Source organism: Candidatus Chloroploca sp. Khr17 (genome assembly GCF_004138165.1).
Taxonomy (GTDB): Bacteria; Chloroflexota; Chloroflexia; order Chloroflexales; family Chloroflexaceae; genus Chloroploca.
Genome location: NZ_RYFF01000011.1, coordinates 57672 through 115342, shown reverse-complemented (window position 1 = coordinate 115342; position 57671 = coordinate 57672). Strand labels below are relative to the sequence as shown.

The 57671-nt window shown below is 58.3% G+C and carries 51 protein-coding genes (2 of these 51 cut by a window edge); 24 read left to right on the top strand and 27 right to left on the bottom strand.

Annotated features, from left to right (window positions below; translation table 11 throughout):
* The 9 genes from EKD05_RS09160 to EKD05_RS09120 all read left to right on the top strand — a co-directional run.
* Positions 1 to 514 carry the 3' portion of a PLP-dependent aspartate aminotransferase family protein gene (locus tag EKD05_RS09160; protein ID WP_129672124.1) on the top strand. The gene continues 683 nt to the left of window position 1, outside the view, so only the last 514 of its 1197 coding nucleotides appear in the window; the start codon falls outside the window, past its left edge; it ends in the stop codon at positions 512 to 514.
* A complete protein-coding gene (locus tag EKD05_RS09155; protein ID WP_205703902.1) occupies positions 515 to 1342 on the top strand; it encodes a sugar phosphate isomerase/epimerase in 828 nt (275 codons plus the stop codon).
* Positions 1343 to 1412: 70 nt separating this feature from the next.
* On the top strand, positions 1413 to 1832 hold the full coding sequence (locus tag EKD05_RS09150; RefSeq protein WP_129672123.1) for a phosphonate C-P lyase system protein PhnG: 420 nt from the start codon (positions 1413 to 1415) through the stop codon (positions 1830 to 1832).
* Complete coding sequence (phnH, locus tag EKD05_RS09145; protein ID WP_129672122.1) at positions 1832 to 2380, top strand: phosphonate C-P lyase system protein PhnH; 549 nt, start codon at positions 1832 to 1834, stop codon at positions 2378 to 2380. The genes EKD05_RS09150 and phnH overlap by 1 nt, the downstream gene beginning before the upstream one ends.
* The gene (locus EKD05_RS09140) at positions 2380 to 3489 is read left to right on the top strand and encodes a carbon-phosphorus lyase complex subunit PhnI (RefSeq protein ID WP_129672121.1); all 1110 of its coding nucleotides are present in this window, start codon (positions 2380 to 2382) and stop codon (positions 3487 to 3489) included. Before phnH ends, EKD05_RS09140 begins: the two co-directional genes overlap by 1 nt.
* The gene (locus EKD05_RS09135) at positions 3486 to 4424 is read left to right on the top strand and encodes an alpha-D-ribose 1-methylphosphonate 5-phosphate C-P-lyase PhnJ (RefSeq protein ID WP_129672120.1); all 939 of its coding nucleotides are present in this window, start codon (positions 3486 to 3488) and stop codon (positions 4422 to 4424) included. Before EKD05_RS09140 ends, EKD05_RS09135 begins: the two co-directional genes overlap by 4 nt.
* 7 nt (positions 4425 to 4431) lie before the next feature.
* Positions 4432 to 5268: an ATP-binding cassette domain-containing protein gene (locus tag EKD05_RS09130; protein WP_129672119.1), complete on the top strand. Its 837-nt coding sequence runs from the start codon at positions 4432 to 4434 to the stop codon at positions 5266 to 5268.
* A gap of 89 nt (positions 5269 to 5357) precedes the next feature.
* Positions 5358 to 6032 (top strand): phosphonate C-P lyase system protein PhnL, encoded by a 675-nt coding sequence (locus tag EKD05_RS09125; RefSeq protein WP_129672118.1) that lies wholly within the window; start codon positions 5358 to 5360, stop codon positions 6030 to 6032.
* A gap of 129 nt (positions 6033 to 6161) precedes the next feature.
* Complete coding sequence (locus EKD05_RS09120; protein WP_129672117.1) at positions 6162 to 7340, top strand: alpha-D-ribose 1-methylphosphonate 5-triphosphate diphosphatase; 1179 nt, start codon at positions 6162 to 6164, stop codon at positions 7338 to 7340.
* Between the two features lie 208 nt (positions 7341 to 7548).
* Here the strand turns inward: EKD05_RS09120 and EKD05_RS09115 are convergent, their stop codons facing one another.
* The 3 genes from EKD05_RS09115 to EKD05_RS09105 form a co-directional block, all read right to left on the bottom strand.
* Complete coding sequence (locus EKD05_RS09115) at positions 7549 to 8616, bottom strand: alpha/beta fold hydrolase (RefSeq protein WP_129672116.1); 1068 nt, start codon at positions 8614 to 8616, stop codon at positions 7549 to 7551.
* Between the two features lie 127 nt (positions 8617 to 8743).
* Positions 8744 to 10309, bottom strand: a complete 1566-nt coding sequence (locus tag EKD05_RS09110; RefSeq protein WP_240695703.1) for a long-chain fatty acid--CoA ligase — start codon at positions 10307 to 10309, stop codon at positions 8744 to 8746.
* Between the two features lie 116 nt (positions 10310 to 10425).
* Positions 10426 to 10968 carry a hypothetical protein gene (locus EKD05_RS09105; protein ID WP_129672115.1) on the bottom strand — a complete coding sequence of 181 codons (543 nt, stop codon included), beginning with the start codon at positions 10966 to 10968 and terminating at the stop codon, positions 10426 to 10428.
* Between the two features lie 399 nt (positions 10969 to 11367).
* Here EKD05_RS09105 and EKD05_RS09100 point away from each other — a divergent pair, with 399 nt between their 5' ends.
* The 3 genes from EKD05_RS09100 (at position 11368) to EKD05_RS09090 (ending at position 15743) form a co-directional block, all read left to right on the top strand.
* Positions 11368 to 12264 (top strand): glycosyltransferase family 2 protein, encoded by an 897-nt coding sequence (locus EKD05_RS09100; protein WP_129672163.1) that lies wholly within the window; start codon positions 11368 to 11370, stop codon positions 12262 to 12264.
* A 13-nt stretch (positions 12265 to 12277) separates the two neighbouring features.
* On the top strand, positions 12278 to 13702 hold the full coding sequence (locus tag EKD05_RS09095) for an undecaprenyl-phosphate glucose phosphotransferase (protein ID WP_240695702.1): 1425 nt from the start codon (positions 12278 to 12280) through the stop codon (positions 13700 to 13702).
* 517 nt (positions 13703 to 14219) lie between these two features.
* The gene (locus EKD05_RS09090; RefSeq protein ID WP_240695701.1) at positions 14220 to 15743 is read left to right on the top strand and encodes an arginine decarboxylase; all 1524 of its coding nucleotides are present in this window, start codon (positions 14220 to 14222) and stop codon (positions 15741 to 15743) included.
* 71 nt (positions 15744 to 15814) lie between these two features.
* Here the strand turns inward: EKD05_RS09090 and EKD05_RS09085 are convergent, their stop codons facing one another.
* The 5 genes from EKD05_RS09085 to EKD05_RS09065 all read right to left on the bottom strand — a co-directional run bounded on the left by EKD05_RS09085 (position 15815) and on the right by EKD05_RS09065 (position 18533).
* On the bottom strand, positions 15815 to 16288 hold the full coding sequence (locus tag EKD05_RS09085; RefSeq protein WP_129672114.1) for an anti-sigma factor: 474 nt from the start codon (positions 16286 to 16288) through the stop codon (positions 15815 to 15817).
* A 10-nt stretch (positions 16289 to 16298) separates the two neighbouring features.
* Complete coding sequence (locus tag EKD05_RS09080; protein WP_129672113.1) at positions 16299 to 16970, bottom strand: RNA polymerase sigma factor; 672 nt, start codon at positions 16968 to 16970, stop codon at positions 16299 to 16301.
* 176 nt (positions 16971 to 17146) lie between these two features.
* Positions 17147 to 17359, bottom strand: coding sequence for a membrane protein insertion efficiency factor YidD (yidD, locus tag EKD05_RS09075; RefSeq protein ID WP_129672112.1), 213 nt, complete (start codon positions 17357 to 17359; stop codon positions 17147 to 17149).
* 1 nt (position 17360) lies between these two features.
* The gene (locus tag EKD05_RS09070; protein ID WP_129672111.1) at positions 17361 to 17996 is read right to left on the bottom strand and encodes a 4-vinyl reductase; all 636 of its coding nucleotides are present in this window, start codon (positions 17994 to 17996) and stop codon (positions 17361 to 17363) included.
* Between the two features lie 21 nt (positions 17997 to 18017).
* The gene (locus tag EKD05_RS09065) at positions 18018 to 18533 is read right to left on the bottom strand and encodes a molybdenum cofactor biosynthesis protein B (protein ID WP_129672110.1); all 516 of its coding nucleotides are present in this window, start codon (positions 18531 to 18533) and stop codon (positions 18018 to 18020) included.
* Positions 18534 to 18742: 209 nt separating this feature from the next.
* Here EKD05_RS09065 and EKD05_RS09060 point away from each other — a divergent pair, with 209 nt between their 5' ends.
* The 3 genes from EKD05_RS09060 to EKD05_RS09050 all read left to right on the top strand — a co-directional run bounded on the left by EKD05_RS09060 (position 18743) and on the right by EKD05_RS09050 (position 22359).
* Complete coding sequence (locus EKD05_RS09060; RefSeq protein ID WP_165360657.1) at positions 18743 to 18991, top strand: HRDC domain-containing protein; 249 nt, start codon at positions 18743 to 18745, stop codon at positions 18989 to 18991.
* A gap of 324 nt (positions 18992 to 19315) precedes the next feature.
* A complete protein-coding gene (locus tag EKD05_RS09055) occupies positions 19316 to 22141 on the top strand; it encodes a cation-translocating P-type ATPase (protein ID WP_129672108.1) in 2826 nt (941 codons plus the stop codon).
* The gene (locus EKD05_RS09050; RefSeq protein WP_129672107.1) at positions 22138 to 22359 is read left to right on the top strand and encodes a PLDc N-terminal domain-containing protein; all 222 of its coding nucleotides are present in this window, start codon (positions 22138 to 22140) and stop codon (positions 22357 to 22359) included. Before EKD05_RS09055 ends, EKD05_RS09050 begins: the two co-directional genes overlap by 4 nt.
* A 26-nt stretch (positions 22360 to 22385) precedes the next feature.
* Here the strand turns inward: EKD05_RS09050 and EKD05_RS09045 are convergent, their stop codons facing one another.
* From EKD05_RS09045 to EKD05_RS09015, 7 genes are all read right to left on the bottom strand, one after another.
* Positions 22386 to 23768: a cell wall metabolism sensor histidine kinase WalK gene (locus EKD05_RS09045; RefSeq protein WP_129672106.1), complete on the bottom strand. Its 1383-nt coding sequence runs from the start codon at positions 23766 to 23768 to the stop codon at positions 22386 to 22388.
* A gap of 118 nt (positions 23769 to 23886) precedes the next feature.
* Positions 23887 to 24585, bottom strand: coding sequence for a response regulator transcription factor (locus EKD05_RS09040; protein WP_129672105.1), 699 nt, complete (start codon positions 24583 to 24585; stop codon positions 23887 to 23889).
* Between the two features lie 473 nt (positions 24586 to 25058).
* Positions 25059 to 26396 (bottom strand): ABC transporter permease, encoded by a 1338-nt coding sequence (locus tag EKD05_RS09035; protein ID WP_165360656.1) that lies wholly within the window; start codon positions 26394 to 26396, stop codon positions 25059 to 25061.
* A complete protein-coding gene (locus EKD05_RS09030; RefSeq protein ID WP_129672160.1) occupies positions 26393 to 27160 on the bottom strand; it encodes an ABC transporter ATP-binding protein in 768 nt (255 codons plus the stop codon). Before EKD05_RS09030 ends, EKD05_RS09035 begins: the two co-directional genes overlap by 4 nt.
* Before the next feature lie 2 nt (positions 27161 to 27162).
* Positions 27163 to 29025, bottom strand: coding sequence for an efflux RND transporter periplasmic adaptor subunit (locus EKD05_RS09025; protein ID WP_129672103.1), 1863 nt, complete (start codon positions 29023 to 29025; stop codon positions 27163 to 27165).
* Positions 29022 to 29426 (bottom strand): hypothetical protein, encoded by a 405-nt coding sequence (locus EKD05_RS09020; protein WP_129672102.1) that lies wholly within the window; start codon positions 29424 to 29426, stop codon positions 29022 to 29024. The genes EKD05_RS09025 and EKD05_RS09020 overlap by 4 nt, the downstream gene beginning before the upstream one ends.
* Positions 29423 to 29962 (bottom strand): DUF4405 domain-containing protein, encoded by a 540-nt coding sequence (locus EKD05_RS09015; RefSeq protein ID WP_129672101.1) that lies wholly within the window; start codon positions 29960 to 29962, stop codon positions 29423 to 29425. The genes EKD05_RS09020 and EKD05_RS09015 overlap by 4 nt, the downstream gene beginning before the upstream one ends.
* 246 nt (positions 29963 to 30208) lie before the next feature.
* Here EKD05_RS09015 and EKD05_RS26290 point away from each other — a divergent pair, with 246 nt between their 5' ends.
* Together EKD05_RS26290 and EKD05_RS08995 are read left to right on the top strand one after the other, a co-directional pair.
* Complete coding sequence (locus EKD05_RS26290; RefSeq protein ID WP_205703901.1) at positions 30209 to 31882, top strand: PAS domain S-box protein; 1674 nt, start codon at positions 30209 to 30211, stop codon at positions 31880 to 31882.
* Positions 31883 to 31903: 21 nt separating this feature from the next.
* A complete protein-coding gene (locus EKD05_RS08995) occupies positions 31904 to 35644 on the top strand; it encodes an HD domain-containing phosphohydrolase (RefSeq protein WP_129672100.1) in 3741 nt (1246 codons plus the stop codon).
* A gap of 116 nt (positions 35645 to 35760) precedes the next feature.
* Here the strand turns inward: EKD05_RS08995 and EKD05_RS08990 are convergent, their stop codons facing one another.
* On the bottom strand, positions 35761 to 36990 hold the full coding sequence (locus tag EKD05_RS08990; protein WP_129672099.1) for an AI-2E family transporter: 1230 nt from the start codon (positions 36988 to 36990) through the stop codon (positions 35761 to 35763).
* A gap of 47 nt (positions 36991 to 37037) precedes the next feature.
* The gene (locus tag EKD05_RS08985; RefSeq protein ID WP_129672098.1) at positions 37038 to 37583 is read right to left on the bottom strand and encodes a helix-turn-helix domain-containing protein; all 546 of its coding nucleotides are present in this window, start codon (positions 37581 to 37583) and stop codon (positions 37038 to 37040) included.
* Positions 37584 to 37946: 363 nt separating this feature from the next.
* Between EKD05_RS08985 and EKD05_RS08980 the strand changes: the two genes are divergently transcribed.
* From EKD05_RS08980 to EKD05_RS27065, 4 genes are read left to right on the top strand one after another with little or no spacing between them, the layout of a single operon-like run.
* On the top strand, positions 37947 to 39200 hold the full coding sequence (locus EKD05_RS08980) for a Stp1/IreP family PP2C-type Ser/Thr phosphatase (RefSeq protein WP_370374892.1): 1254 nt from the start codon (positions 37947 to 37949) through the stop codon (positions 39198 to 39200).
* Positions 39201 to 39236: 36 nt separating this feature from the next.
* Positions 39237 to 40796: a protein phosphatase 2C domain-containing protein gene (locus EKD05_RS08975; protein WP_129672097.1), complete on the top strand. Its 1560-nt coding sequence runs from the start codon at positions 39237 to 39239 to the stop codon at positions 40794 to 40796.
* Entirely contained in the window at positions 40793 to 42049 is a 1257-nt protein-coding gene (locus EKD05_RS08970) for a VWA domain-containing protein (RefSeq protein ID WP_240695699.1), read from the top strand. The genes EKD05_RS08975 and EKD05_RS08970 overlap by 4 nt, the downstream gene beginning before the upstream one ends.
* A gap of 7 nt (positions 42050 to 42056) precedes the next feature.
* Entirely contained in the window at positions 42057 to 43586 is a 1530-nt protein-coding gene (locus EKD05_RS27065; RefSeq protein WP_305038299.1) for an FHA domain-containing protein, read from the top strand.
* 77 nt (positions 43587 to 43663) lie between these two features.
* Here EKD05_RS27065 and EKD05_RS08960 read toward each other — a convergent pair whose 3' ends face one another.
* The 8 genes from EKD05_RS08960 to hoxE form a co-directional block, all read right to left on the bottom strand.
* Positions 43664 to 45739: a hypothetical protein gene (locus EKD05_RS08960; protein WP_129672096.1), complete on the bottom strand. Its 2076-nt coding sequence runs from the start codon at positions 45737 to 45739 to the stop codon at positions 43664 to 43666.
* 3 nt (positions 45740 to 45742) lie between these two features.
* Entirely contained in the window at positions 45743 to 46429 is a 687-nt protein-coding gene (locus EKD05_RS08955; RefSeq protein ID WP_129672095.1) for a response regulator transcription factor, read from the bottom strand.
* A 130-nt stretch (positions 46430 to 46559) separates the two neighbouring features.
* Positions 46560 to 47693 carry a DNA polymerase III subunit beta gene (gene dnaN / locus EKD05_RS08950; protein ID WP_129672094.1) on the bottom strand — a complete coding sequence of 378 codons (1134 nt, stop codon included), beginning with the start codon at positions 47691 to 47693 and terminating at the stop codon, positions 46560 to 46562.
* A gap of 298 nt (positions 47694 to 47991) precedes the next feature.
* Complete coding sequence (locus EKD05_RS08945) at positions 47992 to 49416, bottom strand: Ni/Fe hydrogenase subunit alpha (RefSeq protein ID WP_129672093.1); 1425 nt, start codon at positions 49414 to 49416, stop codon at positions 47992 to 47994.
* 66 nt (positions 49417 to 49482) lie between these two features.
* Positions 49483 to 50016 (bottom strand): oxidoreductase, encoded by a 534-nt coding sequence (locus EKD05_RS08940; protein ID WP_129672092.1) that lies wholly within the window; start codon positions 50014 to 50016, stop codon positions 49483 to 49485.
* Between the two features lie 20 nt (positions 50017 to 50036).
* The gene (gene hoxU, locus EKD05_RS08935; RefSeq protein ID WP_129672091.1) at positions 50037 to 50744 is read right to left on the bottom strand and encodes a bidirectional hydrogenase complex protein HoxU; all 708 of its coding nucleotides are present in this window, start codon (positions 50742 to 50744) and stop codon (positions 50037 to 50039) included.
* Positions 50745 to 50962: 218 nt separating this feature from the next.
* Positions 50963 to 52579, bottom strand: a complete 1617-nt coding sequence (locus EKD05_RS08930) for a NuoF family protein (protein ID WP_129672156.1) — start codon at positions 52577 to 52579, stop codon at positions 50963 to 50965.
* A 9-nt stretch (positions 52580 to 52588) separates the two neighbouring features.
* A complete protein-coding gene (gene hoxE / locus EKD05_RS08925) occupies positions 52589 to 53098 on the bottom strand; it encodes a bidirectional hydrogenase complex protein HoxE (RefSeq protein ID WP_129672090.1) in 510 nt (169 codons plus the stop codon).
* A gap of 196 nt (positions 53099 to 53294) precedes the next feature.
* On the opposite strand from hoxE, the gene bchJ reads away from it, so the two are divergent.
* The 3 genes from bchJ (at position 53295) to EKD05_RS08910 (ending at position 56340) form a co-directional block, all read left to right on the top strand.
* Positions 53295 to 53906 carry a bacteriochlorophyll 4-vinyl reductase gene (gene bchJ / locus EKD05_RS08920; RefSeq protein ID WP_129672089.1) on the top strand — a complete coding sequence of 204 codons (612 nt, stop codon included), beginning with the start codon at positions 53295 to 53297 and terminating at the stop codon, positions 53904 to 53906.
* 109 nt (positions 53907 to 54015) lie between these two features.
* Entirely contained in the window at positions 54016 to 55650 is a 1635-nt protein-coding gene (gene bchE, locus EKD05_RS08915) for a magnesium-protoporphyrin IX monomethyl ester anaerobic oxidative cyclase (RefSeq protein ID WP_129672088.1), read from the top strand.
* 258 nt (positions 55651 to 55908) lie between these two features.
* The gene (locus EKD05_RS08910; protein ID WP_165360654.1) at positions 55909 to 56340 is read left to right on the top strand and encodes a phage tail protein; all 432 of its coding nucleotides are present in this window, start codon (positions 55909 to 55911) and stop codon (positions 56338 to 56340) included.
* Between the two features lie 154 nt (positions 56341 to 56494).
* On the opposite strand, the gene EKD05_RS08905 is transcribed toward EKD05_RS08910, so the two are convergent.
* Both EKD05_RS08905 and mnmG read right to left on the bottom strand, forming a co-directional pair.
* A complete protein-coding gene (locus EKD05_RS08905; RefSeq protein WP_205703900.1) occupies positions 56495 to 57031 on the bottom strand; it encodes an acyl-CoA thioesterase in 537 nt (178 codons plus the stop codon).
* A gap of 86 nt (positions 57032 to 57117) precedes the next feature.
* Positions 57118 to 57671, bottom strand: partial view of a tRNA uridine-5-carboxymethylaminomethyl(34) synthesis enzyme MnmG gene (gene mnmG, locus EKD05_RS08900; RefSeq protein ID WP_129672086.1) — the end only. 1411 nt of this gene lie beyond the right edge of the window; the window shows 554 of its 1965 coding nt (coding positions 1412-1965); its start codon lies off the right edge, out of view; it ends in the stop codon at positions 57118 to 57120.

The following is a 57671-nucleotide window of genomic DNA, read 5'->3' as shown; positions in this document are numbered from 1 at the left end:
TGCCACCGAGTTGCGCAATCTGACGATCCTGACTGGCGGCCTGCTCGATCCGCATGCTGCCTATCTTGCGTTGCGTGGCCTGCGCACGCTGCCCCTGCGCATGCGTGAGCATTGCCGTAATGCCGTCGAGGTTGCCAACTGGCTCGTCGAGCAACCCGGCGTGGCGCAGGTCTACTATCCCGGCTTGCCGTCACATCCCCAGCATCACCTGACACGCCAACTGTTGCCAACTGGCGCAGGCGGGATGGTTGCGTTTGATCTGGTGCAGGCCAACGAAGCCGCTGTGCTCCGCTTCCTCGATGCCCTCCAGATGATCTTGCCCGTCACGACGCTCGGCGGTGTCGCCAGTCAGATCCTCTATCCGGCCTGCTCTTCCCATCGCTCACTCTCGGTTGAGCGCCGCCATGCCCTTGGTATTGGCGATGGTTTGCTGCGCCTCTCGGTTGGCATTGAGGATGCGGTTGATATTCAGGCCGATCTCGCCCGTGGGTTTGCCGCTGCTGCAAAGGAGTAAATGATGACCCAGCAAACGGTGCCGCTGATGGGGGCGGCCTTAGAGATCAAAGACCTTGAAGTCTATCGCGATTGGTTGCTCGATGGGCCGCGTGATCTTGAAATCCAGGATCCGATTGCCCCCGAAGTGCTTGATGGTGATTGGCGCACCGCCGCTCGCCATGCTCGCGAGATGCTTCGTGGCTATACCGGGCGCCTGGGCATCCACGGGCCGTTTCTTGGCCTCGATCTGGCCCCCTACGATGCAAAGGTGCGTCAACTGGTCATCGAACGCCTGCGCCAGGGCCTCGCGTTTGCCGAGGCGGTTGGCGCGACCCATATGGTGCTGCATAGCCCCTTTCTCTGCTTTGGCACCCCGGCTCACGTCTTTACCCCGTTTGCTCGGCGTGAGGGAACAATCAAGGCGGCTCGGGCGGTCATCGAGCCTCTGCTGCCCCAGGCCGAGGCACTTGATTGCATGCTGGTGATCGAGACGATTGCTGATGGCAGTGTGGCCCCCCTCCTTGATCTCGTGCGTTCGTTCGATACCCCTCTCGTACGGCTCAGCATTGATGTAGGCCACGTGCGTATGATGCAGCAAATCGGTGGCCCTACGCCTGATCAGTGGGTGCGCGAAGCCGGCGATCTGCTTGCGCATGTGCATCTTCAGGATACCGATGGACACCTTGACCGTCATTGGGCCCCTGGTGATGGCGCAATCAACTGGTATGCCTTTTTTACCGCCCTGCAAACCTTGGCGCATCAGCCACGTCTGTTGCTTGAACTCGAAGATCATGCGCACATCCCCCGTGGGATGGCCTATCTGACAAGGTGCGGTTTTGCGTGTTGAACCTGTCCGGGCTTCTTTTACCTAATCTTTTCGTTTCGTTAACGTCGGCTTAATCTCAATGCAGTAGGCTATGCTGATGCAAGCACACGAGCTATTGGATATCTTGACCCGTGCCCCTGCGGATGCGGTCAAGCGCTTTGCGGAGGATCTGCTGCCGCGCCTTGAGCCGGTAGAGGTGTTGCGCAACCGAACAGGATTGGCGATGTTGCCATTTCGTGAAACGGCCCAGGCGAGCACGTTTTACCTGGGCGAGATTTTGTTGGCCGAGGCTCATGTCCGTGTCGCTGGGGTTGAAGGGTATGCAGCCTGTCTGGGGCGCGATCTTGAGCAGGCGCTCGCCCTCGCGCTGATCGATGCCGCCCATCGCGCCGGGATCGCTGGCCCCGCTATCGCCGATTTTGCCCGCACCCAGGCTGCTGATCTGGCGGAGACCGATGAAGCCTTGATGCGCGCGGTTGGGCAAACGAGGGTTGATCTGGAGACGTTTTGATGTCTATGCCGCGCATGACTCCCGCCGAATTGCGTCAGCACGCGACTTTTACGGCGTTGATGTGGGCGTTCAGTTACCCTGGACGCCCTCAGCGCCTCCCCGCTGCTGGCCTGGCCGCCTTTGTTGCTATCGGTGAGACGTTGCTTGATCTCGAAACCGGTTTTTTTACGCCGCATCACGATCTCGCACCTGCCCTCGCCGCAACCGGCGGCCGTTCACTCCCGCCAGGCGACGCACCCTACCAATTTTATCCTCAACTCACCCTCGCCGAGCTTGATCTGCTCGTGACGGCCCCGCTTGGCACGTACGCCGAGCCGGATCGTGGGGCAACCCTGGTGCTCGGGTGTGGGTTTGCGCAAGGAACACCGCTGCACCTCAGTGGCCCTGGCCTTGCCCAACCACTGACGATCACGGTTGCTCGTTTGCCTGATGAACTCTGGCGTGCCCGTGCTACCGTGGCTTCCTATCCGCTCGGCTGGGATCTCTATCTCGTGGATGGCGATCAGGTCATTGGCCTGCCACGGACGACCAGGGTGGAGGTGGGCTGATGGCCTATGTGGCAGCACGCGGTGGCGAGGCGGCGATCCTTCAATCCGAGCAGTTGCATCAGTTGCTCAACGCTCCGTTGAGCCTCGCGACGGTGCGGATGATCGAAGCGAGCCTGCCCTATCTTGTTGATCGCGTGATGGGCGAAGGTTCCCTCTATGCGCCTGAATTGGCCGCGCTTGCGCTCGCCCAGACGGGCGGCGATCTCTACGAGGCGGTGTTGCTCTTGCGGGCTTACCGTTCGACCCAACCCCGCCTTGCCTATGCCGAGCCGGTGACGCAGACCGAGTTGCTGACGGTGCGCCGCATTTCGGCCTCATTCAAGGATATTCCGGGCGGTCAGATCCTCGGGCCGAGTCTTGATTACAGCCATCGCTTGCTGCGGCTTGATCTGCTCGATCAGGACAATCAGGCTCACAGTGCATCTGCTCCTCCTGCGGCTACCGTGTCATCTGATGCCCCGGTGGACGAGGTGCCTCCCTCGTACGATCCATCACCGCTGGCGGTTGCTGACTGGCAGCGTAGCGAGGGTTTGCTTGCGGCGGTGCCTGAAGTTCCGCTTACCGATCCGGCCTCCTTACCTGATCTGACCCGCGAGCCAGCCGATTTTCCGGCCCCGCGTGCCCATCGTCTGCAAGCCCTGGCACGCGCCGATACGGGGGGCGTGCTGGCCCTTGGCTATGCCAGTATGCGTGGCTATGGCCTTGCCCACCCGACTGTCAACGAGTTGCGTCTGGCCTATGCCGATGTGCGCCTGCGCCATCCCGTCACCGGCGAAGCCTTTAGCATCGGGCGGGTGCGGGTCAGTCAGTGCGAGGTCGTCGATACGCAGGCCACCGAATTGCGCCTCGGCTACACGGCAACCCTGGGTTGGAATGAGGTCAAATGCATCGCCGGGGCGATGCTCGATCTCGAGATGGATGCCCCGCAACCCCATCCGGCCCATAGCGAAGAGTTTGTGCTCTATCATACTGAACCCGTCGAAGCGTCCGGTTTCTGCATCCACTACAAACTTCCTCACTATGTCACGTTTCAAAGTGGCCTCGATGCCCTCCGTGACGCCCGCGCAACGGCCGCCGATACCCCCACAGAGCCAGGAGACGCGCAATGAGTCTTGCCTCGCTTGCCCATCCCCGCCAGGATTTCAGCTACGGTTTCCTGGATGCGTTCGCAAAACGTGAATTGCGGCGGCGCATGCTCAAAGCAATTGCCATTCCTGGTTTCCAGGTGCCCTATGCCAGCCGTGAGCTGCCGATTGCCCGTGGGTGGGGCACCGGTGGCCTCCAGGTGACGCTGAGCATCGTGAGCCCGGTTGATACGCTCAAGGTGATCGACCAGGGTGCCGACGACTCGGTCAACGCGGCTAACCTGCGTCGTTTCATTGCCCGTATGACGGGTGTCGCTACCACCACCGATACCCTTGACGCCACAGTGATCCAGAGTCGCCATCGCGTGCCCGAGGAACGTTTGCGCGAGGGGCAGGTGCTCGTCTTGCAGGTGCCCGATCCAGAACCTCTGCGCCAGGTGCAACCCGATAGTTCACGTGCCCGTGAGATGCACGCCGATGCCGACTATGCCCAGATGTGGCTGACGCTCTATGAACAACTGGTGCGCTTCGGACGGTTTATGCAGGGTGCCAGCTATCCCGTGCTTGTCCACGGGCGTTACTTGATGAGTCCCAGCCCCATTCCCCGCTGGGACACGCCCGCGTTGCACCAGGCCGCCCATCTCACGCTGCTCTCGGCAGGGCGTGAAAAGCGGCTCTATGCGGTGCCACCGTATACCGACGTGCGCCCGATTGAATTTGAAGATGTCTTTTTTCAGGTCGAGAACATGGCTGGACGGATCTGCATGCTTACCGGAGCACGCAACAAATTTATGGATGAACTGCCAGTTGCTGAAGGTGGTTCACAGTTCCGCCTTTCCGACACTGGTTATGCCGCCAAATTGCTACGTCGCGCACGCGGCGACGCAGCCACTCTTGGCGCAACCTATTTTGATGATGAGGGCCATTTTTATCAGCCAGGGGTGATCCGTGAAGAGTAAGCTAGGTATGAACGGCGAGCCTGTGACGCCTCAGCCGCAGCCACACCAGCGTCGGTTGCTGCCGCCGCGTTTGGTTCGACAGGCACCCCTGCTGGAACTACGCGGCCTGAGCAAGCGCTATGGGCGCATTGTTGCGGTGCAGGGCGTGAACCTCGAGCTCTACCCTGGTGAAACAGTGGGCATTGTGGGTGAATCAGGCTCGGGCAAATCGACCGTCCTCCGGCTGCTCAACCTAGAAGAGGCAACCGACACAGGCACCTACCATTTGGCCGTGCCAGGGTTTACGGGGCAGAACCTCTTTGCGCTCGATCGTTTTCATCAGCGGCAACTCCGCATCCAGCAGATTGGCATTGTCTACCAGCAGCCGCATATGGGCCTGCGGATGCAGGCGACTAGTGGCGGCAATGTGGCCGAACGGCTCATCATGGCGGGCGAGCGTCGTTTTGCGACGCTGCGGCGGGCGGCAAGCGAAGCGTTGGCAAGTTCCGAATTTCCGGCTGATCGCATTGACGACCCGCCAGCGATGCTTTCGGGCGGGATGCAACAACGGGTGCAACTCGCCAAAGCCATTGCGCTGCGACCGGCCTTGCTGCTGCTTGACGAGCCAACAACCGGCCTTGATGTCTCGATTCAAGCCCTCGTCCTTGACACTCTGCTGCGCCTGCGGCGTGAGCGCCAGATCACCACACTCATCGTCTCGCACGACCTGGGGGTCATTCGCACCCTGGCCGACCGGGTACTCGTCATGCGCCATGGTGCAGTTGTCGAAGGCGGCCTGACCGATCAGATTCTTGATGATCCTCAACATCCCTACACCCAGCAACTCGTCTCGGCCCGTCTCTGATGGAGGGCTGTCGTCCTACACGCCCATGCTGCACGCAACCTTTTTCATAGAGGCCGTAGGTCTCACACTCCCAGCCGGAGGCTGAACGTATGCCGCTTCTTCACGTCGAAGATCTGAGCAAGAACTTTGTCATTCACGCCCTGGGCCGCACTATTCCAGCCTTTCAAGGCGTTAGCTTTGCGCTTGAAGCGGGCAGTCTGTTGCTGATCCGTGGCCCAAATGGGGCAGGCAAATCGTCACTTTTGCGTTGCCTCTACCGCACCTATCTCCCTGATCGCGGGCGGGCGATTTATGCCACGACTGACGGAATGATTGATCTCGCCTCGGCCGCTGATGTCGACATTGCCCTCTTGCGTCGAACCGAAATCGGCCATGTCACCCAGTTCCTGCGCCCACGTCCACGGGTGACGGCGCTTGACCTTGTCGCTGAGCCATTGCTTGTGGCCGGGCACAGCCTCGCCGAAGCGCGTGAGGCAGCGGCTGATTGGCTTGGGTCGCTTGGGCTCAAGGCCGCGATCTGGCAGGCCTATCCGAGCACTTTCTCGGGGGGTGAGCAACAGAAGATCAACCTGGCGCGTGCGATGATCGCCCCGCGGCGCCTGCTGCTACTCGACGAGCCAACGGCAGCCCTTGATCCCGACGCCCGCGCTGCACTCTGCTCGCGGATCAGCGTGCTCAAGGCAGCCGGCGTTGCGATGATCGGTGTCTTTCATCACCCCGAAGATATCGCAGGATTGATTGATGCAGAATTTCATGTCGCATGATCGATCCAGTTTGAATTGGTCTCGTGCCAATTAGAGATCTCACAGGTCTTGATGATGGCGTCCCAATGCGGACGAGCAGACCTGTGAGGTCTTCTTTGAAAGTATTGGGTCTAGAGGAGCAATCTATCTATGTTGATCGCAAATGTTCGTATCGTCCTCCCTACGATGGTCATTGAGCGTGGCTGGCTTCGCATTGAGGGCGAGCACATCGCGGCGTTTGATGAAGGTGACGCCATTGTTGGTGCTATGCCACTTATTGAGGGGCGCGGGCTGACGCTCATCCCTGGCATGATCGACCTCCACGGCGACATGCTCGAACGCGAGATCGAACCGCGCCTCGGGGCCGATTTTCCGATTGATATGGCAATCTTTGAACTGGACAAGCGCCTTGCTGCGACAGGCATTACCACCGCCTATGCGGCGCTCTCATTCTGGGATCATGATAGCCACGATAATACCCGCCGCCTCGATACCGTGCGCCTGATGACCGAGCATATTCACCAGTTGCGATCACAATTGTTGATCGATCTACGGGTGCATGCGCGTTTTGAAGTCTCAACGCCAGTTGTTTCGCCGATGCTTGGCGATCTGCTTGAGACCGGACAGATCGAATTGCTCTCGCTGATGGATCATACGCCGGGGCAGGGGCAGTACCGTAACATCGAGCGCTATGTCACCTCGATGTCGCGATGGCGGCGCATTCCGCGTGATCATGTCGAAGAGGAATTAGACCAACGTCTTGCGCAGGCGGGAAGCCTGGAAGAACGCTGGGCGCTGGCGCGTGACATTGCGGTGCTGGCCACAGAAATGGGCCTGCCCATTGCCTCGCACGACGACGATACGTCGGCGAAAGTTGACCTCGTCGCCACCCTCGGGGCGACCATCGCCGAGTTTCCCGTGACGCTCGAGGCGGCCCAGGAGGCCCGCCTCCGTGGCATGTCGATCGTGATGGGCGGCCCCAATGCGCTGCGTGGCGTCTCCCACTCGGGAAATCTGAGTGCCCGTGAAGCCGTCGCAGCGGGTCTTGTGGACTGTCTGGCGACCGACTATCACCCCGGCACGCTCCTCCATGCGGCCTTTGGTCTTGCCCGCGAGGGCATCACCGATCTCCCCACAAGCATTGGCATGGTGACCGCCGGGCCTGCTGCCGCCCTCAACATGGCCGAACACGGACGCATTGCCCCCGGCCTGCGTGCCGATCTTTGCCTGGTCGAAGATGGTCGCTTGCCGCGCATGCGCGGGACGATCCGCAATGGCACGCCGATTTACTGGGATAACGTGATGTGGGAGCGAGCAAGCCGGGGGTGAGGGCGTCAGTCCTAAACTTCAGCTTGCCTCTGCCGTCCCACCAGACAGCAATGCTGGCTGTTGAGGTAACTGTTCACATCTGGGGTGAGCTTTGCCGCTGGGAGCGCGGGCGGCCCGCCGGTCTGCGTGCGCTTGCGGGCGGGCCGCCCGCGCTCCCAGGAGGAGGGTGAACAGTTACCTGTTGGGACGACAGAGGCAAGCAAACAGATCACTTCTTGTGCAAGAGCGTGTGGAATGCGCTATTAAACGCCTTGGGCTTTTCGAGGTAGGGGCTATGCCCGCAATCGGCCAATTCGATCTCGTGGAAATAGCCACCGGCTTCGATATAACGTTGCAAGACATGGCGTGTCTGCCCCTTCATTGGTTGGGGCGGAAAGGCCTCTTCGCCGGGCCAGTCAGGCACAGCCTGGATCTTGCCGAGCGTCCCGAGATCAAAGAAGCTCATATCGCTGACGATCTGATCGTCGGCCCCGTGAATCCAGAGGATCGGCGGTTTCTGGTCAGCGGCGAGAATGCGTTCGACCATATCGCCCACATACTTGGGTGACAACGCATTATTCGGGCCGATGACACCTGGCCCGACCCCGGGCCAATTGGCTGATTTGACCATATCGCCGGGATAGTGATCTTCCTTCACGCGAATCGTGAACATGCTCGACAGCAGCACCTCTTCGCGGGCAGGGCGGAACGGCACCTTCCAATAGAAACTATTCAGCACCAGGCGGGGCGAGGCGCGGGGATTGTCAATGCCACGGTTTTGCGCTGCCAGGAGGCCAGCAAATTCAGGGCTCACCAGACCACCCCCCGAGCCGGCAAAATCAGGCCAGCATGGTGTTCCATCGAGATCCTTGGTGCCCCCAAACCCATAGGGTGAGCCAGGCGCGGCGAGCGTGATCGTCTGCAGGCGTTCAGGTGCCGTCGCCAACAACTGGAAGACGACCGAGCCACCCATCGAATGACCAACAACATGGAAGCGATCATACCCCAGCGCATCAGCAAGGGCCAGGACATCATCAGCAAAATCACCGAGGCCACGGGTCGCGTCGACGGGCTTGAATTCGCTCTCGCCGTACCCTCGCAAATCGGGGGCGATCCCGCGAAAACCCTCGGGCAAGGCCAGCATTGTCTCTTCCCAGAATGTGCCGGAGGACACATTGCCATGAATGAAGATCACCGGCTCGCCGGACTCAGGGCCGCTCAGGCGGACGTGTTGGAGCAGCCGACTGGTGGTGACCTGCTGCGTTGTTATGCCAGGCATAGTGGGGAGATTGATCATCGGACAACCTTTCCAGATATGGTTCCTATTCAATCCGGCATCTGCGTGCGTAGTGAACACGTCAACAAGGGGCTACATCCTGGTGACGCAACCATTGCCGACACACACACCCAAACCGGGTATCACCTTACTGATGCGCATCATTGTGCAGATACGTGCGGAGCAGCGCATGCTTATCAACTTTGCCTGCCGCCGTTTTGGGCAACGGTTCAGCCTGGATAATCACATGACGGGGCAATTTGTAGCGGGCGAGACGTGTTCCGGCAAAGTCCAGCAAGTCAGGACCCTGCAAATGGCAACCTTTCCGGGGCACGGCCACCGCCCAACCGACTTCGCCCCAGTGCGGATCGGGCACAGCCACCAGGGCTGTCTCGGCGACCGCCGGATGGGCTGCAAGCACGCTCTCGACCTCGGCAGGATAAATATTCTCGCCCCCTGAAATAATCACCTCTTTCAGCCGCCCGACGATGGTATAGTACCCTTCGGCATCGCGGCGGGCGAGATCCCCTGTCCGTAGCCACCCATCGGGCGTAATGGCCCGGGCGGTCTCTTCAGGTCGGCCCCAGTACCCACGGCAGACATGAGGACCGCGTATCCAGAGTTCACCGACCTCATCGGGTTCACATGCGCTCCCTTGTTCGTTGGTAATGCGTACATCAATGAAAAAGAGCGGAAAACCGACGGAACCCGGCTTGCGACGTACGTCTTCGGGGGGGAGCCAGAACGTATTGGGGCCAGCCTCGGTGAGGCCATAACCCGTCTTGAAATCAACCTCACGCCGCCAGAACTCTTCAAACACGGGCTGCGGGCAAGGTGCGCCGCCACTGATCACGAGTTTCAAGGGGCTAAAATCAACCTGGTTCCAGCGCTCGTGTTGTTGCAGCGCGAGAAAGATCGTCGGCACACTAAAGAAGATGCTGACGAGCCGATTCGCGATCAAGTCAAAGATTTGATTGACATCAACACTCTTGCAGACAATCGAAGCCCCGCCTACCATGACCAGGGGTGCCGTAAAGACATTGAGGCCGCCTGTATGAAAGAGGGGCATATTCAGGATCGTCGTATCATCGGCATTGAGCCCCCAGTTCATCACGGTATTGACCGCATTGAAGGTCAGATTGCCGTGGGTCAAAATAGCCCCTTTGGGCAGCCCGGTGGTACCGCCGGTATAGCAGATCACCCACGGATCATCAAACCCAAGCTCGATTGGCGGAACGGGTTCGTGGTGCTCATCGCGGGCTGTCAAAGGCACATCAGCGGCATGCGCCACAGTCGGTGCCTCTATTGCGATCCAATGGCGCACCGACGTAGCCGTGGTACGTAGCGTGAGCGTTGTAGCCGCAAATTCTGGCCCATAGGCAAAAATGCAAGGGCTTGCATCGTCAATGAGACCAGCCAATTCAGCCGGGGTCAAGCGCCAGTTCAACGGTTGCATAATCGCCCCAAGCTTGCCACAGGCAAACCAGAGATCGAGAAACGCGAGACTGTTGTGGGCCAGCACGGCCACGCGATCGCCCCGTTCGACCCCGAGCGAGCGCAGCAAAGCTGCCGTGCGCGTCGCGGTCGCATTCCACTCACCGTAACTGATCTGGCGCATATCACTCTGAGCGTCGTAGAGTGCCGTACGTTCGGGCGAGAGTTGCGCTCGCCGTCCAAGCCAGTCACCAAGGTACATCTGGAACTGTCTGCTCATAACCTGCTCACTGAGGAGGGTGCAATGAAAATGGTTGTCAACGGGACGGCTCATAAAACAAGCCTATCCATCCCTATTATACAGGCCTCAGTTTCGTTGATACCACGTGCATCGTATTATAAGCCGTGGGCCAGTCCGTGCATCTTCCACGCCTCACCTTGTTCGTACAGCTGCACCTCCCATTGCACTGGTGCTGCTGGATCGACCATGGCCTGAGCCATGGCCCCAAGTGCTGGGCCATCGGTGGCGTTGAAGCCATAGGCCAGACTCAGATGCAACTGGCTTTTGAGGCGGATGGCCTCGTGTCTGGTGGGCGAGACTGCCCGCGCCGCAAAGTCGGCGGTCAGGCTCTCGAGCCATGGTGAAACGATCAAAAGGCCGTGAAAGGCTTCAGTGCAGGCCAGTTCCGTGACGATGACCGGCGGATCGGGCCGTTGCACCATGGCTGTTGTCCAGGCCGCCGCGAGGGCGCTGGCATACACGGGTATCGCTGCCGCTTCATCCTGAAAAAAGCCTGTCAGCGTTATATGTGGCGGGTAAGCATGGGCCTTGTTTGGCCCAAACTGGGCACGACTGGCATCGTAAAACGCCGCGATCTGCTCGGCCAGTGGCCCCAACGGGCACGCATAGACAATCAAACGGGCAAGCGATGAATGCATATACCTTCTTCTTTCAGCCAAAACCCATGCTTGTGCTGGCGAAAACGGCCAGCGAAGCTGGCCGTTTTCGCCAGCACAAGCGCGATCCCTGGTGGCCGCAGGCCCCCCAAACCGCACCGCCGGAGGCAACCCAGGGCTGATGCAACGTCCGCCTGACCGGAGCACCGTGGGGCTGAAGCCCGCGGCTATGGGTCGCGAAGGCCGCCTGCGCGGCCTCATCCAGCCCGCGCGGGCGGGCTTGGCACGCAAGAGCCGAGCCATTGACGGCGACGGCGACCCCGGAGAGTTGACGTTGCCTCAGCCCTGGGAGGCAACCTCTCTGGCTTTGTTGCGAGCAAAGCCAGTATGGTATACTATACCCGCTTTTCGATGGCTGGCCCTGTTGCCTTGGAGCAAGCTATGTCGCGCTTGGCGGTTGTCATTCTGAATTATAATCGGGCTGACTTGCTGGCTGATTGCTTAGCTTCGCTCTATGCTGCTCCCACCCGGTGCGACCTGACGGTCTGGGTGGTTGATAATGCTTCTAGTGATGCGAGCGTCACGATCGTTCGCGAACGCTTTCCTCAGGCCCGCCTGATCGTCAGCCCAATCAATGGCGGCTTCTCATATGGCAATAACCTAGCCTTACGGGCGATCAGTGCCGAGCAGTCGGCTGATTATGTGTTGCTGCTCAACAATGATACGCTTGTACCGGCAGGTGCCCTCGATGGTCTGGTCGATTATCTTGTTGCCAATCCTGCGGTGGCGGTTGTCGGGCCGCGCTTGCTTTTGCCCGATGGCAGCCTTGATCTGGCCTGTCGGCGCAGCTTTCCCAGTCCCGAGATCTCCTTTTATCGCATGTCAGGGCTGGCGGCGCTCTTTCCGCAGAGTCGGCGTTTTGGGCGCTACAATCTCACCTATCTTGACCCGGCCTGTGAAACCGAGGTTGATGCGGTTGTCGGGGCGTGCATGCTCTTGCGGGCCGCGGTGATTAATGAGGTCGGGTTGCTTGACGAACAATTTTTTATGTATGGTGAGGATCTTGACTGGTGTTATCGCATCAAAGCGTATGGTTGGCGCGTTGTCTATTATCCGCAGGTGATCGTTCATCACTATAAGCGGGCTTCGAGTACCCGCCGCGCCATCCCGTCGATCCATGCTTTTTATGCTGCGATGCGCATTTTTCATCGCAAACATTACGCGGCTACGACCGCTGCGCCACTCAATCTCTTGATTGAAGTTGGCATTAGTTTCAAGGAGTTCATGGCACTTGGCCGCAATCTCCTCCTCCCCCCAGCCGCACGTCGCGTCGCCTAAGGTGCGTCCACACTTGCGCCCACGCACCTGGCGGGCGTTGCTGCTTTTCATGTTGATCGCTGGCGATCTGCTTGCTCTGAATGGTGCGTTGATTGGCACCTATCGTTTCTTTGCGCCCATGATCGAGGCGTCAGGGGCGATTATGCCCTCTGATCCGGTTGTCGTTGCCCGCTTCTTGCTCTTTTTTAATCTGATGGCGCTCGCGGTCTTTACTTTCAATGGTCTCTACGAGATGCGCCGTGGGGCGTCACGGGTAGATGAGGCGTTCAAGGTCTTTACTGCTATCTCACTGGTCGCTATCGGTGCGATTGTGATCAATACGCTCTTGCCCCAGATTGGCGCTGATGAGTTGCCTTTGACTCGCGAGGTGCTCGCCTGGAGTTGGACGACGGCGATTGCGGCATGCGTGTTGGTGCGAGCGATCCATCGCTCGGTTGTCATCTGGCTACGCCAACATGGCATTGATATCCGGCGTGTTTTGATTGTTGGTGCCCGTGATCCCGGTCAACTGGTCTGGAATATTATTCGGCAGCGCCCCGAACTTGGCTACCGTGTGCAAGGGTTTGTCTCGGATACTGTACCGATTGGGGGTCTGGTGCTCGATCTGCCCGTGCTCGGCCGTACCTCTCAGCTTGGGCGGGTTGTGCGGGCAACCCGTGCCGACGAGGTCATTATTGCGCTTTCCGCTCGCTCGACCCAGGATCTGTTGGAAATTATTGCGCTGGCAGAGGATGAGGCGGTCACGATCAAGGTCTATCCCGATACGTTTCAGTTGATTACCAATAACGAACTCTCGATTGGCGATCTCAGTGCCCTCCCCCTCGTCAGCGTCAAAAATGCCGCCCTCGATAACCCGTGGAACCGGATCTTGAAACGCACCCTTGATCTGGTCGTGGCGTCGCTGCTCCTCCTCTTTGGCGCACCGATCTTCATGCTTATTGCGCTCGCGATCCGCCTCGAGTCGCCAGGTCCGGTCTTTTTTCTCCAGGAGCGGGTCGGGATGGATAAACAGCCCTTCTGGATGATCAAGTTCCGTACGATGCGCCCTGATGCCGAGTTGTTGGGTACCTGGACTACCGAAAATGATCCCCGCGTCACCCGCGTGGGCCGCTTTCTGCGCCGTACGAGCCTTGATGAATTGCCCCAGTTGATCAATGTGCTGATTGGCGAAATGAGCATCGTTGGCCCCCGCCCTGAACAGCCGCGTTGGGTTGAACAGTTTAGCCAGGAGATCCCGCGCTATATGCGACGCCATAAAGAGAAGGCCGGCCTCACCGGATGGGCCCAGGTCAATGGCCTGCGCGGCGATACCAGCATTAAAGAACGCACGCGCTATGACCTCTACTATATCGAGAACTGGTCGCTCCTCTTTGATCTCAAAATTATTCTGCGCACAAGCGCGAATTTCCTCACTGGCAAGCAGGAAAACGCGTATTGACATAGGGTACTGATGGGTGTATAATCCACAAGGCTGAGCCAAGCAGCCAGTTTATTCGCGCCCCTCGTTACGTTTTGGTGACGGGTTTCGCGTTCCGGGAAGGCACCCGGCACTGCGCAACACGCAACATCGAACACGAAACGGATGTCGCTCTGAGAAGCGTAACCAGTGTCGGTTGCCGCTTCTGTTTCCAGGGTGCCGAGCGGGCTATGGTGAGGGTCTATGGACGGTAGTGACAATGTACGCACCAATGTGCGGCACAAAAAAGTTGATCGTACCGATCTGCAGATCGCTGGGGGCTGGCTTCTTCGCCTACCCTGGTAATGTCATAACGCACTTCTGAGGCGTCGTGACGAACGCCTCTTCCCCCAACAACTCCTGCCATCGGCGCAGGGGTTTTTTTGTGCCTTCCCATGGTGTCGCTTTCCATGCTTGTTCGCAAGCCGTGAGGGTTCATCCCCCATGGCCTGGCTTGTTGCGTCTTGATCTTTATCCCGTAAGGAGGGTTCTGGTACAATTGAAGCAGCAGACATATACCACCTATCTTCAGAAGCAGTTCGATCTTGATGGTGATGGTGCGTTGACTAGTTTTATGACACGTCAACGTGGCGAGCTTATGCTGGGTGGGCGGGTCAATTTGAATGTGCTGGCGCAGCAGTATGGCGCTCCCTTAGAGGTCGTCTATACGCCCCAGATTACGACTCAGGTTTCCCGGATGCAAGCATGGGCGGCCCAGGCACGGGCAAACAGTGCCTATCCCGGTCGGTTTCTGTACGCCTATGCGACCAAGGCCAATTTTGCTGCCGAGGCCGTCGAGACGGCGTTGCGGGCCGGCGTTCACTATGAGACATCGGCGGCTGCCGATGTGACCATTGCGCGCAGTCTCTACCGTCAGGGTTTGCTGCCAACTGATCGCTTGATCTGCTGCAATGGCTCGAAAGAACCAAACTATCTTGAGGCTATCCGTGGTCTGCGTCTTGATGGCTGCACCAATGTGATCCCGGTACTCGATGATCTTGCCGAACTAGAGGTGCTGCTCGACACGTCCGCCCCACTCCGCTTTGGCGTGCGTGAGCGGGCCGCCGGTAATCGCGATGGACGCCATCCTGGCAATGACCGCTTTGGCTTGACGAGTGCGGAGATCGACGTCGCCGCTGCTCGGATCACCAAAAGCCACCACGATCTTGTGCTCTACCATGCGATGGTAGGGAGCCAGATCGAGGACGAGGGGCATTTCTTGGCGACGCTGCGCGAGTCGGTGGCCGGCTATTGCCGGCTGCGCCGTCGGGTGCCGAGTCTGCGCTATTTCAATTTCGGTGGCGGGATCCCAACCGCTGGCTATCGTCTCGATTTTGCGTTTGATTATGCCGGTTTTCTCATGCGTTTGATGCACGAAATCAAGGCGACCTGTGCCGCCTACGATGTTCCGCCCCCCGATCTGATTGGTGAATTTGGTCGCTACACCGTGGCAACCCACAGTGTCTACCTGCTCGAAGTTGGGGCCGTCAAAGCCGGTCAGCCGGATGAGCCTGACTGGTACCTGATCAACGGAAGCATGATGGTGACCTTGCCCGATGCATTGCTGGTCGAAGGTCAGGAGTTTGTCGTCTTTCCCTTGACCGATTGGGATCGCCCGGTGCGCCCGGTGCGCCTGGCTGGGCGGCGTACCTGCGATAGCGACGATGTCTACCCGCGACCCGACGCTTCCCCGTTGATGTTACCTGACACTGGGGCGGGCCTGGTGCTTGCCATTTGTGGTGTCGGTGCCTATCAGCAGATGATCGCGGGGCGTGGCGGGGCGCATCACTGCCTCAGCCCCGAACCGGGGCGGGTCATTATCAGTGAGCTTGATGGGCGCTTGCAGACCCGCTATGTCCCGCAGCAGGATCAGGCGTCAATCATGGAGTTGCTCGGCTATCAACCTCAGCGCTTCTCGGTTCCGCTGGAGATCGAGCGTCGCACCCCGGTTCCCGTCATGGCGCGGCGGCGCATGGCGCAACGTCCGCCACGGCTGGGTCGTGCGAGTGCCCAGCTGGAATAGCGCCCTTTTGCATCCAGATGGCTCAACGAAAAGGCCGCCCCACTGGGGCGGCCTTTTCGTTGAGCCAACACTCAATTCCGTACCGTCTGGCGTTGGGGTTGCTGGTCAAAAGCGAGCCAGAGCATAATCGCCAGGAGGAGCCAATGGATCTGGTCACGGATCACCAGCAGGATCGCTACCACCTGACGTGAGGCAGGCAACGCATCGTAGAGCCGTTGCAGCCCGATCAGCGGCGCGTAGCGCAATTGTTCAAACATCGCGACCAGCCCGAGTTCAGCCCCAACCGTACCATAAAACTGCCAGGCAATCCCCAGTGACAGGCCAACCGCCGCTGCCGTCAACACCAGCACGAGCATGCTGTACCACGACTGTGGACGTGGTGGTGCTGGTGCTGGCACAGCTCGAGCGGGTACCTGGTTGCCAGGCACCAGAGCCAGCAGGCGTGCTGAGACCTCGGGAGGAGTTTCCCAGTGCAACTCTTGACGTAACACCGCATCGAGGCGGTCGTCAGGGTCACGGGAAGGAGTTTTCATCAGATCGTTCATCTGTTCACCTCTATGCACCGCCAAACATCAAACGCACTGGCACCGCACCCGTTCGGGGGCCATCGGCATCATGGCGCGGCTGGCGCGGCACGGCCTGGGCAGGAGGAGGTTGTTCTTCTGCTTCCAGGATGGCGGCCAGACGATCCTTACCCCGGCGAATATGGCTCTTGACGGTGTTGAGCGGAATATCGAGGATCTCGGAAATATCAGCATACTTCAGATCATCGAAATAGTAGAGCGTTAAGACCAGGCGATAGTGTTCTTCAAGTTGCTCAAGCGCACGCCGTACCTGGCTACGCACCTCTTGCGAATCAAGGGACTGCTCGGGACTCGTCCAACGATCCTCATCGGCCACACTCGCCAACCGATCGGCTTCGTCCTCTTCGAGCGTGGGCGGGGTCAGAGGCACCTGCCGCCCGCGCCGTCGCAACTCATCGCGGCCCAGGTTAACGACAAGCCGGTAGAGCCAGGTGGTAAACCTGCTCTCACCATTATATTGTGGCAGCGCCCGAAACAGCCGGATAAAGGACTCTTGCGTGAGATCTGCCGCATCCTCGGGATGTTTCAGGACACTCATCGCAATGCTGTAGACATAATGTTGCTGACTCAGCACCAGTTGTGTCAAGGCTTGCGGGTCGCCCTGCTGGGCCTGTGCAATCAACTCACGAGATGGTTCAGCCACCGTACACCTTTCCCTGGCGCGTATGCGCCGTCGCTGATTGTGCTAGAAAGAGTATCGCACAACTACAGCCAACGGGCATCGCTCATGCGACAGAGTGCGGGCCTCAACTTTGGTTGGAGGTTTCCCGTCACAAAGTAGGACGTACGACCTGGGTCAAAAGTTGCAGTCTATGCTGGTTATGGGACAGGATCGTGCCCACCTGGCCCCCAGGGGTGGCAGCGTGAAATGCGTTTGATTGCCATCCAGCCCCCACGTACGGCACCATACTTGCTGATCGCCTCGAGACCATACTGCGAGCAGGTTGGATGATAGATGCAACTTGGAGGGAGCCATGGTGAAATAGCAAGCTGATAAAAACGAATCAATTTAAGCAATAACCAGCGGAACATATTATTCAAGCGGCTCCTTGCTAATGGTAAAACGACACGATGAAGCGCCCTGAGCGATGCAACTACACTGCTCCACCGCAAAATGACGCCCACCCGAGACCCAGAACGTCGCCTCTTCAATGATGCCACGGGCAATATAGAAGACCGGCCCCGGTTCGGGGCGGTCAAGACAATTCGAGCAGCGGGTGATATGGTAGCTAAACTGGCCGCGCTCTTCTTCGACATGGCTGGATTGGTCACTGAAGCGGTCAAACGTCTGGGCCGTGGCATTGAGCACAATCTTCAACTTCATAGTGACCGGCATCAACTTGAGCGCTAGATCAGCCATCCCGAGCAACGGCCCAAACTCTTTGAGGCCCAACGAAAACGCGACCCGCCCGGCCCGTAACTCTAGGCCACGTGCGCCACGCGGCCCATACATAGTGCCAAGCGCCACCGAATAGGCCGCAATAGCCTCGAAGGGGAACTCGCGTTTCAAGTCATTGGGCGGATACGCATCAATATATTGATGGAGATCAGCGAGGCGCAGCAACGCCTTGACCCCGTTTTCGCCCATCACCTCTTCCAATGACAGAAAGCAGAGACGACCGATGCGATTAGGATAATGCAGATTACGAAAAGCATCTACAGAGGTCATTGGCGTGCGTGCTCCTTCGCATCACTGGCGTACTGTCTCCCAGATCAGATGGGCTGTCTGTGGAATGATCAGCTTATCAAGCGCGAGCTTGACGGCTGCAGTTGAGCCAGGGAGACAGAAGATCAGCGCCCCACCATAGACACCCGCGATGGCCCGTGAGAGCATTGCCGCCGGGCCGATATCGTCGTACGAAAGCATGCGAAACAACTCGCCAAACCCAGGCAGACGTTTCTCGAGCAGCGTGTCAATGGCGTCAACCGTGCTATCGCGACGGGCAATGCCTGTGCCACCGTTGGTGATGATCAGCTTGCAACCGTCAGCGGCATAGCTGCGTACCAGTGTGATGATCTGGTCAGGTTCATCGGGAACTACGCTATATCTTACCACATCATGCCCTGCCTGAGTGAGTGCCGCACGAATGGTGCTGCCACTGGTGTCATTTTCAGGTGTGCGCGTATCGCTAATCGTCAGCACCCCACACCGAATTGTCAGCGGGGCTTCACGCTGTGCCTGGGCTTCATGTTCCTGGTGTCCCATCGTCTCCTCGTTTCTGCTTGGCAACGGTGTATCAAGAATGGTACCACAAACACAGGAGGGGTGAAGTAACTGTCCGTTGGGTGCCCCGTAACTTTTGGCGAGTTGGTACGGTTCACTCACTGTAAACTTTGTCTTGGTGGATGCTCTGTGAAATCACAGCCCTTGATAGCTGCATCGGGTGCTGGCGTTCACAGGGCCAGGGAGTTGTTATGTCTGTCGCTACCCATCAGATGCCCACTGCTTCGCCATCCGTCGTTCTCGAACAGACCATTTATGCCCATCTCTGTGTCTGGCGTCATCAACGTGCGGCACGCCGGGGTTGCCCCGACCAAATGCTGGTTGATGATGCTACCCTGCACGAGATTGCCCGCCACCATATGTCACCCGAACTCGCCGCAACCTTCTCGGGCGCACGCAAACATGTGCGCCCTGAAAGCTCGCTCCGCCTGATCGCCTGAGCCCGCAAAAAGACGGTCTTCTCTGCGGGTGACGCCAACGCAGTTGGCGTCACCCACAGAGAAGATTCCATAACGTATGGTGAAGATCTTCGCCTCTAGATCAACAATGAGCCAATGAAGTATACTGTGTATGAGGGCTGTTAGATCCTGGTTGGGGAGTAGCCACCTGCTCGCAGGTTCGATTGTCGTCAAGACAGCGGTGCCCCCGCTCGGCAATCGATTCGTGTTTCAACACGATTGGCAAGACCACCACGATAACAAGATATCGTGGTGGTGTTTGTGCATGATTGTGTGAACCATCACCCGTAGCGATGAGGTTCCCCGATGAATGTTGCCCCCCCTTCTTCACCTGAGCAACACAATCCTTCCACCGGCACGCTGTCGGCGACGCCACAGGCAGAGTCCTGGTATGCGCTGCCCCCCGAGGTTGCTCTGCAGCGGTTGACAAGTGCCTCCACTGGCCTGGATCAGGGCGAAGCTCAGGTTCGTCTGGCTCAGTATGGTGCCAATGAATTAATCGAACGCGGCGGCAAGCATCCCGCCAAGATTCTGTGGGAACAGTTTACCAATGTGATGGTACTGATCCTCATTGCGGCAGCGGTGCTTTCGCTCTTCCTTGGCAAATTCCTTGAGGCCGGGGCCATTCTGGCGATTGTGGTGCTCTTTGCGGTACTCGGCTTTTTTCAAGAGTACCGCGCCGAGAAAGCGATTGCGGCGCTCAAGAAGCTTGCCGTGCCCAGTGTGCGCGCCTATCGCAATGGCAAACTGCTTGAGCTACCCGCACGCGAACTGGTGCCTGGCGATGTGATTGCGCTCGAAGCGGGCAATCTGGTGCCCGCCGATGTCCGTATTATCGAAAGTATTAACCTGCGCATTCAAGAGTCGGCGCTCACTGGTGAGTCAGAGCCCGTTGAGAAGGTTGCCGGAGCACTGAACCGCGCCGAGGTTCCGCTCGCTGATCGTCGCAATATGGCCTATCTTGGCACGACGGCCACCTATGGCCGGGGGAGTGCGTTGGTGGTGGCAACGGGCATGCAGACCGAGCTTGGCACGATTGCCGATCTGCTGCAGGCCGTGCCCAACGAGGCGACGCCGCTGCAGGTGCGCCTCGATATGGTTGGCAAGCAACTGGCCGTTGCGGGCGTGATTGTGGCGGTGCTTATCTTTGGCATTGGCCTCTGGATGGGTGAGCAGGTGACGATCATGCTGCTTACCGCCGTCTCGCTGGCTGTCGCGGTGATCCCCGAGGGTCTACCGGCTGTGGTCACGTTTACGCTGGCGCTTGGTGCCCAGCGGATGCTCAAACGCAATGCGCTGATTCGCAAGTTGCCTGCGGTTGAGACGCTCGGCTCGGTGACGACGATCTGTTCGGATAAGACCGGGACGCTCACCGAGAACCGGATGACCGTAACGATGGTTGTCCTACCGGGGATGCTGGTTGAACTGAACAATGGTCACCACGGCTCGGTTGCGATCTTGAAACCTGATGCGGCCATGCAGGAACTGCGCACCCAGAAACCCGTCGGCTCGGCACTCTTGCTGGCCGGGGCGGCGCTCTGCAATGATGCAACGCTGAGCCTTGATCCCGCTACGGGTCAGTATGAACTGGTGGGTGATCCAACCGAGAGTTCGTTGCTGGTGGCGGCCGCGCATGGTCAATTGCTCAAACATGATCTTGAGCACGCCATGCCTCGCGTGGCCGAGTTGCCCTTTGATAGTGATCGCAAGCGGATGACCACCGTTCATCGTCGCCCCCACAAGATTAGTGATGCCCACCTCGCTGCGATCTGGGGGCGTGATGGGTATGCGTCTGAGATGGCCCATGTTGCGGTGACCAAAGGGGCTGCCGATGGCTTGTTGGACGTGACGAGCCAGGTCTGGACTGAAGATGGCCCCGAGCCGCTGACCGAGACGTGGCGTCAGGCGATTTTGACCGATAATGAGCGGCTAGCGCGTAATGGGATTCGGGTGCTCGGGGTGGCTTTTCGGCCCCTTGCTTCAACTGAAGGCCTTGATGAGGTCGAGCGCGATTTGATCTTCCTCGGTCTTCTCGGTATGATCGATCCACCACGCGCTGAGGTGCGTGCGGCCGTCGCAACCTGTCGCGAGGCTGGCATTCGGCCCGTCATGATTACCGGTGACCATCCGTTGACCGCGAGCTATATTGCGCGGACGCTTGGCATTGCAACTGACGAAGCCGTCGTCACCGGCAGCGAATTGAGCGCGATGAGTGATGAGCAACTTGTCCAGGCGACGGCCTCGACCGCCGTCTTTGCCCGCGTCAGCCCCGAGCACAAGCTCAGAATCGTCGCCTCACTGCAACGCCAGGGGCACGTTGTCGCGATGACGGGCGACGGTGTCAACGATGCGCCAGCCTTGAAAAAAGCCGATATCGGCGTGGCAATGGGCATCACCGGCACCGATGTCTCCAAAGAAGCTTCGGCGATGGTGCTGCGCGACGACAACTTTGCCACCATCGTTGCTGCCGTCGAAGAGGGCCGGGTGATCTATGATAATCTGCGCCGCTTTGTGAAGTTCGCGGTCGCGGGCAATATTGGCAAAGTGCTGGTGATGCTGCTCTGGCCGTTACTCTTTTTTGTCGTGGGCATGCCAACGCAGGCCGCCGTCGCGCTCTTGCCCCTGCAGTTGCTCTGGCTCAACCTGATGACGGACGGGCTGCTCGGCTTGAGCATGGGCATGGAGCCTGCCGAGCGGCATGTGATGCACCGTCCGCCCCACTCTTCGACCGAGGGCATCTTTGCGGGCGGCATGGGGTGGCAGGTGACGTGGGTTGGGATTGTGATTGGCGCGCTCGCGCTGGGGGTGGGTTTCTGGTATTACCAGGCGGGCCTAGCGCAATGGCAGACGATGATAGTGGTGAGCCTGACGCTCTTGCAAGTTTTTCAAGCCCTGGCGACTCGCTCGAATACTGAGTCGATTCTCACCATCGGGGTCTTCTCGAACCGCGTCATGTGGGGTATCATTGTTCTCGTAGTCGGGTTACAGGTGCTCGCCCTCTTTAGCCCACTGGGTCTCTTTCTTGGCCTGTTGCCACTAACGCTCAACGACATGCTGATCTGTGTGGGCCTGGGCATATTGCTCTTTGTTTTGATCGAGGTTGAAAAACTGATCCAACGGAGGCGATCATGAAAAAAATGACCTGGAGCGACCTCTCACCCAAACAACGAACCATCCTGCTTGTGCTGACGAGCATTCAGTTGAGTCTGCTAGCGACCGCGCTGGTCGATCTCTTCTTCCGCCCGCCCGAGCAGGTCAACGGCCCGCGCTGGGTGTGGGCACTCGCCTCATTCGTCAGCTTTGTTGGCCCACTGGCGTATCTGCGCTTTGGGCGTAAACGAGCGGAGTAGGGGCACGGCGCCGCCGTGCCCGTACGTCACGCTTGAGGAGTGGACAGCGGTACGCGTACCCTAAAGATCGTCCCTTCTCCGGGGGCGCTGTCGACACTGACATTGCCGCCGTGCGCTGCGATGATCGAGCGTACGATGGCGAGACCGAGGCCCGAGCCGCCGGTGGCTTGTTGGCGCGAGGCGTCGGCGCGGTAGAAGCGCTCGAAAATGTTGGGCAGGTGCTCGGGTGCGATGCCGGTTCCGGTGTCTGAGATCTCGAAGACGAGATGCGCTGTTTCGCGATGGGCGGCGAGCATCACTTCGCCACCTGATGGGGTGTGGTGCAGGGCGTTGCCGACGAGGTTGTTGAGGGCGCGGATCGTCTGCTCGATGTCTACCTCGATGGTTGGCAAGCCGTCGGGCACATTGAGGATCAGCGCGACGCCCTGTTGCTTGGCCGTGTGCTGATAGCTCGTGGCGACACGCTCAAGGAGCGCCCCTGGCTCGGTGGGTTGGCGTTTGAGGATTAATTCACCTGCGTCGGCGAGCGAGAGCGTGTGCAGGTCTTCGACGAGGCGCATGAGCACCCGCGTCTCGTCGTGCATCGCGGCAAAACGGGCCGGGGTTGGGCGCAGGCTCTCGTCACGCATGGCTTCGAGATACCCTGAAAGCACCGTCAGTGGCGTGCGCAGATCGTGGGCGATGTCGGCGGTCATGCGCTGACGCAATTCGGTCGCACGGGCAAGATCGGCGCTCATCGCGTTGAACTGGGTGGCGAGCAGCCCCAGTTCGTCGCGTGAGCGAACAGGAACCTGTTGTCCGAGATCGCCAGCGGCAAGCGCACGGGTTGCTCGGGTGAGATCCTGGATCGGGCGCGTCATCAGGCGGGCCAGGATAAAACCCAGGCTCAGGGCGACAAGCACTGCGCCGAGTGCTGCGGCACCAAGTGCGAGATCAGTCCGCCTCAGGTACGCTTCTTCGGCAGGGTTGCGCTCGAGCGGTGGTTCGAGCAGGACAAAGGTGCCAACCTGCTCGTTATTGACCAGAATCGGCGTGCCGCGGGCGAGATCATCGGCCCGCGCTGGCTGCCCCCGCCAGAGCGGATTCGGTGACAAGACGATGCGCCCTTCGGCATCGGCAATAAAAAAGGCGATGCGCTCAAAGTGGTCACCATCAGGCGACCATCCGCCCGGCCCTGATGGTTCGCCGTTGCGGTTCTCGGCCAAAGTCGCTGGTGTCAGGCCGTCCCAGTTTCCGTGGGTCGCATAGTAGTTGGCGACCCGTGTGAGAAACGCATCGCGGCGCTGTTCAAGTACATACGCATCAAACTGCGTCGTGACAAATTGCCGCACAAAGATCGCCGCGAGGCCAATCGAGGCCAGGCTGGTGATGGCAAAGGCGAGCACAAGACGTGTGGTAAGCGATTTCATGTTTATGCCCTGCGGGCGGCTGAGAGAGTGTAGGGCTGACGCCTTGCCGCCCTTAAAACCCGTTGCTTTGCTGGCAAAGCAGAGCTTTCTTTGGGGCCGCAGGCCCCTCCCCTTCCCGCTAGGTGGGGCGATGGCGGCAGCGATACCCTGCGCCAAAGACGGTTTCGATGTAGTGGGGATGGGTTGGGTCGGCTTCGATTTTGCGTCGCAAGTTGCGAATGTGAACGTCAATCGTGCGCTCGACGCCTTCGTAGGCGTTGCCTTGCAGCAGTTCAAGCAACTGCTCACGGCTGAAGACCCGCCCCGGTGCCGCCATCATTGCCTCAAGCAGGCCAAACTCCGATGGCGTGAGATTGGCTGGCTGGTCGCCGACCAGCACTTCCCGCGTCACCCGGTTGAGGCTCAGGTCACCGACACGGATGAGTTCTTCGGTCGATGGCCCAAGATTGGCAAGCTTGACGCGACGCAAATGGGCACGTACCCGTGCGAGCAATTCTTTCATGCCAAAGGGTTTGGTCAGGTAGTCGTCGGCCCCCAGTTCTAACCCTACCACTTTGTCGGTCTCTTCGACGCGTGCGGTCAGCATAATCACCGGGGCTGTATTGTCGCGGCGAAAAGCTTGGAGAAAGCCTAACCCATCCAATTTTGGCATCATAATATCAAGCAAAATCAAATCTGGTTTCGTGCGTTTGGCAACGACCAGCCCTTCCTCTCCATCAGCCGCAGTTACGACGTGGTAATCCTGCTCGGCCAGATAATCAGCCACCATCGTTCGCACACTCTGATGGTCATCAATAATCAAAATTGTTGCGCGCATAGGCCACTTCGTTTTCTGCTCTGCTGCCGAAGGGAGTGCCGGCTTCAGCCGGCTAATGGTGTTCCAGAAATTAATCCGGTCTAGCCCACGAAGGTGGGCTTCGCTTCCCAGAGCCGAGGGCTTCAGCCCCACGGCATCGGGTTCATAGCGGATCATTTATTGGAAGACCATAAGTAGTCTGTAACGTAAGTTTTCTGGGGTCGTCAGCCGACCACGAATGGGGCCACGAAGAAATGAATACCGCACCGCCCCTATTCGTTTCTTCGTGATCAGTATTCGTGGTCGGCGGTGCTACCGGGAAACTTTTGTTACACACTAATAAGCCGACACTCCAGCATACCAGGAAACTTCTGTTACATACCACTTTGTAGTCTGGGAACAAAGGTCTCCGACTTTCCTGGGGACGCCCGCGCCCCCAGGCTTGTCATGCTGACGTGTCTGTGTGCAGTATACTCCAGGATCGATTGCCTCACCTACTCGTAGCGTAGCGCGACAATCGGGTCGAGTTTGGCTGCGCTGCGGGCCGGCGCGATGCCAAAGAAGAGGCCGACCGCCAGCGCAAAGCCAAAGGCAAGCAGCGCCACGTCCCAACTCAGGCTGACGGTGACGAGGCCCGTTAGGTTGACCGAGAGCGCGATCGCGCTGCCAAGGATCAGTCCTGCCAGCCCGCCCACGCCGCTGAGGGCCAGCGACTCGAAGAGGAATTGCAAGAGAATGTCGCTCTCTTTGGCCCCCAACGCTTTGCGTAGCCCGATCTCGCGGGTGCGCTCGCGTACCGAGACGAGCATGATGTTCATGATGCCAATGCCGCCAACGAGCAGCGAGATGGCCGCGATCGCACCAAGAAAGAGGGTGAGCAGTTGCGTCGTCTGGGTTACGGTCTCTAGGATTGTTTGCTGGTTGATCGCGCTGAAGGTGTCGCCGCTGCCGTCGGCGGGCAGGTCGTGATCTTCGCGGAGAATCGTTGCGACCTCTTCGGCAGCTGCATCCACGGTTTCTGCACTGGTTGCCTGAACCACAATCGTCGAGACGCTCCAGCTTCCACCGACCGCCCGCGCACCAAAGAGCTTGCGCTGCGCGGTGGTCAGGGGCACGATCACGCCGTCGTCGACCGAGCCAAAGCCAGTGCCACCACTGCTCTTGAGCACACCAATCACGGTAAAGTTTTGCCCACTCAGCCGCACCTGCTCACCGACGGCGCCGCCATCAGGGAACAGCGTCGTGGCAATATTGGCCCCAAGGATGACGACGTTCTCGGCGCTGCGATGCTGGGCCTCGGTGAGGAACCCCCCCTCTTCGACGGTAGTATTGTGTACCTCGGCGTAGACCGGGGTGGCCCCGGTGACGCGGGCGTTCGCATTGTTGCTGCCCGCAACAAGCTGGGCCGAGCCATTATATTCTGGTGAGACCAGGGCGACGTTTGGGGCGCGCATCGGATCGGCCAGCGCTTCGGCATCGTCCAGGGTCAGGCTGCCGCTTTCGCCGACAGCACTGCGTACGCCTCCACTCGTTGAGGCACCTGGCCGAAGCGTGATCAGGTTGGCCCCGTTGGCAGTGATGCTGCTGGTGATCGATTCTTGCGAACCACGCCCAATGGCGAGCAGCGCGATCACGGCCGCAACGCCGATCAAGACACCAAGGGCGGTCAGCAGCGTACGCACTGGATTGGTGCGCAGCGTCTCAAACGCAAAGTGCGCCGTTTCACGCCAACTGATGCCCCCGGCAAGTAGGTCGTCAATGGCGGCATCAAGGGTCGCTGCCTCGTGTGCCCGTAGCGTGCCTAGCTCACCTGCGCTATCTTGTGCTGTCATGGCGCTATCCTCCATTGCTGGCGCACTGGTAGCCGTCGTCGGCGTTGTGCTGGCACCGGCTGGCTCGTCCAGGCTTCGCTTGTTGGCACGTCACGCATCAGCCGACCATCGCGGATTTCGAGCAGCCGCCGGGTGGCGCGGGCGACATCTGGTTCGTGGGTTACCAGCACGACAGTCATGCCACTACGGTTCAGGTCGCTGAAGAGGCCCAGGATTTCGGCGCTGGTGGCGGTATCGAGCGCGCCGGTTGGCTCGTCGGCGAGCAAGAGCGCCGGGTCGTTGACCAGGGCGCGGGCGATGGCGACGCGTTGCTGCTGACCGCCAGAAAGCTGGTGCGGGCGATGATCAAGCCGGTTGCCCAGGCCAACGCGTTCGAGTGCCGCCGCAGCACGTTCCAGCCGTTCATGTGATGAAATGCCGCCCCGGTAGGCCAGTGGCAAGGCAACATTCGCCAGCGCGGTTCCCCGCGCCAGCAGGTGAAATTGTTGAAACACAAAGCCAATCTTGCGGTTGCGTACGGCGGCCAGCAGTTCTGTGTCAAGCAGATCGACCGGCAACCCATCGAGTTCGTAACTGCCCGCAGAGGGTGTGTCGAGGCAGCCAATCAGGTTCATCAGGGTGCTCTTGCCTGAACCCGAAGGGCCGATGATGGCGACAAATTCACCACGATGGATGTCAAAGCTGACGCCACGTAACGCATGAATCTCGATGTCGCCCATCTGGTAGGTGCGGGCCAGATCTCGCACCTTGATCATCGATTGCATCATTACCTCCCCATTCCTGGCGGCGGCCCGCCCATGCCGCCGCCATCAAGCATGCCGGGCCGGAGTGTGTCGGCATTGGTCGTTGTACTGCTACTCGTGGCCGTGGTCATCAGGAGGGTATCGCCATCTTGCAGGCACATCGCGCCAGTCTCAAGACAGCGCACGATTTCAGTCTGTCCGCCACTCGTCGCTCCGGTCTCAACGCGTACCATCACCGGGGCTTGCCCTTCAGCCTGTTGTACCTGCACGAACGAGGCGCGCCCGCCAGTTTGCACTGCTCGACTCGGTACTAGCACCACATCGTCGCGTGCTTCGATGATAATCGTGCCACTGGCACTCATCCCGATCTTGACCGGTGCTTCCCCTGCGACAAAAGCGACGCGTACCGGATAGGTTGCGACATTCGAGGTTACGGTTGCCACCGGCGCAATCCGCTCGACCGTGCCCTCGATAGCAACATCGCTCAGCGCGTCGAACGTAAGCTCTACAGACTGGCCGACTGCGACGTCGGCAATATCGCTCTCACTCAAACTCAGATCGACATACAGGGTTGATTGGTCAATGATGGTGACGGTTGCATTGGCGCTGACACTATCGCCAGCGTTCATCGTGACGTCGGCAACCACACCGGTAAATGGAGCAACGAGCGTCGCTCGTTCTCGATTGAGTTGTGCGGTCTCAAGCGCAACTTCGGCCTGGGCGAGGCTGGCTGCTGCATTGGCAAGACTGCTCGCCGAACCGGGGCTACTCAGTTGCTCAAGACTCAATTGTGCCTGCTCAACACTTGCCTGGGCGATCGTCAGTTGCTCGGCGGTTGCGGGTTGTCGCAGGGCAGACAGATTGGCCTGAGCCGAGGCGACACTTGCGCGGGCCGAGGCGATTTCGGCTGCGGTTGCCCCGTCTTCAACGGCTGTGAACTGGATCTCGGCATTGCGCAGCGTTGCTTCGGCCTGCTGCAACCCGATGGCCTCATCTTGCTCGGCCTGCTCAAACGCGAGTTGGGCCTGACGCAGGCTCTCTTCGGCATTGCTGACGGCGCGTAACGCCGCTGCTTCGTTATCAATGTTCGTCTGCGCTAACCCACTGGGCCGTTGTTCAAGCTCACGATTTTGCCAGTAAATTGTGCTGTAGGCTTCTTGCGCATCGCGCACCGCATTGGCGGCAGTGGTGACATTGCTTTCAGCGCGGGTCTTGGCAGTCGCGAGGCTTGCTCGTTGCGCTGCGAGGCTCAGACGGGCCTGGTCAACACTGGCCTGCGCCGACGCACGGTTCTCGGTGGTTGGCCCGGCAAGCAGGGTCGCCAGATTCGCCTGTGCACTGGCGAGTTGCGCTTCGGCACTGGCAAGCTGCGCTGCCGTGACGCCACCATTGCTTGTCTGCGCATACTGCGCTTGCGCCGAACGTAGTTGCGTTTCGGCAGCAGCGACTTCCTCAGGGGTGGCTCCCTCCCCATTGGCGGCAGCAAAGCCGGCTTGTGCCGAGGCGAGGTTGGCTTCGGCCTGGCGCACTGCCAGTTCCAGTTCAGTGGTATCAAGCTGTGCGAGGGCCTGCCCCGCCGTCACTGTATCGCCGCTCTCTACCAGCACCTCGGCAATGGTGCCTGAAACCGCAAAAGCGACCGCACGACTTTCCGCAGGCTCCACGGTGCCACTTCCCGCAACGGTGATTCTCAGCGTGCCTCTCTGTACGGTTCCGGTTGACATAACAGTACTGGTAGTCGCGTTCTGGGTCAAACGCCAGAGGCCAAAGCTGCCTGCTGCGACCACCACAATTATGGCACCGAGCCACCAGATCCGTTTGCGCTGCCGTGCCTTTCGGCCTAGTTTCTGCCCGGCAAGACGTTGGGTTGGTGATGCGGCACTCATGCTGATCCTCCTGCTGCAGGTTGTTTGCGTTGGCGTTTATTCCAGAGCGATGTGACGAGCGTAAAGATGGCAATGATGGCACCGATTTTGACCAGAGTCACACCAACATTGGTGAAGCCAGCCAGACTCGGTTCCCAATTGCCATGGTTTCCACCTTCGCCGAAACTACCCTCGGGCCGACCACGCATACCTCGCCCCGGACGGCTGGCGAAGCTACCTTCACCCTCTTCATGCGAACCTTCGACGGTCTGTTCAGTGAACGCACCACGTTCACCATGGCCTTCATGAGCATTGGCTTCGATCAACTGACTGATTGTGTTCGCTTGGCTCAACCCAAAGAGGGTTGCCGCAACAAGCAAGCCAGCCGCCAGAATAAGGAGGATACGGGTAACAAGTTTCATGAGGTTCTCTCCTGTGATCTGCTTGCAGCCACAACTGGTTGCGTAGCAACGGATGTTCCCGCTTTGCGCGTACTGCGTGCAAACAGCCGACGGGTTGTATTGACAAGCCAATTCCAATGCAAGGCAATGTGTAACCCGAGGATCACGATCGTTGCATCACTTGCCATGCGATGCAGGCCGAGCCAGAAAGCATCGCGCGCAAAGCTGATTCCTATGAAGGGCAAGGCCACCTCGGAAATCATGATGCCGGTGACAATGATCGTGCTGAAGGCGATGAAGAGCAGGCTATTCAGCAGATAGTTGAGCCGTGCTGTCCAGGATGCTTTGCCAAAAAAGCGGCGGGCTACCTGCACAATCCAGTTCCAATGCAAAAGCAAGTGGGTGATAAGGGCAACCCCGAGGGCAAGACTGAGCCATTCGTGAATGGCAAGCCCAGAGAGATGCGGGGCTGTGGCGACCAGAAACGCGAGAAACATTGCCCCGTCAATCAAAAGATTGATGGTTGTCCGACGCACTGGGGTTCGTTTTGCTTCCATATAGACCTCACTGATCTCAAGCTAGGTTTCAATACTGTTAGCATAGCTTGTTCATGTTTAGAACTGATGAAGATCATGTTGGGAGGACGCATAGTAGGGGCACCCCTGGCGGGTGCCCTGGTAGCGCGTCTTTTTGTCTCCGGTTACGGAAGATGCGATCGCCCTGACCACAAGCTATGCCCCCTAGCATCCCTTGCTTACCTGACGTATAATAGAAAGCTATAGACGTTGGGTGGGGAGGCTCAGATGCGCACGACATCTTCGGTGATAACAGAGGGCCAGGACTTCATTCAGGCTGCTCTGGACGGTCTTTCTGCCCATATTGCGATCCTGGATCTCAATGGTGAGATTGTCGCCGTCAATAAGGCCTGGTGTACCTTCGCCGATGAAAATCCACCAGTGCCGGTGAACTATGGCCTTGGCTCAAACTATTTTACGATCTGCGAATCCAGGCCTGATCCGCATCTGCACGCTCTCGACAATACATGCGATGAAACGATCCCGCAAGGCATTCGCCAGGTCATCACAGGCGAGCTCGATGAGTTTATCCACATCTATGCATGTCATTCACCCATCGAGTTGCGCTGGTTTCGTTTGCGTGTGACCCGGTTTATCGATGGTAGTCACCTTATTACCGCCCACGAAAACATTACCCAGCAGATCCTAGCTGAACAGGCGCGTGAGGCGACTCAGCAAGCACATCTTGATTATGTCGAAGCGACTAATCTGCAGCTTGCGTTGCGTGAAAAGTACTTTCGTGCGTTGATCGAGCACGCCGTTGATGGCATTGTGCTAGTCAAAGAAGATAGCACGCTGATCTTTGCCAGCCCTTCGGCTCGGCGTACGTTTGGCTATGCTGAAGATGAAGCGGTTGAGTTCAAACCCATCCAGGCGACGCATCCTGATGATCTACCGCGTGTTGTTGAGGCGCGCACCCAGGCGATCAAGCATCCTGAGTTGCACCCAACCATTGAGTATCGCGCTCAGCGCCGTGATGGATCGTGGCGTTGGATCGAGACAACCTTTACCAATCTTCTTGCCGAACCGAGTGTTGGTGCGCTCTTGATCAATTTTCGCGATATCACCGAACGCAAACATGCTGAGGAGGATCTTTATCATCGGAACCTCCTCTTGCACATTGCGGGACGCATGGTGCGTCTCGGCGGTTGGTCAGTTGATCTCCACGACAATCGGGTGATCTGGTCTGATGAGGTTGCCTTGATCCACGAAGAACCCGCCGGCATTTCACCTTCGCTCGATCAGGGCATCAACTATTATGCTCCCGAATACCGTGAGCGCATTGCCAAACTCTTTGGAGCCTGCGCCCGCGATGGCACGCCCTACGACGAAGAATTGCAGATCATCACCGCCAAAGGTCGCCGGGTTTGGGTGCGTGCGATTGGTGAAGCGGTGTGCGATGCTGATGGTACGATTATCCTGGTACATGGGGCGTTCCAGGATATCAGCGAGCGTCGTAAGGCTGAGGAACAACAGCGCACCCAGTTGGCCGAGTTGCAACGCTGGCATCTGTTGACCCTCGATAATGAAGAGCGCATCATCGCTCTCAAGCGTGAAATCAACCATCTGCTGCAAGATACCGGCAAAGCCCCACGCTATGCAAGTGTCGATCTTCACCCTGTGGTGGCGCAGGAGCACGAAAGGTATATCCTCTGTCTCTATATTACCGGGATGACGACCCATTCCTTCCGTGCGGTGACCAATATTACAGCGATCTGTGAAGAATACCTCAAGGGACGCTATGAATTAGAGATTATTGATCTCTATCAGCAGCCCCAACTTGCTGAAAAAGAGCGTATCATTGCGGTGCCGACGCTGGTGCGTCAGCAACCACTGCCTGCCTGCCGCATTGTTGGTGATCTCTCTGATACGGCACGTGTGCTCATTGCCCTCGATCTCTAACCCACGGAATCTGAGTCTATCATGGAAGATAAGCCCGTCACGAGCACTGATGCCGATTCCGTTGCTCAATTACAACGCGAAAATGCCGATCTGCGTGCTCGTCTGCTTGAACTCGAAGAGGTCATCGGTGCAGTCCGTGATCGCAAGGTTGATGCCCTGGTGATGAGTGGTGCCTGGGGTAAGCAAATCTTTACCGTCAGAAGCGCCGATCAGACCTACCGAATCCTCATTGAGGCAATGAGCGAGGGTGCCCTCCTGATTAGCCCACAGGGCATTGTGATCTATTGCAATCGGCGTTTTGCCGAGATGCTGATGACGATCCCCGAACGGGTGACGGCTTCACGTCTGCAAGATTGGATTACCCCCACGAGTCGCAAGTTTTTTCAGTCGCTGCTCTATGGCGGCGGGCGTGGCGAGTTTATGCTCGAAGGCCATGGTGATGTGAAGCTGCCCGTGTTGCTCTCCTCAAGTGAGGTGCAACTCGCTGATGGCGAACACTTGTTTTGTGTTATTGCCACTGATCTCACCGAACAACGACGCCATCAACTCTCCCTCGAAGTGGAACATCAGGCGCGCGTGGAACTGGAACAGTCCGAACGTGCCCGGCGCACCCTGCTCAGTCTGCTCGAAGACCAGAAGCGCATCCGCTCACGCTACCAGTCGATCTTTCAGTTTGTCCCGGTTTCGATTTGGGAAGAAGATTGGACGGCAGTCATCGCGATGATCAAAGCGTTGCGCCAAGCCGGGGTTACTGATTTCCAGGCCTACTTTGCGCAGCATCCCGACCGTGTCAACGAGGCGCTGCATCAGGTTCGTGTCCTTGATGTCAATGATGCAACCCTCAAGATCTTCAAGGCGCAGTCGAAATCGCAGATGCTCAAGTCGATTGCGACCAAGTTTGCCATCCCTGAAACCATGCCAGGCTTTGTGCAGCAGTTACTCGCCTTTGCTAATGGCGAGACCGTCTTTGCAACGGAAATGATGCTCTCGACAGCTTCCCTCGAACGCCTCTCTGTCTTGCAGACGATGGTCTTTCCTTCACTCGATAGTGACACTGGCACGGTGCTGGTGAGCTTGATGGATATTACCAGACGCAAAGAAGATGAGCAGCGCATTGCCGAAAATGCCCGGCGTCATCAGATTCTTGCCCGCCTCAGTGTGCAAATTTCTGCGCCGATGGCGCTCGAAGAAAAGTTGCAGATCCTGACGGATGGTCTCCGTGAGGCGATTGGTGCCCACATTGCGCTTACGTTTCTCGCTGCCCAGCGCAGCCTGACGCATCCTCTGCTCATGCCGTCCTTTGGTGTTGATTATGCACAGTGCCCACGGCCTGATCAGGTCGCGCTTGGTTCAGTTGTGCTGACCTATTTGAAGTCGCATCACCATCTGGTGCGTCTGACGCAGGCCGAGCTTGAACAGCTCTCCCCTTTGCGTCAACTCTCTAGCCGCACCGAGCCATGCCTGCTCTGGGATGGTCTGCTGGCCTCCTTGCTGCATGGCAACAATGGCGAGCCGCTGGGTTGTGTCATGCTCTCGCGTGCTTTTTCAGGTGCGTTCAGCGTTGACGATGAAGCCGTCTTGATCCAGATCAACCAGATGATTGCAGGTGTGATTGAGCAGGACTGGTTGCTTGTGGTGACACGCCAGCGGCTCAATGAGCTCGAAGCGGTCTATGCGATTGTCCGTTCGCTGCGCGTGGTGCCTACCTACCGCGAGCTACTCGATCTCTTTCTAGAAAAATCACGCACGATCCTGGATTTTACGGCCAGTTTCTTCTTGTGGCGCGATCTCAACGCGCATCAACTCATCCCAATGGCAATGTCAGGTGATTTTGCTGATTTGCCTTTGTTCCCCCTCGAACAGGGTGAGGCGGTCGTTGAAACCTTGATTAATGCGGGCGAAATCCTCCTGGTCGACGATTTTCAGACCGATCTGCGCATTGATGGTTCATTGCGTCACCAGATGCCGCCCGGTTGGCAGGGCATCTGTGCCGTGGTCGAGTCAAGTAATCTGATCGAGGGGGTACTCATTCTTGCCACGCCGGTTGCCTCTGGTGAGCGCTCTTATAGCCCCCATCTCTTTGCGACCTTGCTCGATATTTTTGGCAATTCGTTGCATCGGGTGCGCCTCCAGCAGGATGCGCAGATGCGCGCCGAACACCTTGCGCTGATCAATCAACTCGGTCGCGATCTCTCGAGTACGTTTGATCTGCCGACGATCTATGCGACGGTCAGTGCGACGGTGCAAAAGCTCTTTCCTGATGTCGAAGCTATTTTGTTGAGTCGCTATGATGCCGAGAGCCGCATCATCATCCCGGCGCACATTTACCATGATGGCCAAACCGAAGATCTCACGCACGTTCCTCCTCTGGCCCTTGAGCCGCCTGGTTGGGGCACCCATAGCGAGGCGATCCACTCCAGGCGACCGGTGATTCTTCCTCATTATCAAAAGGCGCTCAGGCGGGTCAGATCCCCTCTCACCGATACAGGGGCTGAACTGATCCAGTCGGCCATCTTTGTGCCAATGCTCGTCAAGGATGCCGTGGTTGGTGTGCTGGCGCTGCAGGATCGTCAGGTCAATCGTTTTGGCGAGGCCGATGCTGAATTGTTGACCTGGGTTGCGAATACGACGGCAATTGCGCTGCATAATGCGGAACTCTTCCGCGAAACGCTCAAGAAGATCGAGCAGCAGCAGGCTCTGCGCATGATTGACATGGCGATTACGTCGAGTATGGATCTGGGGATTATCCTTGATCTGATCGTCAACCGCGTCACGGCGCTGCAAGATGTGGCCGCGGCAACTATTTTGCTGCTCCAGCCCCATTCCCATGAATTGCGCTTTGCGGCAGGATGTGGTTTTCGTACCAATGCGGTCAAACATTCGCTCGTCAAGGTTGGGGGAGGCCTCTCTGGCACGGCTGCGCTCGAGCAGCGCCCTGTGCGGGCCTATAGTGCTGAGGAGATGGGAGGGAACTGGCTCGGTGACCGTTTCTATGAGCGGGAAGGCTTTACGCATTATCTGGCTTTGCCGCTGATCGCCAAAGGTCAGGTGCAAGGCGTGCTCGAGATCTTTGACCGCAAGCCGATCCCCGAAGATCAGGACTGGATGAACTTCCTCGAGGTGATTGCCGGTCAGTCGGCGATTGCCATTGATAATGCGACGATGTTTGAAAATCTGCAACGGGCTAATACGGAACTTGCCCTTGCTTACGATAAGACGATCGAGGGTTGGTCGTATGCCCTTGATTTACGTGATAAAGAGACGGAAGGCCATTCGCTGCGGGTCACTGAATTGACGCTGCTCATGGCCCGTGCCGTCGGGATGAGCGATGAGGAACTTGTCCATATTCGCCGGGGTGCGTTGCTCCACGATATTGGCAAAATGGGTATCCCCGATGCGATCTTGCTTAAACCTGGGCCGCTGACCCCCGAAGAGTGGGAGATTATGAAGCGCCACCCGACCTATGCCTACGAGTTGCTCTATCCCATTACCTATTTGCGCCCGGCCCTCGCTATTCCCTACTGCCACCACGAAAAATGGGACGGCACGGGCTATCCTCGGGGCCTCAAGGGTGAAGCGATCCCGCTGGCGGCGCGCCTCTTTGCGATTGTTGATGTCTGGGATGCCCTGCGCTCGGATCGTCCTTACCGCGAGGCATGGCCTGAAGACCGCGTGCGTGAACACCTCGCGAGCCTCTCAGACACGCACTTTGATCCGCAGGTCGTCGAGCTCTTCTTCCGCCTCCTCCACGAAGAAGTCTAGCCTCTGCGGTGCTGCTTTCGCCCGAGGATGCTTTTTTAACGCAGAGATGCAGAGACGCAGAGATGGAAGTTATCCAGCCTCTGCGCCTCTGCGCCTCTGCGCCTCTGCGTTAAAACCTACGCCTCTTTATCATCCTCCGCAGCCTCTTGCTCAGGCACACTCTTGGTCTGAGGCCCAATCACCAGCAGGGGCATCCCAGCGAGGTGCATTCGTTTGGGAAGCAGCCCGGCCGCACGCGGCGGTTCTTGCAGCCGACCATAGACATAGCTGAAGATATCACGGGCCACTGCCCCAACGGGTGCCGACAAGATTGCGCCGATAATGCCAAAGACTTGCGCCCCAACAACCAGCAGGATCATCAGAACCGCCGGATGCAGCCCGACGCTATCACCGACAATACGGGGCACCAGGAAATTGTTCTCGAGTTGCTGGATGACTACGTAGAGGATCAATACCGCGATCCCTGTCGTTGGCGAATCGAGAAAACCGAGCAAAATCGCCGGAATCGAGCCAAGAATCGGCCCGATGATCGGGACAAGTTCGGTGACACCGGCAATCACGGCGAGCAATAACACATACGGAATCTCAAAACCTACGAGATTCAGGGCAAGCAGCCCAACTCCAGCTGCACTGCCCACGGCTGCCCCGAGCAACAACTGACCGCGCAGGTAACCACTGAAATCATAATCAATAATCGTCAGCACCGTCCAGAAATCGGTACGGATCCACCTGGGCAGGAACTGATCAAGCTTATCGCGCCCCTCGCGCTGATCCATCAATACATAAAAGAGCCAGAAGGGGATTAAGAAGAACCCAAGCAAAAACGAGACGGTATTGACAACCGAGAAGACGCTGTCGATCAAGAAATTACCGATATCCTGAACATAGCTAATGAAGTTGGTGCGGAGCGTCGTAGCTGCCTGAGCAATAATCTCCGTCACCGAATTCCGCACTTGATCACGCATACCTTCAGGCAGATTCGCGAGCAACTGCTCGTACTCATCAATAACGGTCGTGACCCAGCGTTGAATAACCTGAATATCGGGAATCGCACGAATAAGTTGTCCAACCTGATCAACTAGTGGTGGCACCAGGAAGGCAAAAAACGTTGCGACGAGGCCAAGCACAATCAGATAGACCAGCAAAATGGCGGCCCAACGTGGCATATGCGGGTTGAACCGATTGACCAGAGGGAGGAAGAGATAGGCGAGGATCGCCCCAAAGATAAAGGGGATTAGTGCTGACAGCGCCTGTACAATCATCCATCCAATGATGTAGAGGGCAGCCAGTACCAGCGCCCAGCGCGAAACATCCCGTGCCGTAAAGCGAGCTAAAAAAGTTCTCATACCATCCCTGGGGCAGGCTATCTGCGCCTGATAGGCCGGGTTTTGCGCTACCGATCCTCGCGTCCACCGAGGACACTGATCGTTAAAACGTGTGCTATCGTTGTCCCCGTATTGACCCAGCTATTGGGTACATCGTCGCGATAAAAGAGCGTATCACCTGTATTGAGCTCGTACGCTTCATCACCGAGCGTAAAGTTTAATGCTCCATCAAGCACCAGCACCATCTGGCTGCCACGGCTCGAGAAACTCTGTTGCCCACTGCCTGGTCTGGCCTCGATCAAGCGCGCCTCAAGATCACCATTCGGTGGGAGTAGCGCAAAGACCTGGACAGGTGCCTCATCGAGGCTCAGCCTGATGCGCTCGCTGGTGCGCATCATTTGCCCAACCTGTTGATTATCTTCACCTTCAAAAAAATGGGTCATCTGCACACTGAAAAATTGCGCTAGTTTACGCAGATTAGCGACCGAAATATTGACTTTGTCCCGTTCCAGGCGACTGAGAAATGAAGGCGTCAGCCCGGAACCTTCTGAAACTTCCTGCAGGGTCAGCCCACGCTCCTGGCGGAGCCGACCGATTTTTTGTCCGAGCGACATTGTGTACCGCCTTCCGAGGCTATTGGATGCTTTTGAAGGGCTTTGGCCGGTACTATATGTAGGTACCTTTCTAGAGCCTTCATGTATTATACGTAAAGCAAATTGGCCTGTCAAGGATGTGCACACCCCTGCCTGGTTATGTATTTGGCATCGTAATGGCTTTTTTTGGCCCTCTGCTTGCATTTTTGCAAAGGGCATGTGCGTGTCGTCTTGAACTATAGACAATAACGCCTGGTTTTCAAGTCAATACCCAGGAGATACTCTGGCGGGTATGCTATAATCAGCATAGCTTCAGGCTGCATCCTTTTTACCCTTTCCAACGTCCTACTCAGTGCGATGTGCAAGCTCAAAGGGGCGTAACAAGTGACCGCTGTGGGTTCCCGATCCTGTTCTGTTTGTGGGACAAGCCTTAGCCCGGGGGCACGCTACTGCACCCGCTGCGGTGCCGTTGTGGGCGATGAACCCGAAGAGATCGCTCTGTCGGGGGGACGCCGCCTCCACCTTGCCGCTGATACGCTTAGTTTGCGTGAACTACTGGCTGTCGTTGAGTCGGGGGTGACGTTCTGGAGGCAACGCCTCGCGTCGACGGATGGGGTGGCTCGTGCGACAGCCGCAGCAGCCATCAAGGATCTCTCGCAGATCCTTGATGGCCTGGCGACCCAGATCGCGCTCGGGCGTGAGACGGTGCAGGTGACCGGGCGTTTGCCCGCCCAGCGCCTCTTCCCACTCCCATGCTCTGTCTGTGGCCGAGGTAATCGCGCCAGCGCCAGGTATTGCATTGCCTGCGGAACCCCGCTGCGACCTGATCGCCAGGCAGTGCCCCGTGTGCCGCCCTTGCCACAGTTGCAGATCGCGTCACGTACTGATATCGGGAAGGTGCGGCCAGTCAATGAAGATACATTTTATACTGGTGAATTTACGACTGCTGATGATACAATTGGCACATTGCTGATCGTCGCCGATGGGATGGGTGGGCATCAGGCGGGCGACGTGGCTTCGACCCTGGCAACGGCAACGCTGAAAACCTATCTCACCAGTGCCTTGAGCCATGGGGTGCCCACCGCTGATGTCGGCTGGCATGAATTGTTGCAACGGGCCGTCTTGCAGGCGAATCAGATAGTCTATCAGCACGCCCAGGATCATTCCTACCAGCAGGGCATGGGAACAACTATGACCGTTGCGCTCGTTGTCGGTCGGCGCGTGCATCTTGGGCACGTCGGCGATAGCCGTGCCTATCTGATCAATCCGGCTGGGGTGGTCAACGAGGCCTTGCCCTGGGTGCAACTGACGACTGACCATAGCTTGGTGGCCCGCCTGGTTGATATCGGGCAGATCACGCCCGCCCAGGCGCGGACGCATCCGCAACGCAATGTGGTCTATCGTTCGCTTGGTGGTGATCCGACCCTGGAGGTCGATACGCGTAGCCATGCGTTGGCTCCCGGTGATACACTTTTGCTCTGCTCGGATGGCCTGGTCAACCATGTTGAGGATGAAGAACTCGCTCGCATGGTACTCGATGCTTCCTCGGTTGCTCAGGCGTGTGCGCAGCTAGTCGCTCGCGCCAACGAGGGCGGGGGCAAGGATAATATTACGGTTGTGATGGCCCGTGTGGCCTGATCTTGTGGTGAAGTTCCGCGAGGCCCCCAGGAGAAGATGATGAACCAGTCAGCCCCCAATCTGTTTGCCGACCGCTATGTGCTCCCCGAGGGCGATCGCTCTGGTACGATCAGTGTCGTCGATACGATGCCTTGGCAACGCTGCTGGGCCTGTGGCTCGCGCTCTAATGAGGCTGGTGATGCGTTTTGCAATGATTGTGGCGCAGCCCTTGATGAGCGGAGCTATCGGGCCATCCTGACCGCGCCCGATGCCCTCATTGGCCCGGCCCTTGTGCCGACGATTGATGCTGAAGAGGTGCGCCTCCTCTTGCCCGAGGTTGTTGCCCAGGTTACCGAGGATGATCTCGTCCTGACGCTTTTGCACGATCACGGGCCAACGACGCTCGCAGCCCCGCTTGATGAACTTGCGGCGCTTGATCTTGGCATGACGCTCGCCAGGCTGCTGGTCTATTTGCACGACCACGGGCTGGCGCTCGGCTCGCTGGCAATGACCGATCTCGAGGTGATGCCTAGTGGTCGGGTGCGCCTCCGTGATGCCGCTGGCTTGCGTCGGGTCGAGGCTGACCAGGCCTCGGCGGCGGTGCGGATCGATCTGATGGCCCTCGCTGAATTGCTCGAGCAGTTGACGGCCACGCCGCGTACAACCCGTCGCTTGAGTGAAGAGGCTGCCGCCGCTGCCGAGGCCGAACAGCCGGGCTTGGCGCTGTTGTTGCGTCAGGTTCGTACCGGCGAGTGTCCCAATGCGCTTACGTTGCTGACGCATCTCGAAGCGATGCGGGCTGAGCGTGCCTTGCCTGTTTGTTTGCGCCAGATCGTTGGGGCCGCAACGCACGTTGGGATGGTGCGTGACCATAATGAAGATAGTTACTTGACCTTGCAACTCGCCGCGAATAATAATAGCTCTTTCCAGGCTATTGGCCTCTATCTGGTCTCGGATGGCATGGGCGGCCACGCGGCGGGTGAGCTCGCCAGTGGTCTCGCGATGCGCGCTGCGGCGCACCTTGTGATGCAGGCCTACCTGTCCCAGGCGCTTGATCCTGAGCGCGGCTATAACCAGGTGGAAGTCGGCGAACTTGTCCGCCGTGCGGTGCTGGCCGCGAATGAGGCGGTGGTCAACGAGGCCCGTGCCCAGGGCAATGATATGGGCGCGACCCTTACGATGGCGCTGGTTGTTGGTGATCGGGTGACCGTCGGCAATGTTGGTGATAGTCGTACCTATCGCTATCACGAGGGGCGTCTCATTCGCATCAGCAAAGACCATTCGCTGGTGCAACGCTTGGTTGATCTTGGTCAGATTGCCGATCAAGATATCTATACCCATCCCCAACGCAATGCCGTGTTGCGTTCGCTCGGCGATCGCCGTGAAGTTGAAGTTGATGTCTTTCACGAGCGCGTCCGCGCCGGCGATGCCCTGCTCCTCTGCTCTGATGGGCAGTGGGAGATGACCCACGATCCCGAGATGGAACTGTTGCTGGCCGCTGATGATGATCCCTACGTGATTTGTGAGCACTTGATCGCCGCAGCCAATCGCGCCGGCGGTGAAGATAATATTGCGTCGATTCTGGTTCGTTTTGCTGATACTCCCGGAGGCATATGATGGCTGATGCCGTCACGTTGACATGTACATGGGGGCGTGCGCCGTTACCTGTGACCGGTACGCCCCAGGTAGCTTATCTGCTTGTCGAGGCTACCCCCGCGATCCAACCCTCGGTGCCCGTGCCCCTCAATTTCTGTTTTGTGCTTGACCGCTCGGGTTCGATGCAGGGTGCCAAGCTTGAGAGTATGAAGGCCGCCACAAGCCGCGTCATCGAGACGTTGACCCCGGCGGATGTGGTTTCAATTGTCATCTTTGATGATACGGTGCAGACCCTTGTGCCAGCGACGCCCGCAACTGATCCTGCGGCCCTCCTTGCGGCGGTCAATACGATTGCCGAGTCTGGTGGCACTGCGATGTCCCTTGGTCTGCAAGCCGGCCAGATCGAGTTGCAAAAATACCTTGGCCCCGACCGCCTCAGCTATCTCGTGCTCCTCACTGATGGGCAGACCTGGGGTGATGAGGATCTCTGTCGTACCCTTGCTAATGACCTTGGGCAGGCTGGTGTCCGCATGACGGCCTTGGGCCTCGGGGCCGAGTGGAATGAGAAGTTGCTTGATGATCTCGCGGACGCGACCGGCGGGGTCTCTGACTATATCGCTGAACCGGCACAGATTGCAACCTTCTTTCAGCGTGCGCTACGCAGTGCCCAGGGCACAGCCGCTACGGATGCCCGTCTCTTGCTCCGGCTCGCCAAAGAAGTTGTTCCCCGCGCCGTGCATCGTGCAACCCCAACTATTGCCAATCTTGGCTATCAGCCCATTGGCGAGAGCGAAGTTGCGGTCAAACTCGGCGATCTCGTCCATGGACAGGTCAATAGTGTCGTGCTCGATCTGATGGTTCCCGTACGTGCCGCTGGTACTTTCCGTATTGCCCAGGCCGAATTGCATGCTACTCTTCCTGGTGCAACGACGCCTGAGGTGGTGAAACAGGATCTGTTGTTGTCCTTCACTGCCGAGGCTGAGGCCCCTGCCTATGACCCACGTGTGATGAATCTTGTCGAGAAAGTCACCGCCTTCAAGCTGCAGACCAGGGCGCTCGCCGAGGCTGAGCTTGGCAATCTCTCTGGGGCAACGCAGAAGCTTCGTGCTGCCGCAACGCGCCTGCTCGATCTCGGCGAACTAGATCTTGCGGCGAAGACGACCGCTCAGGCCGATCAGCTTGAACAGGGGAGTGGGTTGAGTGCTGAAGGCCAGAAAGAGTTGCGCTATGCGACCCGCCGGTTGACCCAGAAATTGGATGAAGCAGATGTGTGAAGGAGTCATGATGATTACCTGTCCCTCGTGCGGTGCGCTGAATGATCCAGCCAATCGCTTTTGTGACCAGTGTGGCGCTCGTTTGACCAATGATCTGCCGGCCTCGCCGCCGCCCCCCGTGGCGGTGACTGCTGCCCCTGCCCCGGTCCCGCCGACGGTACCGGTCTGCCCGAGTTGCGGTGCCTCGGTGCTGCCCGGTGAGGCGTTTTGTGACAATTGTGGTGCCGATCTGCAGATGCTCTGGCAGCAACTTGCCGCTGCTTCGGCGCAACCAGCGCCACCGCCTTCGCTTGCTCAGGTTCCCCTTGAGGTTCCAGCCGTCCCTGAGGCAGCACCAACGCCGCCCGCGCCGGTGGCTCCTGCCCCCGTCCCGACCGAGCCGGTCGCCCCTGCCCCGCTGATGGAGGCGGTGCCGATTGTCCATGAACCCGAGGCCGAACCCGTCGCGGTTGAGCCGGTTGCCCCTGCGCCCGTCGCGGTTGAGCCGGTTGCCCCTGCGCCCGTCGCGGCTGAGCCGGTTGCCCCTGCGCCCGTCGCGGCTGAGCCGGTCACTCCCGTGATGGAAGCGGTGCCGGTTGCCCATGAACCTGAGGCGGAACTAGCGGCTCCCACGCCCATCGTGGCTGAGCCAGTTGCCCCTGCACCAGTGCTCGAGGCGGCGCCAACGGTAAGCGAGGCTGCGCCGGCCCCGTCTGCGCCGGCCCCGTCTGCGCCAGTGGATGGCGCGACCTACGAAGCACAGCGCAACGAACTCGAGGCCGAGCTTGCCCGCCAGGCGCAAATCATCATTCAGTTTGAGCAGATGCAAGCCACTTTTGGGGCCGACACGCCCGCTGCGGTTGTCGCTGGTCTGGCCGAGGCACGGGAGGCTTATACTCGTATCGAGGCTTCGTTGGCAGCGCTTGTCCCTCCCGCACCGACAGTTGACCCTGCGGTGGTCAGTGACTTGAAGGCAACGGTGTCCCGCCAGCAACAGATCATCAGTCAGTTTGAGCAAATGCAGGCCACGTTTGGCGCAGCAACCCCTGCGGCGGTCTCGTCTGGTCTCGCCGAAGCACGCGAGGTGCTGGCCCGTGCCCAGGATGAATTGCATAAACTCGGCCTTGCGCCAGATGCAGCCCCGGTTGCGGTGGCCCCCGTTGCGCCCCCGGCCCCCGTTGCGCCCCCGGCCCCCGTTGCGCCCCCGGCCCCGGTCGCCCCGCCGCCGACTGTGCTCGGCCCGCGTTTTGTCATCGCTGATGGTGGGCAAATGCTGACCTTGCCCACTGATCGGGCCGAAATTATCGTCGGCCGCGAAGATCCGGTGAGTAGTATCTTTCCCGAGATTGACCTTACCTCATTTGGCGGTGAAACAGGTGGCGTCAGCCGCAAGCATGCACGGATCACGCACAAAGACGGTCAGTGGATGCTGACCGATCTTGATAGCACCAACCACACCCGGATCAACGGCGAGCGCTTGCCCCCCAACGTCCCAACCCCACTCCCCGACCAGGCCAAAGTCCAGTTTGGGAAAGTCGTCGTAACGTTTCATGCCTGACCATTGACGCCTGATGATGCATGGAAAAAAGCCAGCGTAGCTGGCTTTTTTCCATGCACAACCATAACATCAGGTGTTTAGCGCTGCAATGCAGCCATCCCACGCTCGGTGATGAGCAACCGCCCACGCGTACCCTCGGCAAGATCCCAGAGCCAGAGTTCAACCGGGTTGCGCGGAGTGAGCGCAACTGGAACACGTGGCCCTGCTGGTGAGCCCGTCAGCACATAGGCAAGTTGATCGCCTTGCATCACTGTCTGACCAATGCCACCTCTACGCTGGCCGGCCAGGATCAGTTCGGTACGTTGCGCACCGTTCCACCGGTAGATCTGGTAATCCTGTACCGCCTGACTTGCGCAGAGCGTGGTGAGATAGACCAAATGGCCGTTATCATCCCAGCCAAGTGCCCTTGTCCAGAAAGGTCCCTCCCGCACTGGTTCAAGCATCGGCGTGGCCGTTGGTAGCGGTGTCGCGGTAGGCGTCACCGTTTGCTCTGGCTCGGTCGTGGCTGTTGGGGTGAGCGTTGGTTCGGCGGTCGTGGTGGTGGTGACTGGCTCGGTGGGGAGACTGGTCGGCGTCACCGTTGGCACTGCGGTACTGGTGGGCCTGATGGTCGGGGTAAGCCTGGGCCCAGGCGCGATGTCGATCAAGGTTTCTGTGCCGAGCATATCAAGGATCGTACCATCGGCATCGAGAACCACCAAGTCGGCGCCACGCTCATCATTGCGCCATGCTTCAACCGCAAAACGTTTGCCATCAGGGGCGACGAGGGGTTGCCCGAGTGCGCTATAGGGGGTCTCGCCATCATCGCGTACGAAGATAGCTGCCCCAACATCAACGACCGTGCCATTGGCGCGCCGCAAAAAGAGCGTGCTCCGCCCATCTTGTGAGGTAGCCGCGATCACCATATCACCGTTATCGAGCCACTGGGGGCTAGAGCGACCCCACTCATCCACACCTTCGTGCATGCGGCGTGGGGACGTATTCGCGGTGGTAGGGACACTATAAATAGCGCGTTGGATCGGCATTGCCCCGGTCTCATCGACGGCAAAGGCAATACTCTTATCATCAAGGCTAAAAGCAGGATCGGCACAACTGACGCCAATCTGGGCGATGGGGCGCTGATTCGTGCCATCTGTCTCCATCAACCAGAGCACACTTGGTACAGGGAGCTCGGTTTCGGCAGGATCAAGCCCGGGCAACGCGCGACAGAACGCCACGAGCGAGCCATCGTGACTAACCGCCAGATGCGTCTCGGTCTCGGGCGAGTCAGTCAGATTGACGGCCCCAGCATTTTCGGCCCTGATCGCATCGGTCGCGGCCTGAGTTCCGTGTTCGATGCGCCAGATATCGCCATCAAGCAGCATAAAGAGGGGGGCTGCGAGTTCAGCACGGGCAGCATCAACGCCGAGGGCCAGCGCATCATTGGCACTGGTTAGCGACGACGTACGGGCAACCGCAATCGTGAGGGCGGCCGGATCACCGCTGAGGTTCAGGCGAAACGGCAGCGGCTCATTCAGGGCGAGTTGCACCACCGCCCCGGCCTCACCATCATTGGCAGGCACAAGCTGTACCCCAGCAAGCGTCCGTGTTCTGGTGACCGCTTGGGTTAGCGCAGCGACCGACTCCTCGAAGCGAGCATCCCTGATCCAACCGGGGAGGTAGACCTCAAGCTGATGGAGTGTCTGATCATTGTCGTTAGCACTCACACACGAGGCGAGCGCACCGATAGGACTGGACCCAGGAGCGGGTTCAAAATTCAGCACCACCTGCTCGTAGGCCGGATTGCCACTGATTTCAACGGACACGAGGCGGGCCGAAAAGAGGCCGCGCAGATCACCAGCGGATTGATCGCAGAAGCCGAAGCCGACGAGTGCCGGATTCGGCGTAGGGGTTGGGGGCAACGGCGTACTTGTTGGCAACGGCGTGAGCGTCGGTGGTTGAGTTGGGCTAGGGATAGGCGTGATCGTCGGCGTACTGGTTGGCGCGGGTGTACTGCTGGCGGTCGGAGTTGGCGAAGGAGTCAGGGCCAGGATCGTCTCGATCCCAGCGATCTCTTCACGTTCCCCAGCCGTGGTCAAATCACAACTGGCGAGCAGCAACATCAGCATCAGTGGAAGCGCGAGCAGAGCGCGCGAGAAGCGGTTTAGAGTCATTGATCAATCACCAGGAAGCACCACCTTGATCCAGCCGCGGCGCATCGCATAGACGACCGCCTGCGTTCGGTCATTAACGGCAAGCTTGCGCAGGATCGAAGAGACATGGTTTTTAACCGTCTGATTGCTAATATCTAGCCTGGACGCAATTTCTTTATTTGTACGACCGGCGGCCACCAACTCGATCACTTCAAGCTCACGGGGCGAAAGTGGCGAATAGATACTCTGCGTATCTTCATCAACGACCATCTGGCGAAACGCAGCAATCACCTGAGCGGCGACCTCGGGCAGCGAGAGCACCAGATCGTTGATCGGATAGCCTCCATTGCGTACCTCGTGGATCAACTCGCGTAAATTGGGCCAGGCAATATTCCGTGGCACATAGGCTGCTACCCCGGCCCGGATTGCCTTCACCACCAAACTACCTTCCATTGAGGTGTTAAAGAGGATAATGCCAGTTTGCGGGTGCGTGCGTTTCAACGCCCGTGACACCTCAAGCCCATTGACCCCGGGCAGATCAACATCCATCAACACCAGATCAGGGTTACTATGATCAACAAGCTGGATCGCCTGCTGACCATGCCCTGCTTCCCCAACGATGATTGTATCAGGCAAGGCCATGATGTGATGGCGTAGCCCTTCGCGGAAAATCGTATGGGCATGTACAAGTACAATCGAAGTGATACTCAAGAACGGCTCCCTTGCACTGATCCAGAGTGCGCACGAGCACGTAAATCGCGACGAGCTATGCCTAGCGTTACGATGCTACATTTCTCAGAACTGACTCAATAGTATAGCTGATGGATCGTCTTTCGACAATCTAGCGAATGCTCATGGGCATAATAATATGGATATAGCCATCTTGACCGACAGGCTTAAAGACCCCAGGACTCTGGGGTGATTGGGTCTCCAAGGTGATTTGGGCACTCTTAATTGCCCCGAGCAATTCCGTCAAATATTTGACATTGAGGGCAATCTGCCCACCCTCACCCTGAATCATACCATCAATTTCGCCGGTATTATCACCAACTTCGGCGGCATTCGCGCTGATGATCACCCGTCCTGGCCCAAGTTCGCCGCCGGGTTCCATCGTTAGTTTCACAACGTTCTGACTCGCCGTAGCGAAATACGAGGCAAGTTTGACCGCTTTAGCGAGCTCACTCGTTTCGAGCACCGAACGGGTCATGTGCTGCTGGGGAATGATACGCTCGACATCGGGGAAGCGTCCATCAATGAGTCGCGAGACAAGCTCAGTCGTTTCGGTATGGAAGAGCACCTGGCTGCCCCCGGTGGCGACGGTGATACTCACCTGGCCCTGAGTTTCGCCAGCGATCCGTGCCAACTCGGCAAGCGTGCGGGCAGGCACAATGAATTCGCTCTGGCGCGTGACGGGTTCAGGCAGGGGCACATTTCGTGTTGCCAGACGAAAGCCATCGGCAGCGGCGAAAAAGAGGCGCGTATCGTTCAACCGCACGAGCACACCGGCAAGCACAGGGCGCGACTCATCGGTTGCGGCCGCGAAGACGACCTGGTCAATCGCTTCCCGCAGCACATCAGGGGGCAGCGAGGTGAGTGGCTCTTGCCCGGTGATCGAGGGAATCGTTGGAAACTCGTCTGCCTCAATACCCTTGATATTGCTTGTGAAACGGCCACATTCGACCTTGAGTGTCTGCGTACGAGCATCAAGGGTCAACGTCACCCGGTCATTGGGCAGGCTCCCAATCACATCGGCCAGCAATTTTGCTGGCACCGTCACGGCACCTTCGTCCTGGATTTGCGCCCCGATCCAGTGCGTAATACCAACTTCGAGATTCGTTGCCGCGAGTTTCAGCCGACCTTCGTCGGTGGCAAGCAATACATTAGAGAGGACAGGCAGGGTGCTTTTGCCGGCGACCGCGTGGCTGACTGTGGCGAGGCCACGTTTGAGGTTATCTTGCAGACAGGTCAACTTCATACGACGTGCTTGCCTTTAATATAGAAAAGCTGCTTTCCTCGGGTACAGAACGAACCCGTGGCAAGGAAGGCGCAGGTGCTCCTTGCTTCTTCCTCGATACCTGACCACAGGCGTTGCAATGTAGCTTTATTGTGTGGCGCAATTATAGCATAGAACTGCGTAAGTGCTTCGTGGGGACTTGGCTCCAATGTTAGGGCGGTTGCCCTAAAAGCCTTCCTTGTGCTGGCGAAAACGGCCAACAAAGTTGGCCGTTTTCGCCAGCACAAGGAAGATTCTTGGGGCCGCTGGCCCCCACACCCTACCGCACCGCGTGATCCACTACACGCCCATCGGGGCCGATCAGGCTGATCGCAAAGGCCGCCTGGCCTACCGCGTGGGTCGAGCAACTCAGGCACGGGTCATATGCTCGGATGCCGGCCTCGACCCGATTGAGCAAACCTTCTTCGAGGCGATCCCCGCGCAGGTAGCGGCGGGCGATCTGCGCGACGGTCTGGTTCATTGCCAGGTTGTTCTGCCCTGTCGCGATGATCAGGTTTAGATAGGTGATCAGGCCATTCTTGTCGACCTGATAATGATGAAAGAGGCTCCCCCGTGGGGCTTCGCTACAGCCGACGGCTTCGAGATGATTGACCCCGGCATCGGCGCGCAACACGCTCGAACTCAGGTCGGCATCATCGAGCAACTGGGTGACCAATTCAAGCGCCCCGAGGATCTCGATCAGCCGTGCATAGTGATAATAGAAGCTTGCCGTCACCATCCGGTGCCCAGCACGCTGGCGCATCTCGGTCAGTTCTGCGTCGGCCAGTGGTGTCCCCACCTGGTCGCACACGTTCAGGCGCGCCAATGGCCCCACCCGATAGATGCCGTCGGGATAGCCGAGGGGTTGATAATACGGGAATTTCAGGTAGCTCCAGGCTTCCGATGCTTCGCCAAAGAGTTGCTGGTAGTCGTCAGCTTTGACCTGGTCGGCCAGGATCTGGCCTTCGGCATTACGCACGCGCAGTTTGCCGCCGTGATGTTCCCAGTTGCCTTCGGGCGTCACCAGGCCCGCAAAAAGGCTCGGGAAGAAGCCATAGCTGGCAACTTCTTCGTCACTGGTATCAAGCACGGTCTTGAAGCGTGCCATCGCCTTGCGGGTGACCTCCATTGCTTCGGGCAAACGCTGGCGAAAGGCCGCCCGCACCTCTTCACTCATCCCCGAACGGACACCGCCGGGCACCGCCCAGGCGGGGTGGATCTTGCGTCCACCGAGCGCCTCGATGATCTCTTGACCAAACTGACGGAGCCGAATGCCCCCGCGGGCAAAGTCTGGTTCAGCCGCAATCAGCCCAAAGATATTGCGTTTCGCCGGATCACTCTCATAGCCAAGAAAGAGATCGGGCCCGCTGAGGTGAAAGAAGCTGAGCGCGTGCGATTGAATAATCTGGCCGAGATTCATTAGCCGCCGCAATTTGTCAGCAGCCGGCGGAATTTCAACGGCCAGCAAGGCGTCGCCTGCTTTGGCCGACGCCAGGATGTGGCTAATTGGGCAGATACCGCAGATGCGAGCCGTAATCGCCGGCATTTCCCAGAAGGGCCGCCCGATGCAAAAGCGCTCAAAGCCACGAAACTCGGTGACGTGAAACTGGGCATCGCGCACCGACCCGTCATTGTCGAGATAGATGCTGATCTTTGCGTGTCCCTCAATACGGGTGACAGGATCGATCACGATAGTCTGTGTCATAGGTTTTCCTCTGTAGGCCTCTGGCGAGGGCCATATGCGTCCAAGTGCGTTGCTTGGGTGTCGCGCTTACCCGAACCCTCCGGCCAATTCAGGTGGTGTACCTGCCAGCAAGGCTTCGAGCACGGCGCGAATGCGTGGGCCAGAAGGAGGACAACCTGCCAGGAAGAGGTCAACGGGGATGATCATATGGATCGGGATGACCTGATCAAGCAGGATCGGGACAATCCCTGGCGTACTCGGCAGAACCCCACGTGGGTCGCCGTGTTCAATATAGACCTGCTGCAGGATGCTGCGCGCCTCGCCGAGCGGGTTGCGCAACGCGGTCACATTGCCGGTCACCGCGCAATCACCGAGCGCGACAACCATGCGGCTCCGCTCACGGACATCCTGAATCAATTCGAGATGCTCATCATTGGCAATCGCGCCTTCGACCAGGGTCAGATCGACACCTTCGGGAAAGGTCTTCTGATCAGCAATCGGGCTATAGACCAGTTCGACGTGGGCGGCAAGATCGATCAGCCATTCATCAAGATCGAGGAGCGACATATGGCAACCCGAGCATCCTCCTAACCAGACAGTTGCAAGCTTCAGACGGTTCATATAGTCTCTCCATTTCGGCGTCACCAGCGTTCATTGCGGGCCGCCACAATCGTAGCAATACGACTGGCATCGCGTTCAAGCTCAGCCACGGTGCTCCCACGACTAAAGATGGCCCCGGTCGGACATGCGAGGAGGCACTTGCCACATGAGGTACAACTCGTCGCCTCGCCCCATGGCACATTGAGATCAGTAATCAGCCGCGCATTTGTTCCGCGTCCCGCAATATCCCAGGTATGCACGCCTTCGACCTCGTCGCAGGCGCGCACACAGCGGGTACAGAGCACACAGCGATTATGGTCAATGCCAAAGCGGGCGTGGCTGATATCAACGCTGCAATCTGGCGAGAGATACTCGTAGCGCACATGGCTCATCCCAACTTCGACGGCCAGTTGTTGCAATTCACAGTGTCCTGAGGCGACACAGACGGCACAGATATGGTTGCGTTCAGCAAAGAGCAGTTCAACGATCGCCCGGCGGTGAGCCTTGAGGCGGGGCGTATCTGTCTGCACCTCCATCCCCTCGGTGACGGTGGTATGACAGGCGGGTTGCAGTTTGGGCGAGCCAGCGATCTCAACCAGACAGAGCCGACAGGCACCCACTTCAGAGAGCCCATCCAGGTGGCAAAGCGTCGGGATGCTGATTCCGGCCTCACGTGCTGCTTCCAGCACCGTCTCATTCGAGCGGGCACTGATCAGCGTTCCATTAATCGTCAAGGTTCTTGCGGCCATGCCATCTTCCTTTGGCGCTAGGCGGCGGGTGATCGTTCGCGCACCCAGGGTGCAGAAACATCAGAAAATTTAGCTCCCCGACCACTCAGTGGTGTGTAACGTAAGTTTTCTGGGGTCGTTCGCCGTCCACGAATAGGGGCACGAAGAAACGAATACCGCACCGCAACGCCCATATTCGTGGTCGGCGGTGCTACCGGGAAACTTTTGTTACACACTACTCAGCGACTGGTCAGATTGATCGTCACCCGTTTGCGGAGCAACCGTTCATACTCCTCACGAAAATAACGCAGCGTACTCTGCACGGGATTGGGTGCCGACTGGCCTAGGCCACAGAGACTCGTCTCACGCAGCAGGTGGCAGAGTTGTTCCAGGGTCGCCAGATCGGCTGCCGTTGCTTGCCCAGCACTGATCTTGCTCAGCAGGCGATACATTTGCACGGTACCCGTGCGACATGGAATGCACTTGCCGCATGACTCGTCCATGCAAAATTCCATGTAAAAACGGGCAATTTCCACCATGTTGGTGGTGGCATCCATCACGACCATGCCCCCCGAACCCATAATCGAGCCAACCTCGGCAAGCGACTCGTAATCAACGGGCGTATCAAAGAGAGCCTCGGGAATGCAGCCCCCAGAGGGGCCGCCGGTCTGCACCCCTTTGACTGGGGTTCCATCGGGGGTACCGCCGCCGAGTTCTTCGACAATCTCGCGGATGGTCATGCCCATAGGTACCTCGATCAAGCCGGTATTGCGTACCTTGCCGGTCAGCGCAAAGACCTTGGTGCCCTTGCTGCGTTCGGTGCCAATGCCGGCGTACCAGTCGGCGCCATTGGTGATAATCGGGGCAATATTGCCAAAGGTCTCGACATTATTGATCAGCGTGGGATAGCCCCAGAGGCCGTGTTCAGCGGGATACGGAGGCCGGGGCCGGGGTTGGCCGCGGCGGCCTTCGATACTCGCGATCAGGGCCGTCTCTTCGCCACAGACAAACGCACCGGCCCCGACCCGAATATCAACCCGGAAGTTGAAACTCGTATCAAAGATTTGGCTCCCGAGCAGATCATGTTTTCTGGCCTGGGCAATAGCCTTCTGCAGGCGCGCAATCGCGAGCGGATACTCACCGCGCACATAGAGGTAGCCCTGATCGGCCCCGACCGCATAGGCTGCAATGCTCATCCCTTCAAGGATGAGATGCGGATCGCTTTCGAGAATACTGCGATCCATAAAAGCCCCGGGATCGCCCTCATCGCCATTGCAGATGACAAATTTGCGTTCACCGGGACTCTTGGCGACCGTCGCCCATTTCAGGCCTGTCGGATAGCCGGCCCCGCCTCGTCCGCGCAGACCACTGCGGGTGATCGCATCAATCACCTCAGCCGGACTCATCTCGTGGAGCACATGATAGAGTGCCTGATAGCCACCGACCGCAATATACTCCTCGATCCGTTCGGGATCGATCACGCCGCCATTGCGCCGCACAATATGCATTTGACGGGCAAAAAACGGATGGGCGTGGTCGCCCTGTTTGACGTTGCACGGGCCGCCATCAAGTGAAGCAATAATTTCGGGGGCCTGTTCAGGGCGCACATGTTCAAAGAGCACCCCGTCAGCTTCGACACTCACCATCGGCCCCTGGCCGCAAAAGCCCATACACCCGACGCCAATAATGTCAACCCGCTCGTTCTGTCCTGCCGCCTCAACCGCCGCTTGCAACTGATGAAAGAGCTCAAGCGCACCCGAAGCCTGGCATCCCGAGGAGGTACAGCAGTGGATCCGAATCGCCTTCCGGCGGGTTCGTTCCTGCTCGGCCATGATCTGAAGATCTTGAAATTCCATCACACCCCCTCACTCCTCATCAAGCAACGCACGCACTCGTGCCCGCATCACTTCGGGATCGGCATGGCCGGTCACATTGCCATCCACGATTACCGCAGGCGCAATGCCGCACGCCCCGAGGCAGCGAGCGGTCAATAGCGAAAGCTTGCGATCGGCAGAAGTTGACCCCGCCCGCAGGCCACTCTCGGCTTCGAGGGCCGCGAGCAGTTCCATCGCCCCTTTGACATAACATGCCGTTCCAAGGCAGACGGTACAACTGTGCTCGCCTTGAGGGGTCAGGCTAAAGAAATGATAAAACGTCGCCACCCCATAGACGCGACTCGGAGGAAGGTGCAGGCTATGGGCAATCGCCAGTAACCGATCTTCGGTCAGATGCCCATACAATTCTTGCGCTTTATGCAAGACCTCGATCAGCGCATCAGCGCGGTACTGGTGGCGTTTCATCGTCGCCTCAAGGATCTTGAGGCGTTTGTCATTCGCCTGGTCGGTGGGTACCTCGCGGGGAGAGGCAGTAGCCATACGCAGTCCCTATCTCGTCAACTATGACGCTCACATTATCTCATGGTAGCATCCTGGCGCATCCTGATCAGAGAAGAAAACCTTACGTAGTGTTGAGCGATCATTACCCTTTGACACGAGCCTGCGTGGTAGACTTCTCGCGGGCTATCATGATATGAAATGTCATGGGATTGTTTTCATGGTGAAAGGTTCTGTTATGCATACAACACACGCGACAGCAGGTGTTGTGCGCATTGGCCCGAACTCAATTATCCAGACGGTGGGGGCGCTCAACGAGGTATATGGTGCCGAGGACGCCCGGGCGATCCTGGAGCGGATTGGGCACAGCGCGTTGAACGAGCAATTGCCGACCGACATGGTTGATGAGCAAGTGTTTATGGCGCTGATCAACGCCTTGCGCACTGATCTCGGTTTTGAGGCGACCGGCAAGGTGCTGGCCCGTTCAGGCGAACGCACTGCCGACTATTTGCTCGCCAACCGTATTCCTGCGCCGATCCGGATCCTTTTACCATGGTTGCCCTCTTCACTCGGTTTGCGCATCTTTTTGAAGGCGATCGCTGGTCATGCCTGGACCTTTGCTGGCAGCGGCCGTTTCAGCTATGATGTGGGGCGGCGAGGGGCCACCATTTGTCTGGCCGACAGCCCCGAGTGTCGTGGGATGGCAACTGATGCACCATTGTGTCACTACTACACCCACTGTTTTCAAGCTCTCTTGCGTCCCTTGATCAATCCGCGGCTCATCGTTCGCGAAACAGCATGTGGCGCGATGGGTGCTGATGCGTGTACGTTCGAGGTGACCATCCCCTGAATAGGGGCGTTCGCCGGAGGCGCTGGCCTCCGTTCTCGTAGGTTTTTGTAGTACAGAGTCTGTTGTCAGTCGCAGGGCCATTATGGCCCCATCAACAAGGGAGACCGCTATGCGGATCATGATGATCCAGCCCAATTACCACGCGGGCGGAGCTGAAATCGCGGGCAGTTGGCCGCCGAGTTGGGTCGCCTATATCGGAGGCGCGCTTAAGACGGCCGGATTCGACAATGTTCGTTTCATTGACGCCATGACGCTCGACATCCCCGATGATCAATTGCGGGTCATCATCGAGCGCAACCGGCCTGACGTGATTCTGGCAACAGCGATCACCCCAATGATCATCAAGGCCCAGGCAACCCTGAAGATGGCGCGTGAGTTGTTGCCCAACACCAAGTTGATCCTCGGTGGCGTCCATCCAACCTTTATGTATGCCCAGGTTTTGTCTGAGGCACCGTGGGTTGACTACATCGTGCGTGGTGAGGGTGAAGAGATCATTGTTGAGTTGCTCAAGAGCATTGAGGCCGGGAGTGATCTCAAAGATCGGGCGACGATCCAGGGCATTGCTTATCTCGAGAATGAGAAGGTTGTGGCGACGCCTGCACGTGATCCGATTGCCGATCTTGATACTCTGACGCCTGACTGGAGCTTGCTCGAGTGGGACAAGTACATTTATGTTCCGATGAATGTGCGGGTCGCCGTGCCCAACTTTGCCCGTGGGTGTCCCTTTACCTGTCGTTTCTGCTCGCAGTGGAAGTTCTGGCGCAAATATCGTTCGCGCAGCCCGCTCAAGTTTGTCGATGAAGTCGAGACGCTGGTACGCGATTACAACGTGGGCTTCTTTATTCTTGCCGATGAAGAGCCGACCCTCAACCGCAAGAAATTTACGGCGCTCTGTGAAGAACTGGCGCGTCGCAAGTTGCCCGTGCTCTGGGGGATCAATACTCGCGTGACCGACATTATGCGTGACGAAGCCCTGTTGCCCCTCTGGCGCAAGGCGGGGTTGATGCATATCTCGCTTGGCACCGAGGCAGCCGCCCAGATGAACCTTGACCGCTTCCGCAAGCAGACGACGATCGAGCAGAACAAGCGGGCGATTAAGATGATCCAGTCCCATGGGATGGTTGCCGAAGCGCAGTTCATCATGGGCATGGAGAACGAAACGCCCGAAACCATCGAAGAGACCTACCGCCTCTCGCAGGACTGGAAGCCGGACATGGCCAACTGGAATATGTATACGCCGTGGCCGTTTGCCGAACTCTTCGAGGAACTGGGCGATAAGGTCGAGGTGCGTGACTATAGCAAGTACAACTTTGTCACCCCGATCATGAAGCCCGAGGCAATGGATCGCGAAGATGTGCTCAAGGGTGTGTTACGCAACTATGCCCGGTTCTATATGCGCAAGGCCTTCTTTGAATACCCCTTCATCAAAGACCCCGTCAAGCGTAAATATATGCTCGGTTGTCTCCGTGCCTTTATGAAGACGACCGTCACCAAGCGCTTCTATGACCTCGGACGTGTCCATATGAATGGTACACAGATGGAAGTCGACCTGGCCTTTGATGAGTCGCGTGTCTTTACGATGGAGCAGTTGAGTACGTTGAAGGAAGATCACCCCGAATTGGTGGCCGATATCACCTTCGGTGGGGCTATTCCTCGTGGCTTTGACCCCGAAGAAATCCGTCACCAGTCTGAGAATACCCTCAATACCCCTCTGCGTGACGAGAATAAGCAGGTTGGATGTTAAGCTCTTGTTGGCCCCCACGACCAGTTGTGCTGGTCGTGGGGGCTGTTTGGCTCTGGTTTCCTGTCCCCATCCACGCCCCTTGCCTCCCTGTAATGCTCTCTTAACTCTTAGGATGCATCTTACCACCCTACAGCCGCTCCTGTGGGGTTATACTGCATGGAACAGGGCATGTATCGTTTTGTTCACAGCGGGAAGAGGTTCGTTAGACAGGATCTTGCAGGATCTGTTGACAGGACTACATTTACGAGGGAGTTCACCATGGCGTACAGAAAATTGCCCAATCCCTTTGCCAATGTTCGCTACCTTGTCGAGGTTGATGGTGTTCCGCGGGGTGTCTTTGGCTATTGCAGTGGTCTTGAAGTTGAGCATCGCCATGTCGAGTTCTACTTTGGCCCGGATGCCATTGATCTCTTCGATGTCTACTCTCCCAATCACGAGGAGCGGGTAGTGCTGGCTGAGGGAATCGCGCTCGATGATATGTTGCCGAAATGGGAACATGCGAATGCTGAAGGTCATATCGAGCGCCACGACGGTTCGATTGTTGCGATTGACGAGTTTGGTCGCCCCTGCGCACGCTGGCGCTTCCACGGGGCGTGGCCCGAGCATCTCGAGAGTGGAGAGGCTATGGGTGATCGGCGTCGCCAAATTGAGAGTGTCGAGTTGATTTGCGATGATATTCTGATGAACTAGGACGAGATGCCCCTGACCTGTGAAGAGACCTGTCATCACGGTGGGTTTGGATGACAGGTCTTTTGCATGTCTTCGACACTGCTTCGGGACAGAAAAGACGGCAACCAACTGGTTGCCGTCTTTTTTCGTTGCGGTGCGGTCAGGCAAGCACGACTCAAGCTGACTCGGGGCTCAGTTCACTGAGCATATCTTCGGGGTGCTGGCGAATCTCCAGGCTGCGTGCTTCGATCTCTTTGCGGAGATCGCGACGGAGCTTGGCCGCAGCCCAGCGGCGACGCTGCTCGGCATTTTCAATGGGCACCGATGGAATTGGGTTTGGATTGCCCTCTTCATCAACGGACACCATGTTGAAATAGCAGGTCAGAACGTGGCGAATGGAACGCTCGGTAATATTTTCTGAAACAACCCGAATCCCGATCTCCATCGACGTTTTGCCGGTATAATTGACGGAAGCAATGAAGGTGACCAGTTCCCCAACATGAACTCGTTCGTGAAACACCACCTGGTCAACTGACACCGTGACAACATACGATCCTGCATAGCGCGAGGCACAGGCAAAAGCAACTTGATCGAGTAGTTTGAGCAGATGCCCACCGTGAACGTTGCCTGAGAAGTTTGCCGTATCCGGCGTCATAAGCACCGTCATCTCGAGGGTGCGAAATTGCCCGGCGACACTGTTCGGGCTCTGCATACGAGCGCTCCTTGGCTTGGATCTGGAAGATGCGACCATACAGAGGGGTTTGATGTTGCCCTTCCCCTTTAGTATAGATCGACGGGTTACAGCCTGCTTTCAGGGTTGCGGCGTTCTAGGGCAAAGAGCAAAATAGCGACATCAGAAGGGTTGATGCCTGCGAGACGGCTCGCCTGCCCAAGCGTTGCCGGACGGAACCGCAGCAAGACCTGGCGTGCTTCGTTGCGGAGCCCATTGATCCCGCGGTAATCAAAGGTGTCAGGGATGCGCCGGTTTTCCATTTTACGCATACGTTCGACTTCGCGCTGCTGCCGTTCGATGTAGCCCCCATATTTGCATGTGACTTCGACCAGATCTTCGATCTCTGGCGAGGCTTCAGGCAGATCCAGCGCGGCGCGCAGTTGTGGATACCTGATATGTGGCCGGGCAAGCACATCGGCGGCGCTGGCTGGATTGTTCAGACTGCCAATGCCTGCTGCGGTGAGTCGGGCATTGGTATCGGCTGAGGGGAAGATCCGGCGCTCGCTGAGCGTTGTGTAGAGGGCTTCGGCAGCGGCGTGGCGACGTTCAACGGCGGCGGCGCGGGCAGCGTCGATCAGCCCCAGTTCGTGGGCCAGCGGGCTCAGCCGGAGATCGGCGT

Coding starts and splice junctions, on each gene's coding strand:
- EKD05_RS09155 (WP_205703902.1), top strand. CDS start 515: ATGATGACCCAGCAAACGGTGCCGCTGATGGGGGCGGCCTTAGAGATC.
- EKD05_RS09150 (WP_129672123.1), top strand. CDS start 1,413: ATGCTGATGCAAGCACACGAGCTATTGGATATCTTGACCCGTGCCCCT.
- phnH (WP_129672122.1), top strand. CDS start 1,832: ATGTCTATGCCGCGCATGACTCCCGCCGAATTGCGTCAGCACGCGACT.
- EKD05_RS09140 (WP_129672121.1), top strand. CDS start 2,380: ATGGCCTATGTGGCAGCACGCGGTGGCGAGGCGGCGATCCTTCAATCC.
- EKD05_RS09135 (WP_129672120.1), top strand. CDS start 3,486: ATGAGTCTTGCCTCGCTTGCCCATCCCCGCCAGGATTTCAGCTACGGT.
- EKD05_RS09130 (WP_129672119.1), top strand. CDS start 4,432: ATGAACGGCGAGCCTGTGACGCCTCAGCCGCAGCCACACCAGCGTCGG.
- EKD05_RS09125 (WP_129672118.1), top strand. CDS start 5,358: ATGCCGCTTCTTCACGTCGAAGATCTGAGCAAGAACTTTGTCATTCAC.
- EKD05_RS09120 (WP_129672117.1), top strand. CDS start 6,162: ATGTTGATCGCAAATGTTCGTATCGTCCTCCCTACGATGGTCATTGAG.
- EKD05_RS09115 (WP_129672116.1), bottom strand. CDS start 8,616: ATGATCAATCTCCCCACTATGCCTGGCATAACAACGCAGCAGGTCACC.
- EKD05_RS09110 (WP_240695703.1), bottom strand. CDS start 10,309: ATGAGCAGACAGTTCCAGATGTACCTTGGTGACTGGCTTGGACGGCGA.
- EKD05_RS09105 (WP_129672115.1), bottom strand. CDS start 10,968: ATGCATTCATCGCTTGCCCGTTTGATTGTCTATGCGTGCCCGTTGGGG.
- EKD05_RS09100 (WP_129672163.1), top strand. CDS start 11,368: ATGTCGCGCTTGGCGGTTGTCATTCTGAATTATAATCGGGCTGACTTG.
- EKD05_RS09085 (WP_129672114.1), bottom strand. CDS start 16,288: ATGAACGATCTGATGAAAACTCCTTCCCGTGACCCTGACGACCGCCTC.
- yidD (WP_129672112.1), bottom strand. CDS start 17,359: ATGTTCCGCTGGTTATTGCTTAAATTGATTCGTTTTTATCAGCTTGCT.
- EKD05_RS09070 (WP_129672111.1), bottom strand. CDS start 17,996: ATGACCTCTGTAGATGCTTTTCGTAATCTGCATTATCCTAATCGCATC.
- EKD05_RS09065 (WP_129672110.1), bottom strand. CDS start 18,533: ATGGGACACCAGGAACATGAAGCCCAGGCACAGCGTGAAGCCCCGCTG.
- EKD05_RS09060 (WP_165360657.1), top strand. CDS start 18,743: ATGTCTGTCGCTACCCATCAGATGCCCACTGCTTCGCCATCCGTCGTT.
- EKD05_RS09055 (WP_129672108.1), top strand. CDS start 19,316: ATGAATGTTGCCCCCCCTTCTTCACCTGAGCAACACAATCCTTCCACC.
- EKD05_RS09050 (WP_129672107.1), top strand. CDS start 22,138: ATGAAAAAAATGACCTGGAGCGACCTCTCACCCAAACAACGAACCATC.
- EKD05_RS09045 (WP_129672106.1), bottom strand. CDS start 23,768: ATGAAATCGCTTACCACACGTCTTGTGCTCGCCTTTGCCATCACCAGC.
- EKD05_RS09040 (WP_129672105.1), bottom strand. CDS start 24,585: ATGCGCGCAACAATTTTGATTATTGATGACCATCAGAGTGTGCGAACG.
- EKD05_RS09035 (WP_165360656.1), bottom strand. CDS start 26,396: ATGACAGCACAAGATAGCGCAGGTGAGCTAGGCACGCTACGGGCACAC.
- EKD05_RS09030 (WP_129672160.1), bottom strand. CDS start 27,160: ATGCAATCGATGATCAAGGTGCGAGATCTGGCCCGCACCTACCAGATG.
- EKD05_RS09025 (WP_129672103.1), bottom strand. CDS start 29,025: ATGAGTGCCGCATCACCAACCCAACGTCTTGCCGGGCAGAAACTAGGC.
- EKD05_RS09020 (WP_129672102.1), bottom strand. CDS start 29,426: ATGAAACTTGTTACCCGTATCCTCCTTATTCTGGCGGCTGGCTTGCTT.
- EKD05_RS09015 (WP_129672101.1), bottom strand. CDS start 29,962: ATGGAAGCAAAACGAACCCCAGTGCGTCGGACAACCATCAATCTTTTG.
- EKD05_RS26290 (WP_205703901.1), top strand. CDS start 30,209: ATGCGCACGACATCTTCGGTGATAACAGAGGGCCAGGACTTCATTCAG.
- EKD05_RS08995 (WP_129672100.1), top strand. CDS start 31,904: ATGGAAGATAAGCCCGTCACGAGCACTGATGCCGATTCCGTTGCTCAA.
- EKD05_RS08990 (WP_129672099.1), bottom strand. CDS start 36,990: ATGAGAACTTTTTTAGCTCGCTTTACGGCACGGGATGTTTCGCGCTGG.
- EKD05_RS08985 (WP_129672098.1), bottom strand. CDS start 37,583: ATGTCGCTCGGACAAAAAATCGGTCGGCTCCGCCAGGAGCGTGGGCTG.
- EKD05_RS08975 (WP_129672097.1), top strand. CDS start 39,237: ATGATGAACCAGTCAGCCCCCAATCTGTTTGCCGACCGCTATGTGCTC.
- EKD05_RS08970 (WP_240695699.1), top strand. CDS start 40,793: ATGATGGCTGATGCCGTCACGTTGACATGTACATGGGGGCGTGCGCCG.
- EKD05_RS27065 (WP_305038299.1), top strand. CDS start 42,057: ATGATGATTACCTGTCCCTCGTGCGGTGCGCTGAATGATCCAGCCAAT.
- EKD05_RS08960 (WP_129672096.1), bottom strand. CDS start 45,739: ATGACTCTAAACCGCTTCTCGCGCGCTCTGCTCGCGCTTCCACTGATG.
- dnaN (WP_129672094.1), bottom strand. CDS start 47,693: ATGAAGTTGACCTGTCTGCAAGATAACCTCAAACGTGGCCTCGCCACA.
- EKD05_RS08945 (WP_129672093.1), bottom strand. CDS start 49,416: ATGACACAGACTATCGTGATCGATCCTGTCACCCGTATTGAGGGACAC.
- EKD05_RS08940 (WP_129672092.1), bottom strand. CDS start 50,016: ATGAACCGTCTGAAGCTTGCAACTGTCTGGTTAGGAGGATGCTCGGGT.
- hoxU (WP_129672091.1), bottom strand. CDS start 50,744: ATGGCCGCAAGAACCTTGACGATTAATGGAACGCTGATCAGTGCCCGC.
- EKD05_RS08930 (WP_129672156.1), bottom strand. CDS start 52,579: ATGGAATTTCAAGATCTTCAGATCATGGCCGAGCAGGAACGAACCCGC.
- hoxE (WP_129672090.1), bottom strand. CDS start 53,098: ATGGCTACTGCCTCTCCCCGCGAGGTACCCACCGACCAGGCGAATGAC.
- bchJ (WP_129672089.1), top strand. CDS start 53,295: ATGCATACAACACACGCGACAGCAGGTGTTGTGCGCATTGGCCCGAAC.
- bchE (WP_129672088.1), top strand. CDS start 54,016: ATGCGGATCATGATGATCCAGCCCAATTACCACGCGGGCGGAGCTGAA.
- EKD05_RS08910 (WP_165360654.1), top strand. CDS start 55,909: ATGGCGTACAGAAAATTGCCCAATCCCTTTGCCAATGTTCGCTACCTT.
- EKD05_RS08905 (WP_205703900.1), bottom strand. CDS start 57,031: ATGCAGAGCCCGAACAGTGTCGCCGGGCAATTTCGCACCCTCGAGATG.